Origin of the sequence: Streptomyces sp. UG1, assembly GCF_049974585.1 — a bacterium.
Lineage (GTDB): Bacteria > Actinomycetota > Actinomycetes > Streptomycetales > Streptomycetaceae > Streptomyces.
Map to the genome: position 1 here is coordinate 56,368 of NZ_JBNGGG010000026.1, position 55,111 is coordinate 111,478.

Here is a 55,111-nt window from a genome sequence, read left to right on the forward strand (position 1 = left end):
CCGGACCAAGGATCAGCATGACCGGAACCCCCCCGATGACCGCCCGGCCTGCGGACCGACGCACGGCACCGGCGCCGTAACCGCCGACCGCCCGCGCGTCCGGATGGCGTAGCCCCGTCTGCCGACGCAACCGTCAGCTGATACGACGGCAAGGGAGCACCAGCGAACACTGAAGGGACGTCCCGGGATGCCGAAGATCGCCATCAACGGACTCGGGCGCATCGGGCGTGCCGCGCTGAAGATCCTGCGCGAGGTCGAGGGTGTCCAGGTCGCTGCCGTCAACGACCTCATCGAGGTGGACAACCTCGCCTATCTGCTGGCGCACGACAGCGTCTACGGCCGCTATGACAAGCCCGTCACCGTGACCGACGACGGCATGCTGAGCATCGACGGACACGCCGTACGCGTGTACGCCGAGCGTGATCCGGCCCGGCTGCCGTGGCGGGATCTGGGTATCGACCTGGTTCTGGAGTGCACCGGGGTCTTCCGGCGCGAGGAGGAACTGCGGTGGCATCTTGAGGCCGGGGCGCGCTTCGTCATCCTGTCCGCCCCGGCGCGGACCGAGACGGTCGCCACGGTGGTCCACCGCGTGAACCAGGCCCCGACCGACAGGCAGGTCATCTCCTGCGCGAGCTGCACCACCAACTGCATCACCCCGGTGGTCGAGGTGCTGGATCGCCGGATCGGCGTCGAGCGGGCGATCATGTCCACCGTTCACGCCTACACCGCAGGTCAGCAGCTTGTCGACGGCGCCAGCAAGGATGTCCGGCGTGGTCGTGCCGCAGGCGTCAACATGGTTCCCGCGACCACCGGGGCGGCACAGGCCACCACCAGGGCGTTGCCCGCGCTGGCCGGGCGCTTCGACGGGGTGGCGATCAGGGTTCCCGTGCCGGTCGGCTCGATCGCCGACATCACGATGGTCACCGTCCGTCCCACCAGCACCGAGGAAGTCAACGGCCTCTTCCGGGAGGAAGCGGCCACCGACCGCTACCGCGGCGTCCTCGGGATCGCCGAGGAGCCGCTGGTCTCGACCGACATCATCGGCGATCCCAGGGCATCGGTCATCGACACGGGCCTGACCATGGTGGTGGACGGCACGCTGGTGAAGGTCATGAGCTGGTACGACAACGAGTGGGGCTTCACCCACCAGATGGTCCGAGAAGCCCTGTCCGTGCTCGGTGTGAGCCATGAGGACTGAGGGGACCCGGGCTCCGGACGGATGCCGACCCCGCGGCCCCAGCACAGGGTCCATGCACAGGAAGGACCTACCGGCGGGCTCTCGGCGAGGAGGACGCCGTTCGCATCACCAGCGACGAGCAGGTTCTGGAGGCGAGTCGGCTGCTTGGTCCCTGTCCACACCGCGCCGATCTCCTGTCCACGGGGCTTCGAGGCGAGGCTGATATTGGGCGGTGAATTCGCCGCTCCGCGTGAAGCGCATCGAGGAGGATGGCATGAGCGAGCGAGTCAGCGTCCGGGTGCTGCTTGTGGAAGGCGATCAGGCTGAGGTCGCAAGGGAGGAGCCGGGCGCCGTGAATCCCGTGCGGTATCCGGCGGCTGACATCTGCGCGGCGGTCGGTGTGCTGGTGGAAGAGCTGCCAGGCAAACGGCTGACAGCTGAGGTTGGCGCGGACGGTTCAGTCCCGGGGAGGGCCGCCTCAGTGAGCAGCGTTGTACTTCTCGATCACATCCTTGGGGACGCGTCCGCGCGGGCTGACCGCGATGCCCTGCTCCTTGGCCCAAGCGCGCACCGTCGCAGGGTCCGGTCCCACCTCAGCTGCACGTCGCCTGACCGGGCCGCGCTTCGCAGCCGCCCCGGTCTTACGACCGCTCCTGATGTACGGCGACAGCACCTCAAGCAGCTTGTCGTAGTTGTCGGCCCCAAGGTCAATCTCATAGAAAACGCCATCGACGCTGAACGTGTGGGCAGAAACGTCGTCCCCCGTTTCACCAGAAATGTCGTCGGTGATCAGGGTGATTACTTGCTTGGCCATGTGGCTGTGTCCCTTTCCCGGTTTGCTGAGTAAACTCTATCCCATTCCATTCCTGTTCCATCCCGACCGGGTGCGGGCAGGCAGGGGATGCCGTGCATGGCCTGTCGCCCAGTCGACATAAGACATACTTCGCGGGAATCAATCATGTTTAGCTCAATAACATGAAGGCGGAGTCGCTGGTAATCGCAGATCGGCAGTGCTGCGGTGAATCCGTTCCCGGGTTGGAAACACCCGAAGCCGGTGGCCCGTCGGTTCCGCTGGAGACGCCGAGAAGCCACGCTGTTCCGCCTGTGGTCGGTGAGTTGGGGGAGGGCGTGCGCTACGGCGTCCAACGGTCCGGGCTGCGCCTGCCTGCGTGGCTGCTCATCTCGGTGGGAGTGGCCTTGGCCTATTCGCGCGCGGCGCGCAGCCGTTCTTCGATGTCGGGGCGGAGCGTGTCGACGAGGCGGAGGATCTCCATCGGCAGCGGGAAGATGAGGGTGGAATTCCGATCGGAGGAGATCTCGGCCATCGTGGACAGGATCCGCAGATGGAGGGCTGCGGGGTGCCTTTCGAGCCGTTCGGCCGCGTCGCTCAGCGTCTCGGCGGCCTCGAACTCGCCCTTGGCGTGGATGACCTTGGCGCGCCGGTCGCGTTCGGACTCGGCCTGGCGGGCCATGGCGCGCCGCATGGCCTCCGGCAGCTCGACGTCCTTGACCTCGACCAGGGTGACCTTCACGCCCCAGGGGTTGGTCACCTCGTCGATGATCCGCTGCAGCCGCTGGTTGATCTCGTCCCGGTTCACCAGCAGTTCGTCGAGGTCGACCTGGCCGAGGATGCTGCGCAGGGTCGTCTGGGCGATCTGCGAGGTGCCCTTGATGTGGTCCTCGATCGCGACGACGGAGCGGTTGGGGTCGACGACGTTGAAGTAGGTGACGGCGTTGACCCGGACGGTGACGTTGTCCTTGGTGATGACGTCCTGCGGCGGGATGTCCATGGTGATGGTCCGCAGGGACACGCGGACCATGCGGTCGACGAACGGGATGATGACGAACAAGCCTGGGCCTTTGGCGCCGATGATGCGGCCGAGGCGGAAGATCACTCCGCGTTCGTACTCGGGGACGATCTTCACGGCCATCAGCAGCAGAATCAGCACGACCGCGGCGGCGATGACGATGGCGACGATTGCCGAACTCATGACGGGTCCCTTTCGGTAGGGCGCCGGTCCTCGGGCGGTCCGGCGCGCTCGACGACGAGGGTGAGGTCTTCCTGGTCCACGACCCGTACCGGCTGCCCTTCGGGGATCGGGGCCCGGTCGCGGCTGCGTACGGACCACCAGGCACCGTCCAGGAGGACCTGCCCGGTACCGGCTTCGGCGCGGCGCACCACGGCTTCCCGGCCGACCAGGGCCTGCGGTCCGCCGGCCGGCGGAGTGCGGCGCGCCCGCCAGGCCAGGCGACCGGCGAGCAGGGCGCCCGCACCCACCACGACGGCGGTCGGCCACAGCACGGCCGGATCGACCTCGACGCCGGAGCGGAAGAGGAACATCCCGGCGAGCAGCAGGCTGACGATGCCCCCGGCGGCGAAGACACCGAGCCCCGGGGTGAGCACTTCGCCGACGAGCAGGGCGGCGGCCAGGAGCAGCAGGAGCAGGCCGGCCCAGTTGACGGGCAGCACGCTCAGCGAGATGAATCCGAGGACCAGCAGGAGCGTCCCGGCGATGCCGGCGATGCCGGCGAAGCCGATGCCGGGGCCGGCCAGCTCGTACAGGACCGCGAGCGTCCCGATGGAGAGGAACAGATAGGCCAGCTCGGGCCTGGCCAGAAACTGACGCAGCTCACCGAAGAACCCAAGGTCGTGGCCCACCACCCGGGCTCCGGCCGTACGCAGGGTCACCTCGTCCCCCGGCCCGAGCGTCACCCGGCGTCCATCCAGCCGGTCGAGGAGGTCAGCGCGTGTGGTCGCCCGGACATCGGCCACGTCCGTCGACAGTGCCTCCCGGTCGGAGATCGAGACGCCCCGGCGCACCATGTCCTCGGCGAACTGGGTGCTGCGTCCGCGCCGCTCGGCTATCGACACGGCGAAGGCGGTTGCGTCGTTGACCACCTTCTCGCTCGCCTTCTCGCCCTCCCCGGTCACCGGGGTGCCGGCGCCGACATGAGTCCCCGGCGCCATGGCCAGGACGTGAGCCGACAGGCCGATATAAGCGCCGGCCGAGGCGGCACGCGCACCGGAGGGCGTCACATGAACGACGACCGGGACGTCCGCGCCGAGAAACGTCTGGACGATCTCCCGCGTGGACTCCAGCAGCCCGCCCGGCGTGTCGATCTCGATCAGGAAGGCGGCATGTCCGTCGCGTTCCGCGGTGCGCACCCCGTCCTTGAGGTAGGCGCTGATCACCGGCGTGACGGTGTCGTCGACCCGCGCCGCCAATACCGTCGGCTGCTGTGCGGCCGACGACCATGGCAGGCCGATGAGCCACGGCACCCAGCAGAGCCCAGGCGAGAATCCGGGTCGGTGACCGGGTGTGGCCTCGGGGCACGGGAATCCCCTCGTCAGTATCACGTCCATCTGCCTGCACAGAGACGGTCGAGGTGGCGGGAAGAGCCAGCGGACAGCGGCCCGAGTACCCCGGGCGCGGTTGGCGACGCCGACTGCCGCCACACGCACCCGACAGTGACAAGGCTCCCTGCCCCGGCAACTCGGGCCACCTGAGCGGCGTGGACTGTCGCGGCCCTTTGCTCGTATGTCTGCTCACCGCGATCCTGACGGGGCTCGCTCGCGTGGAGCCTCCAGCCGGCAACTCTCGGCCCGCCCCGCTGGAGCATGACCTAACGGATCCACGGCGTGTCTGGCACGGGCTGCGCTGCTTGTTTGGCGGGCTCCTACTCGCTGTCCGGGACGTCCGAGAGCGGCTGTGAGGCTGCCGTCACCGGGCGCAGCCGACGTCCAGCACTTCGATCACGTCACCATGGACGGTGTAGACGAGCCAACACCATTCACCGAACGCCGCAGCCAGCTGCGGGGGCTGTGCCGTCGCGTCCTGGGCCACCGCCGTGATGAGCGTGATGATCTCCTCATGCACGTCGTCCGGGACGTCGAACAGCACGTTGGCAGCCCGCTGGATCAGTTCGACTTTCATTTCGCTTCGCCCCCCGCGGACGGCAGGAGCAGCACGGCATGGAACTCTGGTACTCCATCCGGGCCTGTGCACGGACTACGACCAGACTTCCCCGAACGTACTGATTCCACCATCCCTGCCCGTGTGGGGGCTTACCTGAGCCCGGCCGCAGCCTCGGCACCGGCCCTCCGGCTCAGCTGTGCCGTCGGCGGGCGAACCGCAGCACGGCGGCCCCGGTGAAGTAGGCGGCCAGGGCCAAGGTGGGCAGACCGGCTGGTCCCTGGCCGCGTTCGGCCAGGGCGATGCCGAGCAGCCCGGCCAGTACGCCGGCCACTCCGGTGAGTGTGAGCAGGGCCGCCTGTACGCCGGTCGCATCGCCAGGCCCGGGGCGAGGGCCTCTGCGTCGCTCGATGCGTCCGAACACGGCGACGAGCACCATGAGGATCAGGGCCAGCACGAGGAGCCACGGGATGCGCAGCGCCAGCCAGGCCGGTGACCCCGGTTGGGGTTGCGGCAGCAGTCCGGTGGGGTACAGCGCCAGGACGCCCAGTACGGCGGCGGTCAGGTGCCACAGGAACAGGGTCATGATCACGGAGTTGACCGCCACCACGGTCGTCCACGGGGTCAGACGGCGCAGCCACCGACGGGCCGGGGCGTGCAGCAGCAGTGCCAGGCCGGTCTGGACGGTGGCCAGCGCCAGCAGCGCCAGTGTGGGAGGCGCGGTGTTCTGGATCTCCTGGCCCGCCACCCCGACCATGCTGACCGGATACGGGCCTACCACCGTCAGCAACACCAGGGCCACGAGTCCGGCCCCGATGAGCGGGAGCGCGACCCCGCGCCGGTCGGGCAGCCGCCCGTCCCGCCAGGCGAAGCCGATCTGGTGCACGGCCAGCCAGGCGAACAGGAAGTTGCCCTCTCCCACGTAGGGGATGTTCAGTCCCATCCGTGCCGCATCCCCCAGACCGACCAGGGCGGTCAGCACGATCGGTACGGCCAGCCCGTACCGGCGGTGCAGGGCGAGCATCGGCGGGGTGAGCACGATGACGGCCAGGTAGGCGGTGAGGAACCACAGCGGGATGGTGGCCAGCCAGACGGCGGTGCCGATCAGGTCGGGATCGGCGCCGAACCCCCTGGCCACGAGGCCGCCGGTGGCCAGCACGGCCAGCAGCGCGGTGGTGGGGCGGACGAGACGGTCGGTGCGACGCAGCACCCAGCCGGAGGCGCCCCCGCCCTGCTCGTGGTGGGAGTCCAGGGAGGCCGCGTTGGCGAAACCACCGACCAGGAAGAAGACCGGCATGACCTGGAACAGCCAGGTGAAAGGACGCGTCCATGGCACGAGCGCCAGCACGGAGTCGCCGCGCAGCGTCCCGTCGTAGGTCACGTGCACGGCCAGCCAGTGGCCGACCACCACGGCGACGATTGCGACGGCGCGCAGGAGATCGACATGGCGATCCCGATGCGCCGGGGTCTGCTCGGCCAGCCGACGCAGTTCCCGCAGGATGGAGAGTGCGCTCATGTCCCTTGGCCAACGGGCGGTACACGGGTCCGCCGCCCGAGGATGGTGCCCCGTTCGCCCCGTTCGGGCGTGCGAAGGACGTTGTCCCCGTGACCTCCACGCTCTCGCCATCTCCAGCGCAAGGGAAGACACCGCTCAACGGGCCCGCGCCGACCCGATGCCGTGGACGTCCTCGTCGCCTTGCACCGGCGTCGTCGGCGCGGTCGCACTGGTCTCGGCATGCCACCGTCCCCACTTACGCCACGTCCTGAGCACGGTCCTGCCGTCGAGCGCCGGGCGTCACCTGCTGGCCTGCGCACGTCACAGCGCGCGTCCACGGTCAGTGCTCAGGTGTAGGAAGGAGGACGGTAGACCAGCCTGTTGATCAATCGGCTGTCCGGTGCTGCAGCCTCAGTGACAGCTCGTCTCTGAATAGCGTGCCATGGATTCAATGCCAAATGTTTGAACCGTCACCGTGGCCTCGCGGGCGTGGCAGATGGATTTCTTTAGTATGATCCAACCCGCTTGGGCGGGAGTGGATCTGCTGGGATGACTCGAAGTTGTTCACGGAGAGTTTGATCCTGGCTCAGGACGAACGCTGGCGGCGAGGCAGTCACCCTGCGTCGACAATAGTCCGTGGCCGCCCATACGACAGTCCAAGCCCGTCGGCCTCGGGTGACTCGCGACATAACGGCTATAGCGACGACCGCCGAGAACATGAGGCCGCCGAGCGCGGGCTGGAACACGGTCAGCGCGGATCCTGCGACAACGCCGAGACAACAGAACACCCAGAGGTGCTCGGCCTTCCCGCCGGGCCGAATGGTAAAGGCGTCGAATTCCGCCGCGAGTTGCCGGTCCTCGCGCAGGGAAGCCTCTATCTCCCGAAGGATGCGCGCCTCGCGCCTCGCGCCCCGTCGGTGGATCCCCCTTCCCGCAAGTGACGGGCGAGCCCACGGGCGGCGACAGCCACACCGCCATGGAGCTGTTCCGCGCCGCGTTCACCCTCTGATCCCCACCCTGAGCCGCACAGCCGGCGCGATGAAGGGCACCGTGGCCGAGGCGGTGCAGGCCGGTATCCCCGTGGTCGGCTTCAACTCCGGTGTGGACGACTGGAAGAAGCAGGGCCTGCTCGAGTACTTCGGCCAGGACGAGAGGGCCGCGGGCGAGGCGGTCGGGAAGAAGCTGAGTTCCTCGGTGCCAAGAAGGTCGCCTGTGTCATTCAGGAACAGGGCCAGGTCGCCCTCGAGGCACGCTGCGCGGGCGTCAAGAAGGGCTTCTCGGGCACGACGGAAAGCCTGTTCGTCAACGGTGCAGACATGCCGTCCGTGCAGTCGACCATCACCGCCAAGCTCAAGCAGGACCCTTCCATCGACTACGTCGTCACCCTCGCCGCCCCCGGTCGCGCTGACCGCCACACAGGCGGTGTCCGACGGCGGCAGCAAGGCCAAGGTCGCCACCTTCGACCTCAACAAGGAACTCGTGAAGGCGATCCAGGACGGCAGCATCCAGTTCGCCGTCGACCAGCAGCCCTATCTGCAGGGCTACCTGGCGGTCGACTCCCTCTGGCTCTACAAGAACAACGGCAACTACAGCGGCGGCGGCGTCGCGCCCGTGCTGACCGGCCCGGCCTTCGTCGACAAGGCCAACGTCGCAACCGTCGCCACGTTCGCCGCCAAGGGAACACGGTGACGGGTACGCCCCGGGGCACGGCCGGACCCGCGTGGGTTCGGCCGGCCCACGGCTGACCGTCACCGCCGCCCCCCCAACCTCCAAGGCAAGGAATCACATGACCCACCACACCTCCCTTGGAGTCGCTGTGGCCGACGTCGTCGACGTCGACATCGATCGCGCCAAGACGGTCGCCGCCGACGTCGACGGATGCGCGGCCTATGGCGACGTCGCCGAAGCGATGGCCTCACCCGACGTCGACGCGGTGGTGCTCGCCTCCCCGGGCGTCGCCCACGAGGCGGCACTGCTCACCGCGTTCGAGCACGATCTGCCCGTCCTGTGCGAAAAGCCCCTCACCCCCGACGCCGTCTCCGCACTGCGTGTGCTGGAGGCCGAGCAGCGGCTCGGCCACCGCCGGGTGCAGGTGGCCTTCATGCGCCGCTACGACCACGAGTACCTCAATGCAGCCTCTTCCACGCCCTGGACGACGTGCTCGGCCTGGATCTGCCCCGCAGGCGGTTCGGGAGGAGACGGTGAGGGACACCCGGGGGCACGCTAGGCTGCGGTTCTTCGGCGGATGGGGCATGGCATGTGGCAGCGGGGGATATGGGTGGTCGTGCTCTGCGCGGCCCTGGTGGTCCTCGCCGGCTGCGGTTCCAAGACCGCCGGGACCGATGAGGAAGCGACTGGCGCGGCAACGGCCGCCGCCTGGACGCTCGCCGCTCCGATTCGCATCGACGGCGTCCGTACCGCCGACGGCGGCCGGTCTCTGGTGGTCGATGCCGAAGTACCCGACGGGGCACGCGACTGCGTGCGCGGCCTGCGCGGCGAGCTCGACACCGTCGAGCACGGCACGGTCTACGTGAAGGTCACGTACGAGACCCGTTCCCAGGACCAGGACTCCGGCTGCACCGGCACTCGGCGGGTCAAAGCGACGGTGAAGCTGGGCGAGTCCCTGGGCTCCCGCAGGGTCATGGTGAACAGCATGGACGTGTACACCTCCGTCGGTGCCACGCCACCCGCCCTGCGGCAATGCGGTGAGAACGGCTGCGATCCCACACCGCCGCGTTGCGCCTCGTCCTCGTACCGGCAGGCGGTCAACGACACGGACATCCCCAAGTACACGAGCTGGGAGGAACGCGGCTGCGACGACACGTGGCTGGTGCTGGACCTGTCGACCCGGATGGGGCCGGCGTGCGGTGACGCCGGCGCCGGATGCTCCTCCTCTGGCGTCTCCCAGCGCTGGTTCTACCGGGCCGAGTCCTCGGGCTGGCGGCCGGTCGCCACGAACGGCGATGCGGGGTGCGCCGGGATCCACAAAGTCCTGCCGGAACTGCCCGAGCGCCTCTGTGCGTCGCTGCCGCGGCTCGACCGCGGCTGATCCCCCGAGCCTGCGGCTGCTCGGTTACCCAACATCGCCCTGCTTCCTTTGGCCGGCGGGCAGTGGCACCACGGCGCAGAGGGGCCCCGGCTCGCCGCCGTGGCATCCCGCGCGGTCTGGAGCGGGTACCGGGTATGAGGGCCTATCCGATGGGCGAGTGCAGGCTGTCTCGTGGGGACTCCCCCCGGCCGTCGGTGGTGTGCCGGGAAGCTTGACGTACAGAGACGGCGACCAAGTCCGCGCCGTCACGCTCTCGGCGGAGTCCGGACTTCTACTGTCTAAGAACGCTGGGCGTTCTCCGCCAGCGAGCGGACCATCACCTCGCGGTCGAAGCGAGGCCACCATCCGCCGTCGCGTTCTTCCAGTCCGGCCGCCCAGCCGGCGCCGACCAGTCCACCGCCGAGGAATGCGGCTGCAGCTTCGCGTGAGGGAAACGGTGTCGGCCACGAGTCGAGCCATCCGCCGATGTCCGCGGGGCTGTTCGGGTTTGGACCGCCGGAGCCGGCCTCGACGAGCACGAGCGCGCGGACGAGTCCGGGGTGTGCGGCGGCGGTGAGCATGGCTGTGTGCCCGCCCAGCGACTGGCCGACCAGGCCGGGCGGCTGCAGCGCCAGCTGATCGACAACGGCGATGACGTCGGCGACGTAGGTCGTCAACCCTCCAAGTTCCCACTCAGGTCGTCTCGCATCGCCATGTGTGGCTATTCGGGGAACGGCCCGCGGACCGAGACTCCTCCGTCCAGCACGATCTGCTGGCCGGTGACGTAGCGCGCCTCGTCCGAGGCAAGGTAGACGGTCGCAGCGGCCATCTCCTCTGCCGTGCCGAAGCGGCCTGCTGGAATCTCAGGGAGCCATTCGCCGGTGGGGTTGGTGTTGCCGACGGCAGTGCTGATCGCCCCACCCGCGACGACATTCATCCGTATGCCGTCGGCTGCGTACTCGGCCGCGACAGTGCGCGCCAGGCTGTAAAGGCCGGCCTTTGCCGCGCCGTATCCGGCCTGCTTCGGCGCGGCCATGAATCCGGTGACCGAGCCGATGCTGACGATGTTCCCGCCGATTCCCTGTTCCAGGAACAGCCGAAGCACGCGCCGCACGGCGCGAGCGACGTAACGCAGGTTCACGTCATAGACGGTGTCCCAGTCCTCGTCCTCCATCTCGTGCAGCTTGACCGCGGGCACGAACGCCACTTGCCCGCCGACCACCGTGACCAGGGTGTCCAGCCCACCGAGTCGTTCGGCCGCGCCGACGATCATGTCTTCGAGCTGTTCACGGAAACGGACGTCGCCGCTCAACGCATGGGCGGTGTGTCCGGCCGCCCGCAACTCGTCTACCGCCTCGGTCGCCCTTGCGGCATCCACGTCAGCCACTGCCACTCCCGCCCCGGCGGCTGCGCAGGCACGGACGATGGCGCGGCCGATCCCTGCCCCGCCCCCACCGATCACCAGAGCCCGCTTGCCGTCGAGCCTGCTTGACCCGGCCATGCACCCTCCATCCTCGTCGAGTTGCCCAAGGCTATTAGCGCCCGGGTCCCAATCGCTGCGTCCGATGTATTGCGCATTCTGGTCAGGCTGGCGCATTGGGGTCGTCCCATCGCCTCACCGGAGCCGCCCTCTCCGGCTCTCCCCGGGGCGGTGGCTTGGCTGCCCCCTTCAGCCGCCAGGTGGAAGCGGCGGCAGGTCCCTCAAGCTGCCACGCGGAGGGGTGCTCCTGCTGCTCCGTCCCGGCGCCTGTGGCCTGCAGCGCGAACTCATGCCCCACAACGGCTCACACCGGTGGGTATCGGTCCGGACAGTGCCGTCACTCTCCTGATCACCATGGGAGACAACCTCGAGCGGCTGAACACCGAGGCGTCCTTCGCCGCCCTGTGCGGAGTCAGTCCCGTCGAGTGCTCCTCGGGCCGCTGGACCTCGCGCCGGCTCAACCATGGCGGCGACCGGCAGGCCAACGCCGCCCTGCACCGCAACCTGGGCAGGACGGGCTGCACCGATCGCCCGTTATAGGGGCATCCGTAATGGGAGTGTCCAAGGCTGAGAACCCGGTGCACAGCCCGACTCGTCTGCTTTTACTGCCCTTACCCGGGCAGGACACCAGACAGAGGGCAACGGGGCGGGTCATGGTCGCATGGGGCAAGCAGGGCTGCCTGCCACCGGCGGGTGATCGGACTTGGCCTCTGCGATCTCGCTCTGGGCAACGCCACTTGTCATCCCGTCGGGGAGCTGATGCCCCTTGAGCAGGCACTCGGGATGTGCCTCGTACCGACGGCGGCGGAGACTGGGCCCGTTGTTTTTCATCCGAGTTCGGACACGAATTCCTCTGTTGTCTTCCTGCGTCTCTCGGCCACCTGGAACTCCATCCGGCGCTCTCCTTCCGTGATGGTCAGGAGGCGTCCGTCCGACCGGAGTTCGGCAGACGTCGTGTCCAGGCAGGCCGACCGCAGTAGGCCGGTGGGGGTGTCGAGGAGCTTGTTGTAGGTCAGCACCAGGATGCGGCGTTCTGTGAGGACGACGAAGCAGCCACGGAGCGTGCGCAACACCACGACCGGGGATTCCGTGTCGTCGAGTAGTGCCTTGATCCGGTCTGGGTTCTTCCATGACTGCCCGCTGTAGTACGCGGTCCACCACGTCGCGATGGTGATCGAGTAGACGAGGAGCCCGTCCGTGACGTCGACGATGTTGATGAGCAGTACGGCGAGGAGGGGCACGCCCAGCCACGTCGTGGAGAGCAGGATCAACCGCATCCGTAGGGCGTGGTCGGCTGCGTGCCGTATTCGTAAGTCGATGTCACTCATGGCCCTGCCTTCGTCAGGTTAGGGGCATGTGACGTGCCGGGCGGTCGGAACTGCCCGGCACGTCAGATTCCCGTCAGTTTATGAATCGCCCGTACTTGGCGATGAGTGCGGGACGCCGGCCCCGACGAGGCCGGTGCCGCCCCAGATTGGGGTTGGCTTCGAGGCCGGTGGGGTCTTGGCTGAGGAGCAGCCCTTGACTCGGTCGTTGACCCCGTACGTCGTGTCCTGGGGTGTCGTCGTCACCGTCAGCTTCCGATGTCTCAGGCCCTTTGGCCATGCACCTGGGCATGGAGGTCCGCAACCGGGATGATGAGCGAGCGATGAGCGAGCTGGACGCGGCGATCACCATGGGGGAGTGGCAGCTGATGAGAGCGTGCGTTGTCGGGGCCGGCCCCGGGGGGATCGTCACCGCCAAGGTGTTGCTGGAGAACGGCTTTGACGTCACGGTCTTCGACAAGTACCAGCAGGTCGGCGGGATCTGGTCAGCACAGGGCTGCTATGACGGGCTGGCCAATCAGGCCGCGCTCCGGCTTTTCGAGTTCGCGGATCTGCCCAACCGCCTGCACTTCGCCGCCGCGGTGGACACGCAACGCTACCTGGAGGACTACGCAAAGACCTTCGGTGTGCTGGACCGCGTCCGACCCGGCACCGAGGTGACCTCCATCCGGCCGGTGGACGGGCCTGGGCGGGTGGGTGCGTGCGGTTGGCTGGTCGACGTTCGGCCCGCTGGGGACAAGGCGGCGGACGTTCATCGCGAATCATTCGACTACGTCGTTGTCGCCAGTGGGGCTCATCATCATGCCCGGCTGCCCGAGTTGCCCGGGCGTGAGTTGTTCCGTGGGAGCGTGCTGCACTCCAATGAGGTGCGGGCCGGGACATTCACAGGCCGGCGCGTAGTGGTTGTGGGCGGCGGCAAGTCCGCGTTGGACCTGATCACCCGCGCCGCACGCGAGGCGGTGTCGGCCACCATCGTGCAGCGCAAGGTGAACTGGATGGTCCCCGAGCGGCTTCTGCTCGGTCTGGTCGGCTACAAGTGGATCCTGTTCACCCGGCTCGGCGAGGCGCTCCTGCCCCGCTACCACGATCCCGCCTGCATCCGTCCGATCGACCGCATCGACGAGCGGGTCAAGCGGGCTCTGTGGTGGCTCATCGCCCGCGACATGCTGTTCTCCAGCGGGCTTTACCGGCTGCCGAAGCATTTGCGGCCCGCTCACGCGCTCCCCTTCCACCTGGCCCACGCAGGCGTGATGCCACGCGGATACGCGCGGGCGGTCCGCCGCGGCCTGATCGCCGCCAAGGTCAGTGCTGTCGAGGCGTACACCAACGAGGGGCTTCGACTGGCGACCGGCGAGGAAGTGGCGGCGGATGTCATCGTGTTCGCCACGGGGCACCACAAAGTCTTCCCGTTCCTGGATTCGAGCGTGCGCGTGCACGATGCCGCCGGGCGGCTGCGGCTCTACCGAGGCATCGTGCCACCCAGCGCCGACCATCTGGGGTTCGTCGGTTTCCGGCAGGTCTTCAACAACATCATGGGCGTGGAACTCACCGCGCACTGGCTGGCCTGTCATTTCCGAGATGCGCTGCGTACCACCCCGGGCGAGCAGGAGATGCAGGCGGCCATCGACGCTCGCCTGGCCTGGCAGGAGCAGGTGCTGCCCGGCTCCGGCGGCTACGACTTCGGACCCTACGACATCCACTGCGCGGACGAACTCCTGCACGACATGGGGCTACCGTCCCGCCGTGCCGGCAACCTGCTGGCCGAATACCTGCTTCCCGGCGGAGTGGCGCACCGCTACGCGGGTCTGACTCGATCGACTTCGGCGAGATGACTGCAGAGCATGTTCGGCCCGACCCTCCGCGAGCCCTACTGACCTGTCGAGGAACGCCGTGTCCCATGGAGGGACGGAGGTGCTATAGGAACTCCCTATAGCTCCTCCTGATATTTCGTCTTTGCCTCTCGTTCTTCTCCGCTCGTAGCGTGAAACCACAATTACACGATCGAGAGGACCGGTGGCATGACCACGATTCAGAGCGGATCGGAAACGCGGGAACTCGCGGGAAAGCGGGCTCTGGTCACGGGTGGCTCTCGCGGAATCGGGGCGGCCGTCGTGCGGCAATTCCTGGATGCGGGTGCCGAGGTGCTCACCACCGCCAGATCGGCGACGCGCACGGTGCCGGAGGGGGCCGCCTTCGTGGAGGCCGACGTGCGGACACCGGCCGGCGCGGAGAAGCTCGCCGCGGCCGCGCAGGAGATGCTCGGCGGGGTGGACATCGTGGTCCACAACGCGGGTGGGGGCCGGCCTCACGCGGGCGCCTCGGCCATCCCCGCCGAGGAGTGGCAGGACGCGCTGGACCTGAACTACCTGGCGGCGGTGCGGCTGGACTCGCTGCTGGTACCGGGGATGCGGGAACGGCGTTCAGGGATGATCGTGCATGTCTCCTCGGCCGCGGTCCTCACCCCGATCGGACCGTTCCTGCACTACGTGGCGGCGAAGGCGGCGCTGGAGACCTACAGCCGGGGACTGTCCCTGGAACTGGCCCCGTCCGGAATCCGGGTCAACACCGTGACTCCCGGCAGAGTCGCCACCCCCGGCGGGGAGGCGACGCGGGAGGAGTGGGCGCGCATGAACGTGGCGCCGAGCCAGACCAACGCCGACGACACCACCCCGCTGGGGCGCGACGGCCGGCCCGACGACATCGCCCACGCGGTGCTTTTCCTCGTGTCCGACCGGGCGAGCTGGCTGACCGGAAGCAATCTCGTCGTGGACGGCGGCGAATTCCCCAGGGGGTGATGCCAACGGAATTCCAAAACACCGGATTTGGCAATGGAAAATCGCGGAGGAATCAAGCGGACTCGGACCAGGTCTCCTTGCGCAGGAGGTCGAGCAGGGCCGCCTCCGCGGGGCCCGATCCGGGTCGGACCACGGCGATGACGGGCTGGGAGACGGCCGGGAACACCGGGCGAACGAGGTGCTCGTAACCGTTCGGCACCGCGGAGGCCGGGACGAGCGTCACCCCCAGCCCGTGGGCGGCCCAGCGCACGGCCGTCGCCGTCTGGGACACACGGGCGGCCGTGGTCGGGGTCAGACCGTTGTCCCGCAGCACGTTCAGCAGTACGCCGTCGAGCGCGCTGTCCCGGTCGAACCTCACCCATGACTCGCCCTGCAGGTCGCGCAGCTCGACCCGGTCCGCGGTGAGCTGCCGGTGGGCGGCGCCCAGCACCACGACGAACTCCTCGTCGCCGAGGTGGTGGGCGTCGGAGGGGCTTCGCTCACACGCCGCCATCAGGGCGAGGTTCAGTACCCCCCGGCGGCACAGCCGCTCCAGCTCGGCGGAGCTGGGCTCCTCGAAGACGGTGGCCTCCAACCGCGGGAAGCGGCGGCGCAACGCGCCCAGCGCGCCCGGCAACTGCCGCGTGCCGAACCCCATCTGCACCGCGACCACCAGCTCGCCCACCAGCTCATCGGCACCGGCCCGCGCCGTCGACCTCGCCCGCCGCGCCGCGCGCACCGCGACCTCCGCCTCCCGCAGAAACGCGCGGCCGACCACAGTGGGCACCAGTCCGGTCGGCGTACGGGCGAACAGCTGCACGCCGAGTTCCCGCTCCAGCCCGCGGATCTGCTGGGACACCGACGGCTGAGCAACGCGCAGCCGCTCCGCCGCGGCCGTCACCGAGCCCTCCTCGGCGATGGCCAGGGCGTACTCGAACTGACGAAGGCTCATCGGCTCTCGTCCCCTCCCCGCAGCGGACGCGGTTCCCCGCTGTAATCGTGTGACAGCAAGCAACCCGGTTCCACTGGCGAAGATTCCCGTAGAGGGCCGGGGCCTGCGTGAATGCCTCGCGCGCTGACCCTTCGTGTGCATGCCCCGCCGCTCGACCGGTTCATCGACGGCATCTACTGCCTGACCGGGGCGCCGCGTCACATTCAAGCCCTGGGGGATGTCACTAGTCGTCGGCGTGCCGACGAGCGAGCTGCGGGACCGATGGGTCCCGGTCGCCGCGCTGACCGATGCCGCCGGGGTGAGCAGCAGTCACCTGGCCGCGCGGTTCAACGCCCTGCGCCCGGTCGACTGGTCGGAACTCGCCCATACGGCGGGCCACTTCGACCAGGACCACTTCAGCAGGGGATTCAAGAACTTCATCGGCCACACCCCGGCGCAATACCTGGCCCTGCGGCGCCGATTCCCCGCCGCCCCGCGGTTTCCGCCGGACAGCGGTCCGATGCCCGCCGATTGATTTACAAGCCTGGTCGCCCCTCGCGGCGACAAGATCCGGGAGGGAGGGGGAGGGTATTGTGCAAGACTCGATCGGCACCATCGTGATGGGCCGCCACCTGTTCGACCCTGGTGAACGGCTGGGAGGGCCATCCACCGATGGGTGACCATGTGGTCGTGGTGTCCCGTGACGTGGGCGGCCAGACCTTCGCGGCCGGCCTGGTGGACGAGGTCGCTGTGGACGTGGTGCCGGTGACGTTCGGGTCGGGTAAGCGCTACTTCGGCGGTGTCGACGGGCAGCACTTGCTGGAGGATCCCCGCGTGGTCATCCAGGGCGACGGAGTACTGCATCTGAGGTTTCGGGTATGCCGCTAGAGATTTCTGCCGAGTGCCGCATGCCGACAACGTCCTCGGCATGCGGCACTCGGGGCCGGTGGTGATGATCTCAGCGCGCCTCGCGCGCGTACGGCGCGATCGTGATCCGGTCGATCAGGGGTGCGTAGCGGGAGCGCAACGGTACGCCGGGGAAGGTGTCCGAGGCGTAGGTGGTGCCGTCGAAGTTCGGCAGTTCCTCGGAGCGGAAGGTGATCGTGTTCTGGCCCTTCGTGAGCTGGACGGGGACGGTCAGCTCCCAGAAGTTGTTCTGGTGGAAGCTGTGCGGGAAGCCGACGCGCCGCTTCTCGCCGCCGTTGACGGTGATGTCGGCGTGCCGGGCGAGCGGGTCCGGGTTGTAGTGGGTGGCCTCGGCCTGCTCGGGGTTGGAGTAGCGGATGCGCAGCGCGTACAGGCCGGGCCGGTCGGCGGTGACCGTGAAGGTGGCGGTGTTGCCGTTGCCCGGCTCGCCGCCGACGCCGGTGATCGCCGTGCCCTCGGTGGCCAGCGAGAGCGGGGTGAGCGCGGCCGAGCCCGCGAGGTCGGCGTCCTTGGCCTCGTACGTACGCGCCGGGAGCATGTCCTCGGTGGGAGTGACCGTGAGGCGGTCGACGAGGGTGGCGGTCGAACCCCCGGTCAGCGTCACCTTGTTGACGCCGCCCGACAGGGAGACGGCCACGCTGCTGCGGCCCTTGGCGAGGCGCAGCACGTCGTGCCCGTTGACGGAGAGCCGGGCGCCCGTGCCGTCGAGGGTGTCGACCGTGAGGGTGGCCTCGCGGTCGGCGGGGGAGTAGACCCAGAACGTGGCCGTCTGGCCCTTCTTGAGCCGGCCCGCGCCCGAACCCGTGGCCGCCTGCTTCGGCAGGTCGTAGACGGGCCGCGCGCCGCCGTCCAGCCAGGCCAGTTCGCCCTCGTACACCTGCGTGCCGGCCGAGGCCTCCGGCAATGACAGGGTGAGGCGGTCGACGATGGCGTCGCCCTTGGTGGCGCGCTCGCCGTCGAGGCTCTTCGCGGCGAGAGTCAGGGTGTGCTTGCCCCGGGTGAGCTTGACCTTGGTGTCGGTGTGGTCCCACACCACCCACTTGTAGCCGAGCGGCAGATGCAGCTCCTGCTCGCTGTCCGCCTTGCCGTCCACCCGCAGGAAGACGTTGGTGGGGCCCTGCTCCTTCACCTTGTCGAAGGTGTTGAGGGAGTTGGCGAAGACGCTCAGGTCGTAGGTGCCGTCCTGCGGTACGTCCACGGTGAAGTCGAGCGTGACGTCGGAGCCGGTGCGCAGGCCGCCCACGTTGTAACCGCCCGAGGTGTAGAACTTCGACACGTCGCGGGGTGAGCCCTCCGGGCCGTTCTTCGAGTAGCCGGACCCGGTGTGGGCGGCGTCCTCCGCCTCGTACGACCCCTGCCAGCGCACGGGCGGCGACTGCGTGTCCTTCGCCTTCCCGGCCGGGCTGAGGACGATCTCGTACGCCGAGGACTCCTTCAGCGTCGGCAGCGCGCCGTCGCCGAAGTCGACGTCCACCGTGCCGTCGTCACCGACCTTCAGGTTCTGCTCGGCGAGCAGCTTCGGGCCCGAGTTGTCGCCGATCTGCCCGCTCCACTCGATCTCCCGGATCCAGGCGTGCACCTGGCTGCCGAAGACCGACTTCGGGACGCCCGCGAAGGTGATGTGGCCCTTGCCGGTGGAGCCGCCGAAGACCAGCCGGGACTGCTTCTTCTTCTCGTCGAGCGTGGCGACGCCCTGCATGGTGTAGTTCTCGCCCGGGAACGGCGGGTTCACCTTGACCGTGTGCCCGCTCATCGAGGCGTACGAGTGCAGCAGCCACCACTGGCCGTTGGCGCGGTTCGACTGCACCGCGGAGTCGGAGAGGTTGCCGTCGATGTTCCAGTACGCGATGTCGGCGTCCACCTTGGACTCCTCGATCGCGGACACCCACTGGATCATCTGGCCGGGGACCGAGGTGTGGTAGTTGAAGGCGTACTCGTTGATGTTGATGGGGAGTCGGGTGCCCTCGCGGTCGGTACCCTGGAACAGCTCCTTCTCCCATGCCCGGTACTTGGCGACGCTCGTGCGCACCGCCTCCGGGTGGCTCAGCTCGTGCCAGGTGATGACGTCCGGGAAGGTGTTCGCGGCCAGGGCGTGGGTGAGGAAGCCCTTCACCTGGTTGTAGAGGATGCTGGTGTTGGGGCCGGCAATGCGGGCGTCCGGCATCCTCGCCTTGATGAGCCGGTAGACGTCGTCCCAGGCGGCGAAGTAGTCGTCGGGGTCGTTCAGCCAACTGACCTTGTTGTAGCTCCACTCGCCGGTGCCGAACATGTTGCCCTCGGGCTCGTTGAACGGCACGAAGACGATGTTGTCCTGGTACTCCTCGGGCAGCTTCAGGACCTGGTCGACCTGCTCGGCGATCTTCTCCTTGTAGAGCTTGAGCTTCTCCTCGGGGGTGTCGCCGGGCCACTGGTAGGGGAAGCCGCGGTGGATGTCGGTCATGTAGATGTAGACATCGCCGTCGGTGGAGTCGGCGAGCGGCTTGACCACCTCCAGCGCGTCGGCCCCCGGGTGCTGCGGGCCGTCCTGCGCCTTCGTGGAGACCGTGCGCAGGCCCATGCCCTCGATGAGGTTGTTGGTGGGGACGTCCGGTCCGTACAGGCCGTAGAGGGTGCCGGAGGCGCCGCCGTGGAACGCGCCGGTGTCCGAGCCGAGGTCGACGGTGAGCTGCCCCTCGCGGACCACGGTGACGGTCGCCCGCACGTCCCGCCCGGCCGCCGTTCCGGCCACGGTGAACGTGCCCGGCCGGGCGTACTTCTCTGCCGGTACGGCGTCCCAGGTGACCGGCGTGTCGCGGTCGTAGCCGTCGGAGAAGGAGGAGCGGACGGCGGTGGGGAGGGAGGGGGCGGTTCCGGTGGTGGTCCGGACGTCGAAGGACGTCTTCGACAGCTCCTGGAGGGTCGGCACGGACTCGACCGTACCGGCTATCTGCTCGGCGCTCAGGGCCGAGTGCCACACGGTGAAGTCGTCGATCGCGCCCTTGAGCAGCGGATCCGGCCACAGGGACTTGCCGAGGTAGCCGGCGGCCGTGGCCGAGTCGTCCAGCAGCTCCTTGGCCTTGATGCCGGTCGCGGCGGAGGAGACCGCCACGCCGTCGAGGTAGGTGGTGAGCCGGCCGGCGGTGGTGTCGAGGGTGACGGCGACCGTCCGCCACTCGTTCGCGGGCAGCATCGCGTAGCCGCGCACCCGTGCCTCCGCTCCGCCACCGCCGGTCGTCACGGACGTCTGCAGCAGCCCGTCGCCGTTGTACGGGGTGCTGAAGAGGTACTTGGTGGTGTTGGTGCCGAGATCGAAGATCCGCTGCCAGGATGACTTGTCGCCGCTCCACTTCACGCGGGCGGAGACCGTCAGATCGGTCGCGTCGCCGATCACTTCGCGGGGCAGCCGGACGTAGGCGCCGTCGGAGGTGTGCGCCCCGCCGGGCAGGGCCAGCGCCTTGCCGCCGTCCGTGCTCGCCACGGACTGCGCGGTGGAGCCGTTGACCAGGGTCGCCGTCAGGCCGTTGCCGGAACTGTCGGTGATCTTTCCGGAGGCGAGGTCGTCCTGGTCGAAGCTGTAGTGGGCGGCGGGCTGGGGTGGCTCGGCCGCCTGAGCGGGGACGGCGGGTGCGGCCAGCAGGCCCGCGCCGAGGGTCAGTGCCACGGCGGCCGGGGCTCGGCGCCGGGCGTGTCTGTCAGCGGATGGCATGGATCGCGTCCTCAATCCTTGAGTAAGGGGTTCCGGGCGGCCCGAGTATGCGTCGAACCGGTTCGACATCCGGCGGTCGGCGGCTCAAGAAAATGCCGGGCGGCGGGGATGACCGCGCCCTGGCCTGCGGTGCCTGTCAGGAACTGACCCGCTGCTGCCGGAAGGATCACTTCATCGAACCGGTTCGGCGAAGCTAGCACCGAGACAATCGACCAGCAATCCCTTGGACACAAGGATCTCCGAGTCCTCGGTCGGTTCGCGCAAGTGCGGTCAGAGGTGTTGACAGGCGGTCGGACGGTTCCTACCTTCACTTCACGCGAACCGGTTCGACGACCGGGTGTCACTCTTCAAGGTGTCGAACCGGTTCGAGATCTTCGAGCAAGGAGTCCCACGTGAACATCGGTGAGATCGCCCGGCGAGCCGGTGTCTCGCGGAGCACCGTGTCCTACGCGCTGAGCGGCAAGCGCCCGGTGTCGGACGAGACCCGGCGCAAGATCCAGGAGGTCATCGACGAGCTGGGCTACCGGCCCAACGCCAGCGCACGCGCCCTGGCCAACGGCCGGACCAGCACCATCGGCCTGGTCTTCCCGCCGGCCGGCAACCACTACACCGGGATGCAGCTCGACTTCATCGGCAGCGTGGTGGAGGCCGCGGCGGCGTACGACTACGACGTGCTGCTGTCGCCGAGCGGTGTGGACAGCGACCGCTCGTTCCAGCGGCTGCTGGGGGAGCGGCGCGTCGACGGCGCGATCCTCATGGAGATCAGGCTGGAGGACGACCGGGTCGATCACCTGGCCGCCCTGGACTTCCCTGCCGTCGCCATCGGCCGCACCGCCCATCCGGAGGGCGGCTGGTGGGTCGGCCTGGACCACACGGCGCTGGCGGCCGCTTGCGTCCACCACCTCGCGGACCTCGGCCACCACAGGGTCGCCTTCGTCAACCGGCCCGAGCAGTTGCTGCGGGCGGGATACGAGTCGGCGCACCGGGGACTGGACGGGTTCACCAAGGCCGCGGCCGAGCGCGGGCTGACGGTGCGGACGTACTGCTGCGGGGACGATGCCGCCTCGGGCCAGGCCTGCCTGGAGCGGATCCTGCATGACGACCCGGCCACCACGGCCCTGGTCACGCTCAACGAGGCCGCCCTGGGCGGCCTCTACCGAGGGCTCGCCCGGGCCGGGCGCCATGTGCCGCGCGACTTCTCCGTCACCGGAGTCGTGGCCGGCCGCTGGGCGGAGACGGTGACCCCGCAGCTCACGGCGGCCGACGTGCCGGCGCCGCAGATGGGGCACCTGGCCGTCGAACTGCTCGTCGAACGGCTCGACCATCCCGGCGCGCCGCCCAGGCACCATCTGCTCATGCCTCCTATCTCGCTGCGGGCCAGCACCGGGCCCGCAGCCGGCAGGCCGTCCGCCGAAGCCCCGGGCGCCTGACGACATCACCGCTCCCTGTCCCTTCCTCCCTTCCCGAGTACGCCAGTTGCCGCACCGTCGCACTTCGACGTGCCCGCCTCCCCTACATCGCCCCTCCCACGGCACCTCCATGCCGAGAACGAAGGACCCGCCATGCACAGCTCCTCCGGACGACGGACCCTCGTCGCCGCTGCCCTGTCGACCGTCGTCGCCGTCGTCGGCACCGCCTGCTCCTCCGGTTCGGGCAGCAGCGACGCCAAGGGCGCCGACAGCGGCACGTACACCATCTGGGACCCGTACCCGCAGTTCGCCAAGGACTCGGACTGGGTGAAGCTGCTCGACAAGTGCGGCACCGAAGCCGGTGTGAAGATCAAGCGGACCGGATTCGACACCAGCGACCTGGCCAACAAGACGCTGCTGGCGGCGCAGCAGGGCAACTCCCCGGACGTGCTGATCGTCGACAACCCGGTGGTGTCCACCCTGGCCGAGGCGGGCGTGCTCACCACGACCGAGGAGAACAAGCTCGACACCTCGAAGGTCGACCCCAACCTGCTCGCGGCCGGACAGTCCGGCGGGAAGACGTACGGCACCCCGATCGGCGCCAACACCCTCGCCCTCTACTACAACAAGAAGGTCCTGACGGAGGCCGGGGTCGACATAGCCTCGGTCAAGGACTGGAAGTCGCTCACGGCGGCGCTGGAGAAGGTCAAGAAGGCCGGCAAGAAGGGCATCACGTTCTCGGCGATCGGCACCGAGGAGGGCAGCTTCCAGTTCCTGCCGTGGTTCTGGGGGGCGGGCGCGAAGCTGACCGAACTCGACTCCGCCGAGGCCGTCTCGGCGCTGTCCCTGTGGACCGACTGGATGAAGAAGGACTACGCGCCCAACTCGGTCATCAACAACACCCAGACCACGAGCTGGCAGGAGTTCGCGAGCGGCGACTACGCCTTCGCCGAGAACGGCACCTGGCAGCTCGCCAATGCCGAGAAGGCGGGCTTCGACTACGGCGTCCTGCCCATCCCCGGCGCCGACGGGGGCAACGCCGCCGCCCCGACCGGCGGCGAGTTCGTCACCCTCCCGGTCCAGGAGGACACCGGCCGCTACGCCACCGCCCAGAAGGTGGCGACCTGCCTCACCAGCGCCCAGAACATCTACGACACCGACACCACCCTCTCCTACGTGGCCCCCACCGGCGAGGTCCAGGACAAGCAGGTGGCGGCGAACGCCGAGCTGAAGCCGTGGGTCGACGCGGTCAAGTCGGCCAAGGGACGCACCAGCGACGACCTGGGCACCAAGTACCCCAAGATCTCCGAGCAGATGTGGAAGGCCGTCCAGTCCGCCCTCAGCGGCTCCAAGTCGCCCGAGGAGGCACTGGCCGAGGCCCAGTCCGCCGTCAAGTAGCCGGCACCCCCGGACCGCAGATGAATCACATGACAAAGCTGCCGGACCGCGCGTCCGTGTCCGCCCGGAAGGGGGCGGCCACCACCGCCCCGCCTCCGGCCCGCGCCAGGTCGCCGCGCCGGCCCACCTCCACACAGTGGGCCGCCTGGGGATTCCTCGCCCCGGTGGCCCTCTACCTCGTCCTCTTCTACGCCTATCCGCTCTACCGCAACCTCGACCTGAGCCTGCGCCACTACACCGTCCGCTCCTTCGTGCAGGGTGACGCGCCCTTCACGGGCCTGAAGAACTACCGGACCGTCCTCGACGACCCGACCTTCGCCCCGGCACTGCTGCACACCGTCGTCTTCACCGCCGTCTGCCTGCTCTTCCAGTACGCCATCGGCCTGGCCCTCGCGGTCTTCTTCAACCAGCACTTCCGGCTGTCGGCGACCCTGCGCGCGCTCTTCCTGGTGCCCTGGCTGCTGCCGCTGATCGTGTCCGCGTCCACCTGGTCGTGGATGCTCAACAGCGACTCCGGCATCGTCAACGCCGCCCTGGACCTCGTGGGCATCGACCCGGTGAACTGGCTGACCTCGCCGTCGTGGTCGCTGACCTCGGTGATCATCGCGAACATCTGGATCGGCGTCCCCTTCAACCTGGTCGTGCTCTACAGCGGCCTGCAGTCGATCCCGAACTCGCTGTACGAGGCGGCCGCCCTCGACGGGGCGAACGCCTGGCAGCGCTTCTGGCGCGTCACGTTCCCGCTGCTGCGCCCGGTGTCCGCGATCACCCTGCTCCTGGGCCTGATCTACACGCTCAAGGTCTTCGACATCATCTGGATCATGACCAAGGGCGGCCCGGCGCAGTCGTCCACCACCTTCGCCACCTGGTCCTACCAGCTCGGCTTCGGCAACCTCCTGCCCGCGTTCGGGCCCGGTGCCGCCGTCGGCAACCTGCTGGTCGTCGCCGCCCTGGTGTTCGGCCTCATCTACATGAAGGTCCAGCGAAAGCAGGCGCTGTCATGAACCGAAGCACCAACCGCACGTGGTGGAAGACGGCCACCGGCCTGCTGCTGACCGCGATCATGCTCTTCCCGGTCTACTGGATGCTGAATGTGTCCTTCACCCGCGACCAGGACATGCGCAAGAGCCCGCCCGACCTGTTCCCCACCCACGGCACCCTGGCCGGCTACCGCACCGTCCTCGACGAGCAACTGCCCTACCTCGGCACCAGCCTCGTCATCGGCCTGGGCACGGTCGTGCTGACCGTCGCCCTGTCCGCACCCGCCGGCTACGCCCTGGCCAAGCTGCGCCCACGCGGCGGCGGCCTGCTGAGCTTCGTCCTGCTCGCCGCCCAGATGATCCCCGGCATCATCATGGCGATGGGCTTCTACGCCATCTACCTCCAGCTCGGCCTGCTCCAGTCCGTTCCCGGCCTGATCGTGGCCGACTCCACGCTGGCCGTCCCGTTCGCGGTCCTGATCTTCACCGCCTTCATGTCCGGCATCCCCGGCGAACTGCTCCAGGCCGCCAAGACCGACGGAGCCGGCGCGCTGCGCACCTTCTGGTCGATCGTGCTGCCGATGAGCCGCAACGCCGTCGTCACGGTGTCGCTGTTCGCGTTCCTGTGGTCCTGGTCCGACTTCGTGTTCGCCGGCACCCTCGTCAACGGCGGTCCGCACGAGCCGATCACCCTGGGCATCTACCACTACATCGGCAACAACAACCAGGAGTGGAACGCCATCATGGCCACCGCCGTCGTGGCCTCGCTGCCCGCCGCGGTGATCCTCGTCCTCGCCCAGCGCTATGTCGCCGCCGGCGTGACCGCCGGAGCCGTCAAGGACTGAGCCGTCAAAGACTGAGTTCCACCATCCCGTCTCGACCCGGCCGGCCGCACCCCGGTCGGCCGGTCCGACCTGCTCGAGAAACGAGTCACGCCTCATGACCGCCGCCCGATCCGGCCCGGCCTTCTCCGTCCACGACATTCCGTTCAGCACCTACGGATCCTGGTTCGACATCTCGCCCGTGGTCGCGGAGAAGACCTACGCCGACGACCTCCACCTCGTCTCGCACCAGAACGGCATGCACCCCGTCCTGAGCCTGGTCCCCCTGGACCCGGCGACGGGCGCCCGCGCCGAGACCGGCGTCGAGGCGACACCGGCCCTGCTCCGCTGGACCGGCGCGGGCGGACGCGTCGACCTCGGCTACGAGTCGCCGGACACCGTGCGCCTGCGGGGAAGCGGGATGGACCTCCGGGTGTCCGCCGCCGCGCAGGCGCTGACCCCGTTCAGCGGCACGTACTTCTTCCACGACCCGGCAGCCGACGCCCACGTGTTCACGTCGTACGAGACCGGCCGCCGCTACCGGATCACGGTGCTGTCCGGCGTCGTCACCGGCACATCCGCCGCCCAGGGACTGGGCAGCGCCGACCGCGGTCTCGTCGTGGCGGCGGAGGCGGGCGGTGCCTGGGAGATCGCGATCGAGGAACTCGACACCGCGCGCCCGCCGTACACGTCCTCGGCGACCTTCGGCGAGATCGTGGAGTCCGCTCGGCAGTCCTTCGCGCACTTCGTCGACGCGGTGGCCCCGTGGCGCTCGTCCGCCACCCCGGCCGCCGAACTGGCCGCCTACGTCGTCTGGTCGGCGACCGTACGACCGACCGGCCTGGTCACCCGGCCCGCCGTGCTGATGTCCAAGCACTGGATGGACAAGGTGTGGAGCTGGGACCACTGCTTCAACGCCCTCGCCCTGGCCCCCGGCTGTCCCGAGCTGGCCCTGGACCAGTTCGCCCTGCCCTTCGACCACCAGGACGAGAGCGGCGCGCTGCCGGACTCGGTCACGCACTCAGAGGTCCTCTACAACTTCGTCAAACCCCCCATCCACGGCTGGGCTCTGAGCCGCCTGCGCCGTCGGCTGCCGACACCTCCCAGCCAGGAGCAGATGAGGGAGACGTACCAGCGCCTGGAGCGCTGGACGGAGTTCTGGCTGACGGCGCGGCGGGCCCCGGGGGCCGTACTGCCCCACTACCAGCACGGCAACGACAGCGGCTGGGACAACGCCACCACCTTCGACCCCGAGCGCGTCATCGTCACCGCCGACCTGGCCGCGTTCCTCGTCCTCCAGCTCCATGAACTCGCGGACGTGGCAAGGGAATTGGGCATGAACGACGAGGTGCACAGGTGGACGCGGGCGGCCGGGACCGTCCAGGCGGCGCTGCTCGACCGGCTCTGGGCCGACGGCAGGTTCGTCGCCGAGGGAGTCGCCACCGGGGACACCTGGAGCAGCGCCGGCCTCCTCGACCTGATGCCCGTCGTGCTGGGCGAACATCTGCCCGAGGAGATCAGCAGCACGCTGGCCGACCACATCAAGGCCCATCTCACGCCGTACGGCCTCGCCACCGAGCTGCCCACCTCACCGCACTACCTCGCCGACGGCTACTGGCGCGGCCCCATCTGGGCTCCGGCGACCATCCTCATCGAGGACGGCCTGCGCCGCGCCGGGCACCACCGGCTGGCCGACGACATCAGTGCCCGCTTCCGGGCCCTGTGCGAAACCCACGGCTTCGCGGAGAACTTCGACGCCCTGACCGGAACGGGCCTGCGCGACCGCGCCTACACCTGGACCGCCAGCAGCTACCTCCTCCTCGCCGAGGCACACGCACTCCGGGAGTGAACGGTGCGCGACCATCCGGACGTCGTTCCGCGTGGCGTGTGCCCGAGCGTGGCCGCTCGTGGTGTGCCCTGAGATGTCCGTACGGCTCACCCCTGAATGGAGACACCCGGCATGCTCGGACAATCGAAGGCGTTCAGCGGCTTCTCGGTCGACGACCTCGGACAGGCCCGCCGGTTCTACGGCGAGACACTCGGCCTCGACGTCGACGAGAGCGGCGAAGGGGACATGCGCATGCTGACCATGAAGCTCGGCACCGGCGCTCAGGTCTTCGTCTACCCCAAGGAGACGCACACCCCCGCCACGTTCACGATCCTCAACTTCCCCGTGGACGACATCGAGGCAGCCGTCGCCGAACTGACGCGGCGTGGCGTGACTCTTGAGCGCTATTCCGGATTCGACCACGACGACAAGGGCATCGTCCGGGTCGGCGACGGCGGACCCACGGCGATCGCTTGGTTCACCGACCCCGCCGGAAACGTCCTCTCCGTGCTCCAGGAGAACTGACCGTCAGATCCTCCTGTGCCTGCTCGGCGGACAAGGCGGCGGGGCTGTTGAACAAGTTACGTATGGCAGCCTGTGGGAAAAGATGCGCGCTTTGTGACTGTGTGGTGCTCTGGTTGTGGAGGCTATGGCTGACCCCAGAGGAGATGGTGATATGCCTTCCATTGACCAGGCGATCCAGGACACGACCGGCGTGCGGACCGACCTCGAAGCGGCACTCGACCCCGCTGAGCCCGACGGCGTCTTCCGCGACAGCCGTGAGTGCGCCGCACTGGCGCTACTCTCCGCAGACACCAAGCTGCTGCTGTCCCCGCCGACCCCTCGCCCGAAGAAGGGCTGAGCGGACCGACGGGAGCGACTGAATGGACCAGTCAGGCACTTCGGCCCTGTTGCAGGGCGCGGTGCAGGACATTGCGTCCGACGTGGTCTCCGCCCTTCGGGGCGGAGACCACGTGCGCATGTCCGGCACGATGGCGGTGGACGACATCGAGGGCGGCCTCTCCCTCGCGGCCGTACGGGTGTTGGGAGCGGACCTGCTGCTGCCGCACGTCCTCTTCCCGACTCCGCCCGCCCCGGAGGCACTTGCCGTGTTCCGCAGAACGGTGGAGGCCTTCCCGCCGCGCCCCGATGCGGCACCCACCGTCCTGTGGAGTCACTGGGCCATGCGCCGCACACTGCGGCGCCTGGACACACCGCTGAACGGCCCGCCCGCCGTGGAGACGGACCCCCAACCCGACGCCGGCTGGCTCGACGACGCGCCCTGGCAGACACTGACGCACCAACTCGCCGTACTGGCGCCCCTCGCGCTCCCCGGCGAGGACTGCGCCGTGACCCGCGCGGCCCGGCGCCGCCCGGTCGACGTGGCCCGGGGCTTCGTACGGGCGGTACGCCGCCGGGACTGGCAGCAGGCCGCCGGAGCGGGACGCTGGCTGACCCTGCTCGACGGGGTGCCGGACACCCTCGGTCTCGAAACGGGCCTGGACTTCGTCGAGTTGATGGGCGGCGCCGACCCCCGGGTGGCCCTTCAGGTACAGGCGGCACGGGTCATGCGGGCCGCCGGGGCACTCGTATGACAGCCATGGGCATCGGGGAGATCCGCGAGGTGGGCGCCGCGGCGTTCGGGTGGCTGTCCGCGCACCGCGGCGACTTCGCGCTGGGCGAGGACGCGTTCACCGCCGACGGCCAGGTGGACGTCACCTGGAAACCGCTCGGGGAACTCGCCCAGACCTGCCAGAGCGTACGGTCCCACCTGGCGCCGTCGGACCCGCTGCACGCGTGCGCGTCCGACCTGCTGCGGTTCGCCTGGCAGCAGACCGGCCGGGGCGAACTCTTCGTACGCCTCCAGCAGTTGGAGCCCTTCGCGACGTACCCCCTGGAGGTCTACTCCGTCTTCGCCGCGGCCGGGCTGCGGCATGCCGGGTACGAGACCGCGGCCGCCATGACCGCCCGCACCCGGGGCTGGCGGCTCACCGAACAGGAACCCACGCGCCGGCTCGGTGTGTTGAAGGCCGAGCGGCGCAGCGGCATCCACCGGCCGGACGAGTCCGCGCAGGTGCTGCGGCGCACCTGGCTGGGCGGACTGCCGGAGCCGTGGACGTTCGAGCGCTCCTCGGGGTACGCGCTCACCCACGTCGTCTTCCATGCCACCGACTGGGGCCGCGACCCCGAGGGCGTCCCCGCGGACGTGGCCGCCTATCTGGCCCACTGGCTGCCGTCCTGGCTCGACACCTGCCTGGACGCCGGGATGTGGGACCTGAGCTGCGAACTGCTGGTCGTGGCCGCGAGCCTGCCCGATCCGCCCGACCTGGCGGCCTTCCGCAGTGCCTGGACCCGGATCGCGCGGGCGCGGCACGACTCCGGCGCGCTCCCCCAGGAGGCTGTCCCGGAGGACAGGGAGGCGGGCCCGGAGCCGGACTTCCTGCACTGCTACCACTCCACCCTGATGGCCGCCTTCGCCGCGGCCCAGACCCTCAAGCGCCTCACCGGCGCGACCCACGACGACACCGAAGTGAGCCGTACGCACACCCGCCACGGGGGACAAGGAGTGCCCGGATGACCGACACCCGACTGATGCACACTGTCGGTGTCCGCGCCCTGGAGTGGCTGTGGAACCACCGCGACGGCTTCCGCCTGGAGACCGACGTCGATCCCGAGGTGGGTTTCCTGGAGCGCTTCAAGCCCGTCGGTGAACTGGCCCTGATCTGCAGGGTGCTGTTCCGCGAGGGCGTCGCCGGCTCCCAGCAGGCCGACCTGGCGCGCAAGCTCCTCGACCACACCTGGCGGCACACCCTGGACGGCGGGCGCATGCTGGTGCGCGGCCAGCGCGTCGAGCCGCTGTCGCCCATCCCCTTCGAGGTGTACCTCCCGTACAAGGAACTCGGCTACAGCGAGCCCGAGGTGGAGCGGGCCACCGTCCTCTACCACCGGCTCGAAAGCTGGTCGGCCCTGGAACTGGACCCGACTCGACGCCTCGGACTGGCCGCGTTCCAGCGCCGCTTCGGCCTCACGCCGCGCACGCCCGAGACGGCCCTGGTCGGCCCCACCTGGCTGGCCCGCAGGCCCGAACCCTGGACGGTCAGCGGGCACATCGCCTACGACGTCACCCACACGGTGTTCCACCTCACCGACTGGGGCGAGCACCCCGAGGCCCTGCCGCCGGACATCGCCGACTACCTCGCGACCTGGCTGCCGGTGTGGATCGACGACTGGCTGGACCTCAAGCGCTGGGACCTGCTCGGCGAACTCCTCGTCGTGGACGCCTGCCTGCCCCGGCCCACCCTGGACGAACGGGCCTGGGAGGGCTTCGCCGCCGCGCAGCAGCCCGATGGCGCGATGCCCGCCGTACGGACGATGCCGGAGGGCGAGCCGGACGAGGTGTTCGACGTCGTCTACCACCCCACGCTGGTCGCCGCGTTCGCCTCCGTGCTGGCCACGTCCCGCGCCCTCACCGAACTGACCCACGCGGCGCCATGACGGGCCCGATCACGCCGTGGCCGGGGGTGAGCGGCGGTATAGGTGGTGGCGGCGAGGGTGAGGCGGGTGCGGGGGGTTTCGCTTGTGGCGGCATGGCGGGCTTGACCGCGTCGTGGCCGGGGGCGAGCGGCGGCATACGTGGTGACGACGGGGGTGAGGCCGGTGCGGGGGGTGTCCCTTGCGGCGGCATGACGGGACCCACCGAGGACATAGGCAGTGACGACGGAGGTGGGGGCGGTCTGCGGGGCGCCTCTTACGGTGGTGCGACGGAGCGGCCCCGCGTAGGCGGCCTCGTCGGCAGTGACGACGAGTTGCGTGCGCGGCTGGCGGACGCCGTGGCCGGCGTCGACGCCCCCGACGTCGTCTTCGCCGTCTCCCGGGGCGGGCGCCGCGCCCTGCACTGCGGTGGCGCCGCCCCGCCCCCGGCGGTCCCCCGGCAGGATCTGCGCTACGAGATCGGTTCGGCCTCGAAGACGTTCACCGGGCTGCTGCTGGCCCAGCTCATCCGGCGCGGCCTGCTGACCGGGGGCGAGCCGGCCGCCGTCTGCCTCGACGCGGGCCGCCGGACCGGCGCGGGGGCCGTGACGCTCGCTCACCTCGTCACCCACACGGCCGGGCTGCCCACCCTGCCGCCCGACTTCTATCGGCGGGCGCTCCCCGCCTGGCGCACCAACCCCTACGGCCGCTACGGGGCCGAGCGGGTGACCCGCGCCTTTCTGCGGCACCGCGGGCGGCATCGGCCCGGCACCCGGTGGCAGTACTCCAACTTCGGCGTCGCGGTGCTCGGCCACGCGCTCGCCGCGGTGTCCGGCACACCGTGGGAGGAACTGCTCGGCACCCACGTACTGCGTCCCCTCGGCCTGACCGGCACCGCCCTGCGGGCGGAGGACCCCAAGACGGACGCCGTCGGGCACGGCAAGGACGGACGCACGCCCACTCTCGCCTTCGACGCCGGAGGCTTCGCCGCGGCGGGCGCCGTCCGCGCCACGCCGCTCGATCTGCTCACGTTTCTGGAAGCCCACCTCGACCCGGCCGGCTCCCCGCTGGCCGGGGCGCTGCGGGCGGTGCGCACGCCCGTGCTGCGCCGCGGGCTCGGACACCGGCATGTGCACACGATGGCGTGGTTCCGGCATCCCACCGACGGCGGGCCGATGTACTTCCACAGCGGCGCCACCCTCGGCCAGCAGGCTTTCCTGGGCTTCCGCCCCGACACCGGCACCGCCCTGGTCGCGCTGTGCACCCGCCGCTTCCGCGCCCGCGACACGTTCATCGCCACCGCGTACGCGTTCCTCGCGGACGAGTGATGCCCGTCGGCCGGCGGTGCGGGGTACAGGGCCCGCACCGCTGGCCGTACGGCTTCCGTGTCCGTCTACATCCGCTGCCACAGCGCCGGCGTCGACCCCGGCGCCCACTTGCCCTGTGCCTGGTGGCTTTGCAGGCACTGGTAGCGCACGCCCGCGTGGGTCACCGTGGCGCCGGCCTCGTAGACGTGGCCCGCGGACCAGGTGGCGGCCGTGCCGTTGTCCCCCGGGGCGGGCGAGCCGCCCTGGGCGGCCGCGGTCTTCAGGACGAGGCCGAAGTCGCTGAGGACGGGGTTGATCGGCTGGTAGAAGGTGGTCCCGCCGTCCGTGCAGTCACCCGAGCCGCCGGAGGTGACGCCCTGGGCCTGGGAGCCGGAGATGTACGGCCCGCCGGAGTCACCCGGCTCGGCGCACACCGTGGTCTCGGTGACGCCGTCGACGGTGCCCTCGGAGTAGCTGACGCTCGTGTCGTGCTGCTCGATGGTGCCGCAGTGCCAACCGGTGGTGGACCCGGAGCGGCAGATCGACGCGCCGATGAGCGCCTGGACCGAGCCGGTGACCTGCGTTCGCTGGCCACCCTCGCCCTTCACGTCGGGCGTGGCCGTCCAGTCGCTGTTCACGCTCACCCAGGACATGTCCTTGCCTGGGAACGTCGAGGCCTCGAAGGAGCCCTGGTTGGCCATGTTGAAGCCGGTGGTCGTGTCGTCGGCGTTGCCGCAGTGGCCGGCCGAGGCGAAGCCCTGCTGGGTGTCCTTGGTGACGGAGAACCCGATGGAGCAGCGCGCGGTGCCCTCGATGTAATAGGCCTCGCCGCCGACGAGGTCCGCCAGCAGCCGCGGCCGGGTGGCCGACACCCGGACGGCCACGCCCTTGCCCTCGAGGCCGGCGGCCTTGATGAAGGCGGTGGCGGCCGAGCGCTTGACCGCCTGGACGACGACCCGGTTCGTCGGTACGTCGACGTACCAGACCGGTGTGTCGCGCGTATTGGCACCGGTCGCGGCCTTGTCCAGCCTCTCCTTGACCGCCTTGAGCTCGGACAACGGCCGCTTGACGACGACGGCCTTCGCACCCTGCGCCTGAATGGCGGGCACGTCGCCCGCGTCCGTGGTGGCGACGGCGAGCTCGGCGGAGGTCGCCCCGCGCAGCCACGCGCCGGCGAAGCGCTTGCCGAGCGAGTTGCGCAGACGGCCCGCGCGGGCGCCCGCCTCCGCCTCGTTGACCAGCCGCTCGGCGGCCTGCCCCGGCTTCAGCTTCAGATCGCGCTCCATGGCGCGCACCACCGCGGCCGACGGGCGGTCGGCGCCGAGCGTCTGCGCCGCGGTGGAAGCGGGCGCGGGCGGCGGAGCCGCCGTCGCGGCGGTGGTGACACCGGTGAGGACGAGGGCGCCGAGAGCGGTCAGGGCGGCGCGGCGACCGGCCGCCATATGTCTGCCGAGCATGCGATGTACCTCCATCGAGTACGCGTGGGATTCCGACCAGATGGAGGCCTTGACGCAAAGACAGGGGTCAATGTCAGAAGGGATGATTTTTCGCGCTTTGGGGGGCTCCGCCCGCTGCCATGTGCGCCAGCGGGCGGATCACCAAAGTTTCATCGTTCGTTTTCTTGAATCATTCGTGTTTAGGGAGGTAGGTTGTCGCCATGACCGCATCCCAGACTCCGACCCCCGCCGAGGAGCTGCGCGGTGCCGGCCTGCGGGTGACCGCCGCGCGTGTCGCGCTGCTGGAGGCCGTCCGGTCCGGTGACCACCTCGGCGTCGAGGCCATCGCCTCCGGGGTGCGTGATCGCGTAGGCCATGTCTCCCTGCAAGCCGTGTACGAGGGTCTCCACGCGCTCACCGCGGCGGGACTCATACGCCGTATCGAACCGGCCGGCAGCCCGGCCCGGTTCGAGGGGCGGGTCGGCGACAACCACCACCACATCGTGTGCCGGTCGTGCGGGGTGGTCGCCGACGTCGACTGCGAGGTCGGCGAGGCTCCCTGCCTGACCGCGTCCGACGACCACGGCTTCGCGATCGACGAGGCCGAGGTCATCTACTGGGGCCTGTGCCCCGACTGTTCCACCGCCAACAGTGCACCCCGAGCACTGTGATCCACCTAGTTCGGAAGGTTTCCCATGGCTGAGAACCCCGATGCGATCGTCACTGACGCGAAGACGGAGGGCACCGGTGGCTGCCCCGTCGCGCACGGTCGCGCCGCGCACCCCACGCAGGGCGGCGGCAACCGTCAGTGGTGGCCGGAGCGCCTCAACCTGAAGATCCTCGCCAAGGATCCTGTCGTCGCGAACCCGCTCGGTGAGGAGTTCGACTACGCCGAGGCGTTCAACGCCCTCGACCTCGCGGCCGTGAAACAGGACATCGCCGAGGTGCTGACCACCTCGCAGGACTGGTGGCCCGCCGACTTCGGCAACTACGGCCCGCTGATGATCCGGATGGCCTGGCACAGCGCCGGCACCTACCGCATCAGCGACGGCCGCGGCGGTGGCGGCCGCGGTCAGCAGCGCTTCGCGCCGCTGAACAGCTGGCCGGACAACGGCAACCTCGACAAGGCCCGCCGTCTGCTGTGGCCGGTGAAGAAGAAGTACGGCCAGTCCATCTCCTGGGCCGACCTCATGATCCTGACGGGCAACGTCGCGCTGGAGCAGATGGGCTTCGAGACCTTCGGCTTCGGCGGCGGCCGCGCCGACGTCTGGGAGGCCGACGAGGACGTGTACTGGGGTCCCGAGACCACCTGGCTCGACGACCAGCGCTACACCGGCGACCGTGAGCTGGAGAACCCGCTCGGCGCCGTCCAGATGGGCCTCATCTACGTCAACCCGGAGGGCCCCAACGGCAACCCGGACCCGATCGCCGCGGCCCGCGACATCCGTGAGACGTTCCGCCGGATGGCGATGAACGACGAGGAGACCGTCGCCCTCATCGCCGGTGGCCACACTTTCGGCAAGACCCACGGCGCGGGCCCCGCGGACGCCGTCGGCGCCGACCCCGAGGCCGCCTCCATGGAGGAGCAGGGCCTGGGCTGGAAGTCCACCTACGGTTCCGGCAAGGCCGGCGACGCGATCACCAGTGGTCTGGAGGTCACCTGGACCACCAAGCCCACCCAGTGGAGCAACGACTTCTTCGGCATCCTCTTCGGATACGAGTGGGAGCTGACCGAGTCCCCGGCCGGCGCCAAGCAGTGGGTGGCCAAGGACGCCGAGGCGATCATCCCCGACGCGCACGACCCGTCGAAGAAGCGTCTGCCCACGATGCTCACCACCGACCTCTCGCTGCGCTTCGACCCGATCTACGGCCCGATCTCGAAGCGCTTCCACGAGAACCCGGACCAGTTCGCGGATGCCTTCGCCCGCGCCTGGTACAAGCTGACCCACCGCGACATGGGCCCGAAGTCGCTGTACCTCGGCCCGGAGGTCCCGGAAGAGACGCTGCTGTGGCAGGACCCGCTGCCGCAGGCCGAGGGCGAGGCCATCGACGCCGCCGACGTCACGGCGCTCAAGGCCAAGATCCTCGACTCCGGCCTGACCGTCCCGCAGCTCATCAAGGCCGCGTGGGCGTCGGCCGCGACCTTCCGCGGCAGCGACAAGCGCGGCGGTGCCAACGGTGCCCGCGTCCGCCTGGAGCCGCAGCGGGGCTGGGAGGTCAACGACCCGGACGAGCTCGCCCAGGTCCTGCGCACCCTGGAGAACATCCAGGGCGAGTTCAACTCCGGCGCCAAGAAGGTCTCCGTGGCCGACCTGATCGTCCTCGGTGGCTCCGCCGCCGTGGAGAAGGCCGCCAAGGACGCCGGGGTCGACGTCGAGGTGCCGTTCACCGCGGGCCGTGTCGACGCGACCGAGGAGCACACCGACGTCGAGTCGTTCGCGGCGCTGGAGCCGTCGTCCGACGGGTTCCGCAACTACCTCGGCAAGGGCAACCGCCTGCCGGCCGAGTACCTGCTGCTGGACCGCGCCAACCTGCTCACGCTGAGCGCCCCCGAGATGACCGTCCTGGTCGGTGGCCTGCGGGTGCTGGATGCCAACCACAACGGCTCCAAGCACGGCGTCTTCACCGAGACGCCGGGCAGGCTCACCAACGACTTCTTCGTCAACCTGCTCGACCTGGGCACGACCTGGAAGTCCACGTCCGGGGACCAGACCACGTTCGAGGGCCGTGACGCCTCGGGCCAGGTCAAGTGGACCGGCACCCGTGCCGACCTCGTCTTCGGCTCCAACTCCGAGCTGCGCGCCCTCGCCGAGGTCTACGCGAGCGACGACGCCAAGGAGAAGTTCGTCAAGGACTTCGTCGAGGCGTGGGTCAAGGTCATGAACCTGGACCGGTTCGACCTCGTCTGATCCGTCCCGATCCCTCCCGAGCAAGACGTCCAGGCCGGCCCGCACGGGTCGGCCTGGACGTCTTCCTGTGTCCATGGGTGCCACAGAGGCCCCAGCTTTCACAGAATGCACACCGCACCACATTAATTCTTTATGTTTCAAGCGCTAGGCTCGCGGAAACAGGGGAGTGGCCAACGGCGGCCCACCCGCCGCGTCACCCGCTGCTCCTTCCCCCCCACCAGCACAGGAGACTCGGCGTGCTTGACGGCGACGTAGTAGTGATCGGCGGCGGCTACGCCGGCGTCCGTCTGGCGAAGCGACTGGACACGACGGCACGGGTCACGCTGGTGGACCGCAAGGAAGTCTTCTTCCACCGCATCGCCTCCCTGCGCGCCGGGGTGCGCCCGGACTGGTCGCACAGCCCCTTCATCCCCTACGACCGACTGCTGAGCAACGGCCGCGTGGCCGTCGGCAAGGCCATCCGCATCGACACCACCGAGCGACAGGTGATCCTCGGAACGGGGGAGCGGCTGCCCTACGACGTCCTGGTGATCGCCACCGGCGCCGACTACCCCGAACCCGCCCGCTTCACCGGCACCACCACCGAGGAGGCGGTGAAGTCCTTCGTCGTGCACCAGCAGCAGATCGCCACCGCCGACCACGTCCTGGTCGTCGGCGGCGGCCCCTCCGGCGTGGAACTCAGCGCCGAGATCCGCCTCGCCCGGCCGGACGCCCGGGTCACCCTCGCCCACTCCGGCCCGGAACTGCTGCACTCCACGGGCAGCACCAAGGCCGGACGCAAGGCGCGGGCCTGGCTGGCGTCCCACGGCGTGGACGTGCGGCTGGACTCCTTCATGTCCCCCGGCAACGACTTCGGCACCTACCGCGACGCCCGCGGGAGCATCATCGAGGCGGACCGTTCCTTCTGGGCGACCGGCACCACGCCCAACACGCTCTGGCTGCGCCTTGCCGGGCACGGCGACTGGCTGAACGACTCGGGCCACGTCAGGGTCGACGAGGCGCTCCGCGTCCGGGGATGGCTGGACTTGTTCGCGGTCGGCGACGTCAACGACGCCACCGACCTCAAGATCACCCCGGCCGCGCTCGCCCAGGCCGACCTGGCCGCCCACAACATCCGCGCCTACCTGAACAGCGCCGGCAAGCATCGCAAGAAGCCCCGCTTCTACCGGCCGATCCACCGCACCCCGCTCATCGTGCCGTTCGGCCCGGCGGACGGAGTGACCGTCCTGCCCGTGCCGGGCGGCGAGACGGCGGTCCTCGGCAGCCGCACCACCACCGTCACCAAGGCCAAGACCCTTATGACGCCGTACATGAGGCGCCAGCTCGGCTACACCGCGGCGTGAGCGGACGTTCGGGCCCCTGACCCGGCGTCACTTCGATGCGATCCAGCGGATCGGTCTGTGGGTGGGTGGGGAGGCGGGCCGGTGGGTCGGTGGGCCGGTGGGCCAGGAACACCGGGCACATCCGGCCGACCGGATGCCGGGATGCCGGGATGCCGTTCGGAACCACGGGGCGTACCGGCCGCCTAGGCAGCGCCGCTCCCGGCCGGGCGGCCGTAGTGGCCGTGCGCGTCCCGATCGACCTCCGGGCCTGCAGGCCGGCCCGGATGGCCCCCCTCGGCCCGCGAATGCCCCACCTGTGCGACGGCGCGAGCCTCGACCAGGTCGTGGACGCCGTCGACTCCTGGCCAGACGCCTTCCCAACCAGATGGCCGAGAAGGCGGGTTGGCAGGGGTGGCTGTGCGTGCCCGGGAAGGTGGCCCAGGCTACCGCCGCCCGCGCGGTCGCGGCCGAACGCCGCGAGCGGAGCCTCACCGCCGGCCCGGTGGCCGGCATGGTCGACACCGCTCGACCTCGCACCCCTGGTGCGGCGCGGTCGGCCCACGGAGAGCCGGCCCAGGACGTGCCGTATCGAAAGCTGGAGCGCCGGGTACTCGGTGGCTTTCGAACCCGCACCGGGTCCCCGCAGGGGACTGCGCCGGACGGCCGGACGGCGAACGGAGGCGTCATGACGCAGAACCGGGAGAGCGCGACGCCCGCTCCGCGACCCGGGGTTCCCCAGTTGCGCCCGGTCGGCGAGAATCCGGCCCAGCCGTCGCCGGCGGAGACGCGCTCGCTGAGCAGCGAGGGACTTCCCCGAGACCGCAGTCAGGCGATCCTGGAGGCGGCGAAGCAGGTCGGCGCGCTGCTGAAGCGGAAGGGGCACAGGTTCGCCCTGGCCGGCAGCGTGGCCGTGTACGCCCACGGGGGAAGCGGGCATCTGCAGCACGACGCCGACTTCTGCGTGCGGCGCACGGACGCCGACGCGGTGGCGCAGACGCTGACCGAAGCCGGTCTTGACGTCCGTACGCCGCCGGAGGACTGGCTGATGAAGACGTCGTGCTTCGGCCAGGACGTCGACATCCTCTTCGAACTGGCGCATCGCCCCGTCACCACGGAGGTCCTGGACCGGGCACAGGAGGTCTCGGTCGACTCGGTGCGCATGCCCGTCCTGGCGCCGACCGATCTGATGCGCGGCCTGATCGAGCCGTTCTCGGAGCACTACTGCGACTTCGGACCCGCGCTCGCCGCGGCGCGGGCCCTGCGGGAGAAGGTCGACTGGGCGGACGTACAGCGCTCCTGCCGGGACGAGCCGATGCCCGCCGCCTTCTTCTACCTGCTGGAACGCCTGCATGTGATCGCCCCACGGGAGGAGCACCGATGAGCCCTCACGGCGCACGGCCTGCCGCCGACGCGGGCCCGGCGCAGAACCTGGACTACCTCGTGGCCCACCTCACCGACCACCTGGCCGCCGGGCCCCTCGGCGAGCTGGGAGTGTCCATCGAGATCCGTGGCGAGGCGGTCCTGCTGACCGGCACCGTGCCGTCCGCCCAGTGCCGCGACGACATCCTGCGCACCGCTCGCGCGGAACTGCCGGGACACCCGGTGCACTGCGACATCGTGGTCGTGGACAACTCCGCGCCCGACCATGCCGAGGAGATCGAATGATCCGGATCGCGGCCGTCGGGGACATCCACATGGGCCCCGAGAGCGAGGGCATGCTCCGGCCCTCGTTCGAGACCCTGCACGAGAGCGCCGACGTCCTGCTGCTCGCCGGGGACCTCACCCGTCACGGCACCCGTGAGGAGGCCCAGGTGGTGGCACGGGAGATCAAGGACCTGGCGGTCCCCGTGGTCGCGGTGCTGGGGAACCACGATCACCACGCCGATTGCCCGCAGGAGGTCACCGCCGTGCTCCAGGACGCGGGCGCGCGGGTGCTGGAAGGACAGGCGACGGTGGTGGAGGACGGGGACGCGCGGATCGGCGTGGCCGGTACGAAGGGGTTCGGCGGCGGGTTCGTGGGCCGCTGCGCCGGAGAGTTCGGTGAGCCGATCATGAAAGAGTTCGTCAGGTACTCGCGCCGGCGCGCGGACACGCTGCGGGCCTGCCTGGAGGAACTTCAGGAGCAGGACTGCGACGTACGCATCGCCCTGACCCACTTCTCGCCGGTGCCGGACACGCTGGCCGGGGAACCGCTCGAGATCTACCCGTTCCTCGGCAGCTATCTGCTGGCCGAGGCGATCGACACGGCAGGTGCCGACCTCGCGGTGCACGGGCATGCCCACCTCGGCACGGAGCACGGCATGACCAGTGGAGGAGTGAAGGTGCGCAACGTCGCACAGCCGGTCATCGGGCGGGCGTTCCACGTCTACCACCTGGCCAGGCCCTGACCGACGCGTGACCGGCGCCCCGGCGGTGGGGCCGGCCGGCGGGATGACCACTCCTGTGCCTGCGCACGACCGTGCATGCGCACAGGCACCGCGGGGGCGCGATGACGACGCCCCGGGCGCCGCCCCTGTGCGCCGTCGGCCTAGGGTGCGGGCATGATCTCGCAGGCATATCTCTCCGAACTGTTCTCCCTGGACGGCCGCGTCGCCCTGGTGACCGGTGGCAGTTCCGGCATCGGCCGGGCCATCGCCGAGGCGCTCGCCCGCGCCGGAGCGCGTGTGGTGATCGTGGCGCGGAAGGAGGCGGAGCTGGCCGGGACGGTCGGCGAGCTGGAGGCGCACGGCTGCCGGGCGGCCTGGGTGAGCGCCGACCTGGGCACGCGTGAGGGCGTGCGCGGGGCCGCGGACGAGGCGGCCCAGGCGTTCGGGGAGCCCGACATCCTCGTCAATTGCGCAGGGATCAACCTGCGGCCCCCGATGGGCGAGTTGGGCGAGGAGGTGTGGGACACGACGATGGCCGTGAATCTGGAGGCGCCCCATCTGCTGGGGCAGCGGTTCGGGCCCGGCATGGCCGAGCGGGGCTTCGGGCGGATCATCCACATCACCTCCCAGCAGGCGCACCGGGCGTTCGTCCAGAGCGGCGCCTACGGTGTGTCCAAGGGGGCGCTGGAGTCGCTGGCCCGTTCCCAGGCGGAGGCCTGGTCGCCGTACGGCGTCACCTGCAACACGCTCGTGCCGGGGTTCGTCATGACGCCCCTGAACGCCCGCCTGTCGTCCGACCCGGACAAGGTGGCGGCGCTCGCCGCACGCACCATGGTCGGGCGCAACGGCCTGGCCGAGGACTTCGCCGGCGCGGCGGTGTTCCTCGCGAGCCGCGCCTCCGCCTATGTCACCGGGCAGTCGATCTTCGTCGACGGCGGGTTCTCCGTCCACTGAGCGGGTTCTCCGCTCACTGCGCCGGGCCGGTACGTCGGCGCAGGTCGAGGCGCATCAGGATGCGGGGGTGCCCGGCCAGGACGGACGTCGTGTCGGCCGCGTGGACGAAGCCGGCCCGTTCGAAGTTCTTCCGCAGTCCGGCGTACGCCATCGTCAGGTCGACCCTGGCGTCCCCGTTGTCGAGCGGGTACGCCTCGATCACCGGCGCACCCCGGTCGCGGGCGAAGTCGACCGCCCCGGCGATGAGGGCGTGGGAGATCCCCTGCTTCCGGTGTCCGGGGCGGACGCGGATGCACCACAGCGACCACACCGGCAGGTCGTCGACGTGCGGGATCTTGCGGCTGCGGGCGAACGACGTGGCCGCGCGGGGCGCCACCGCGGCCCAGCCGACCGGCTCGTCGCCGTCGTAGGCGAGCACCCCCGGAGGCGGGTCGGCGCGGCACAGCTCGGCGACGTACGCACCGCGGGCCGGCCCGCGGAGCTCGTTGCTGAGTTTGGACGGGATGCGGTAGCTCAGGCACCAGCAGACGGTCGCCGTGGGCGACTTGGGGCCGATCACCGCACGGACGTCGTCGAAGACCGAAGCGGGGCGCACCTCGATGGCCATGGCACCACCATGTCACGCGGGCGGGAGCGCCGCTCGGTTGTTTCCTCGGGCGCCCGGGTACCCGGCGCGCATGAAGTGGCGACAGGTACAGGCCTCTCCGGCATCGGTGTACGTCCTGGTGCCGGCGCCGGGCGAGGAGGCCCTTGAGGAGATCACCCGCTTCGCCCGGGAGCGGGCCCTGGGGGCGTCCCAGGTGACCGCCGTGGGGGCCTTCGCGCGGGCCGTGGTGGGGTGGTTCGACCGCGAGGCCAAGGACTACCGGCGCATCGGGGTCGACGAGCAGTGCGAAGTCCTGTCCCTGCTGGGGGACATCGCCGTCGGCGAGGACGGACCGACCCCGCATCTGCACGCCGTCCTCGGTCTGTCGGACGGCACGACGCGCGGCGGGCATCTGCTGCAGGGGCAGGTGTGGCCGACCCTCGAGGTGATCGTGCGGGACAGCCCGGCGGCCCTGGCGAAGATCCACCGCCCCGACGTCGGCCTCGCGCTGATCGACCCGGGGTGACGAGCGGGCCGATCCCGCTGTGGGCAAGGCGCGTTCGGGGTTCGCCGCGCACCCTTCGGGTACTCGTGAAGCTCTGTACGACGGGGGACACGCACGGGACGGAGGGCCGTGACGATGCCTCCCCGCACCCAGACTCCCGCGGTGGACCCCCGGGTGGACCGCCGTGCCGCCACCCGCACCGCACGCTCGCGCGGCCGGGTCCCCGAGCCCGACGAGGAACCGGACCTGCTCGGCCAGTACCTGGCGCAGATCGCGGCGACCCCGCTCCTCACCGCACAGGACGAGGTACGGCTGGCCCAGCGCATCGAGGCCGGCGTGCGGGCCGCCGAGGAACTGCGGCAGGCCGATGTGGGCGAGCCCGCCCTGGAGCCGGAGCTACGCCGCGCACTGGAGGCGGTCGCCCGGGACGGCCGGGCCGCCAAGGACCACATGATCCGGGCCAACCTCCGGCTGGTGGTGGCGATGGCCAAGCGGCACGCGCATCGGGGTGTGCCCCTGCTCGACGTCATCCAGGAGGGAAACCTCGGACTGATCCGGGCGGTGGAGAAGTTCGACCACACCAAGGGCTTCAAGTTCTCCACCTACGCCACCTGGTGGATCCGCCAGGCGATCGAGCGGGGCCTGGCCCAGCACGCCAGGGCCGTCCGGCTGCCCATGCACATCGTCGAGGAGCTGCGCAAGCTCGGCAAGATCGAGCGGCGTCTCCAGCACGACCTGGGACGCGAGCCCACCACCGAGGAGGTCGCCGAGGACAGCGGCTTCACCGAGGAAAGGGTCGGCTGGCTGCGCCGGGTCGGCCGGCAGGCGGTCAGCCTCGACACGCCGGTCGACGAGACCGGGGAGACCGTGGTCGGCGACCTGATCCCCGACACCGAGGTGCTCCCGGCCGCGGACATCGCCGAGTACCAGGCGCTCGCGGCGGACCTGAGGCAGGCCATCGGCACGCTCGCACCCCGCGACGCCATGATCCTCAGCCTCCGCTACGGCCTGCACGACGGGCAGCAGCGCACGCTCGAACAGGTCGCCCGGCAGGTGGGCCTCACACGCGAGCGGGTCCGCCAGTTGGAGAAGCAGTCGCTGGCGAGGCTGCGGGCGCGGGATACGGGGGAGCGGCTGATGGCGTGGGCGAGTTGAGCAACCCGCGTCACCCCGGGTGATCTCGAGCCATCCGCGTCACGCCGGGGCGTGGAAGGCATGCAGCGTGTTCGCGGCCTGCGTGTCGGAGACCGGGCCGAAGTCCTCGTACCACTCACCGACCACATGGAGGTTCGGCGGCTGCTCGAGGCAGACGACGTCGTCGCACTCGCCGCGGATCGACGCGAGCGTCCGCGGGCTGCCGACGGGCACCGCCAGGATCAGCCGGGCCGGGCTGTGGCGGCGCAGGAAGCGCAGTGCCGCCGTGGCGGTCAGGCCGGTGGCCAGGCCGTCGTCGACGAGGACGACCGTGCGGCCGCCCACGGACGGCAGCGGGCGGCGGCCGCGGTAGACGTACTCGCTGCGGTGCAGCTCGTTGCGTTCGCGGACGATGACATCGCCGAGCCGGTCCTCGGACAGATGCATCATGGCCAGGCTCTGGCGGTCGTACAGCGGCGGGTCGTCGGCGACGATCGCGCCGATCGCCGTCTCCGGCCGGACCGGGGTGCTGACCTCTCGGGTGACCAGCACGTCCAGCGGGGCGTGCAACGCGCCGGCCACCTGTGCGGCGACGGGCACACCGCCGGGCGGCAGGGCCAGCACGAGCACCTGGAGCAGGTCGCCGGAGTCGGCCCACTCGACCAGCCGCAGGGCGAGTTCCTGGCCCGCGTGGGTGCGGTCGCGGAATGACACGGCGCTTCTCCCTCCACCTCGGCGCAGCCGCCGAGTGCCCGGCGTGATCCGGGCGAAACGAGGCCTCCCCCCCATCAACGCATGAAGGGCTCGCGCACATGAGGGGCCGCGGATCGGGTACCCGAATCGTCCGGCGCACATCGGACGGACCGGGGGGACACGACACGGCGACGGGACGAACCATGACCGACCACCACTCCGAGAGCGGTGCACCGGCGGCCCAGCAGGCCTTGCGTACGGTCGTCGAGAAGGGCGCGGACCAGGCGGCGCTGAACACACTGGCCCACAGCGAGGTACTGCTTCCCGCGGCGACGGACGCGGAGGGGCCGGCTCCCAAGGCGCTGACGCTTCCCGTGTTCGAACAGGGGGACGGCACCGAACTGGTGCCGGTCTTCACCACGCAGGAGCGCATGGAACAGGCCCTGCCCGGCATCCGGCGGCACCGCAGTGTGCTGCTCGGCGTGCTCGCCCACGGCTGGCCCGGCGACCTGTCGCTGGTCATCGACGCCGGCACCCCCGAGCAACTGGCTCTGACCGCCCAGGGCGTCAGGGCGCTGCTGGACCGGGAGGACACCTGACCTCGCGGCCGGGCGGGGCCCAGTGCTGCGCCGGTGACCGCTGCGGTCGGCTTTTCGGTCCGGGCCGGACGGGAACCCGGTCAGGTCCGTGCCGGCTCAAGCGGTTCAGGAGGCCGTCGTGACCGATCCGCAGCACACCCAGCAGAACCCGGCCACCCAGCACCCGCGCCCCGAGTTTCCCGCGCAGGACCAGCCCCACCCCGGATGGACGGGCCCGATGGACCCGCCGCCCGACCACGGTGAGGAGAGCTACCGCGGCGCCGGCCGGCTGGAGGGCCGTAAGACCCTCATCACCGGAGGTGATTCCGGCATCGGGCGGGCGGTGGCCCTGGCCTTCGCCCGGGAGGGCGCCGACGTGCTGTTCACCCACCTCGAGGAGGAGGCGGACGAGGCACGCGAGACGTCCCGGCTCGTCGAGGACGCCGGCCGCAAGGCGGTCGCCGTGTCCTGCGACATCCGTGACGAGGACAACTGCCGGGCACTGATCGAGCGCGCGGTCGCGGAGTTCGGGCGCATCGACGTCCTGGTGAACAACGCCGCCTACCAGATGTCCCAGCCGGACGGCATCGAGGCGATCAGCACCGAGCAGTTCGACCGGGTCATGCGCACCAACCTCTACGCCATGTTCTGGCTGACGAAATTCGCCCTGCCGCACATCCCGGAGGGCGGCAGCGTCATCAACTCCACGTCGGTACAGGCCTACAAGCCCAGTCCGCACCTGCTGGACTACGCGACGACGAAAGGCGCGATCGTCACCTTCACACAGGGGCTGGCCCAGATGCTCGTCGACCGCGGCATCCGCGTCAACGCGGTCGCCCCGGGGCCGGTGTGGACGCCGCTCATCCCGGCGACGCTGCCCGACACGGTCGAGTTCGGCAAGCAGAGCCCGCTGGGCCGCCCGGCACAGCCCGCCGAGCTGGCGCCGGCCTACGTCTACCTCGCCTCCCAGGAGGCCAGCTTCGTCACGGCGGAAATCCTCAACGCGACCGGCGGCACACCGCTGCCGTGACGGACAGTCGCGGCATCTGCGCACCGTCGGAAAGCCTGCCGTGTTCCGTGCGCGGGCCCCGGCTGCGTCAGGGCCTCCTCCTACAGGATCTCGTTGGCCTCTGCTGCCGGGTTCGGGCACAACGATCAACCCGCCCGCCCCGTCTCCGCGAGGTACCGCACGGGCGGGGACCACGCGTGCGGAACGAGCCAGGGAAAGGTGTGCGCCCCCGGCACCTCGGTGTAGTGGCCGGCGGCGACCAGGGTCGCGAGCTGCCGGCCCCACCCTGCCGTGCTGATCCGGTCCTCCCGGCCGCGGATCACCAGCAGGGGCATGCGCAGTTGGGCGACGGACTCCTCCAGGAGGTCGTCCAGGTGCACGCGCGCGATGTGCAGCATGCGGCGCAGCCCGGCCCGTTTCCACTCCGGGCGGTGCGACTCCGACAGCCCGGGCGGTTCGTGCCGGGAGTCCAGTCGCCACCGCAGCAGCAGGCGCGGCATGCTGCGGGCCATCGGGTCGACGGTGGGGCTGGCCAGCACCACACCGGCGAGGTCCGGGTGGTCCACCGCGGCGCGCGCGGCGACCTGGGTGCCGCTGGAGTGCCCCACGAGGACGACCCGGCCGAGGTCCTGGGCACTCAGCCACTCGGCGACACAGGCCCCGAACTCGCGTACGTCCATCTCGTGCGGCGGGTCGCCGCTGCCCGCGAAGCCGGGCAGCTCCAGCAGATGGGCCCGGGTCCACTCACCGAACGCGGCGAGGCCGGGCAGGAGGTAGTCCGACACTCCCATGCCCTGTACCAGCACCACCTCGGGCAGCGGCGGCTGCCTGCGGCCGACCGCACGGCTGCGCATCCGCCCGAAGTCACCGTCGTAGTAGGAGATGTCGGTGTGGTCGGGAAACACCGGTGCGTCCTGGTCCCGTGTGTTCATGGCGGCCTTGGTCATCCGTTCGTCGGACCGATGGTCTCGATGGCCAGCGGCGGCGAGGCCTCGGGCAGGCGGAGCTGTCCGAGGAACTCGTCGAGCTCGGCGAGGCGCAGCGGGGGCGGCAGCGGACACCGTTCGGGCAGCGCGGACAGCGCCGGCCGGTGGCGCATGGTGGCCCCGAAGTCCAGCGGGTAGGCGTGCTCGTCCACGCCGATCGTGCCGGCGCTCTTCGTGGCGTACCGGGCGGCCACCTGGCCCCACTGCCGCACCGGGGCCTGGCCGACGGAGCGCAGGCCGTTGGAGAAGAGGTTCACGCCGATGCGCTCATAGGGTTCGGCACCTTCGAGGTAGTGCTCCAGCAGGTCGAGCGAGGACAGGGCGGTGAACTGCAGCCAGAACGGTACGGCGCCCAGGCGCAGGGTCCAGTACGGCTCCCACTGGTTGTACGTCTCCACCAGCAGCCGCTGCGCGGGCAGCCCCCGGCGCCGGTGCCACCACCGGTACAGTTCCGCGACCGCGGGGCTGAGGTGCTCCGGTTCGGCCAGGCTGATGCGGCGCACGGGGTGGCCGCGTCGGGCCGCCAGATCGAGGACGTCCTTGGTGAGGCTGTCGTCGTACCCCCACTCGGCCTCGGCGTACTCGCCGTCCGCCCTCGGCGCCTCCCAGCGGCGCACCGCGGCGTGCTGTTCGGCCAGGTGCTCGGCGATCCGGTCGCTCCCGCTGACGTACTCCTCGGGCGGCATGCCGCCCAGCGCGCCGAACTGGAAGAAGTGGCGGTCACCGAGCACCGAGACCGGCCAGGTCAGGGTGCAGTCGACGAGGAAGACGGTCGCGCCGGGCGCGAGCCGCTCCTCGAGGAACCGTTCCAGTGTCGGGCCGAGCCGCAGCCGCTTGAAGCGGAAGTAGGTGAAGCGGACGAGCATCGCCCGGTCCTGGCTCGGGTCGTGCATATGGCACAGGGCGAGTTCCGGGTTGTCCTCCAGCATGCTCCGGCCCAGCTCAAGGCCGGCGGCGAGCGCGGCCCGCGGGCGGTCGGGGTCCAGCCGGGCCCGCACCGGTACCAGGTAGGTCTGCGGCAGCACCGGCGCCCGCAGCGCGGCGGCGAGGTGGACGGCCGCCCCGCTGACGGACCCGAGGAAGACGGCCGGGTACGGGCCGGGGCCGTACCGCTCGGTGGTCCAGGACGCCAGGTCCTCGCCGGTCAGGCGGCGCACCCGGGAGACGGGCGAACTCTGCATCTGCCCCGCCGTCACGAACAGCCGGCGCCGGGCCGGGACGGGCAGTCCGGACGCGAGCGCGGCCAGCGGCGCGGAGGCGGGCGCCACGCCGAGCGCGCGGAAGTCCCGCCCGTGCAGGAACCGGCCCACCGCGCGAACGGCCGCCACCGAGGAGTCGAAGTCGCAGAGCGTACGGCTCACCCGCCATCGGTCTCGCACGGCACGCCTCCCGGATCGGTTGTGCGCAACCCGGGTTCCCCGCACCGCAGCCCGCTAACTTCCCCGCGCAACGCCCGCCCGCCACCGCGTGTGGCCCGGGCCGGTGTGGGTACTGCGGCGCGCATGACCGATATCGAACTCAAGAGCTCCGCGTTCAACGACCACGCGATGATCCCGCGCCGTTACGCCAAGGAGGGGGACAACGTCTCCCCGCCCCTGACCTGGTCCGGAGTCCCCGACGAGGCCTCGGAGCTGGCCCTGTTGTGCGAGGACCCGGACGCCCCGTCGGGGACCTTCGTGCACTGGCTGGTCACCGGTATCGACCCGCACACGGAAGGACTGCCGACGGGCGCCACGACCCCGGGCAGTCACCCGCACCGCAACGGCTACGGCCAATCGGGGTGGGGCGGTCCGCAGCCCCCGGCGGGCGACAACGCGCACCGGTACTTCTTCCGCCTGTACGCCCTCCCGGGCCCGGTCTCCATCCCGGAGGCGGCCACGGCCGACGAAGCACATCAGGTGCTGGACCAGCAGCAGGTGGCGAGCGGGACACTCGTCGGGCTCTACCAACGCTGACGGCGCTCCTGATCACCGGACGGCGTGAAAAGCGCCTCCAGCCGCCCGGCTCACCCGCGTCCGGCCGCTCCGCGGGGACGAGGGTCGGCCAGTCGCACGCACGGGCCTGCGCGTCACCTTGGCCCCGCCGGCGCCCGGATCGACGGCGAGCACCGGGGTCCCGGCGCGCAGCGCGAGCACGACTCCGGCCGCACGTCGTCCAGGCGCAGTACCTCACCGGCGTACCCCGGACTGCGCACCGTGTCGTACGCGAGCCCCGCCCGGCCCAGCGCGTCCTGGACCCGTCTCAGGGCGAGGACATCACCCGCCGTGACCTCCTCCTCGCGGACGCTGAACCAGCCGGTGAGCAGGGTTTTCGTCATCCGGTCAGGCCCCGGTGCCCGGGCACTCGTCGGCGTGCCGCGTGCCCGGCCGGTCCAGGCGGCATGCGGCGCGCCGGCCACTGTGGCCGGTACGCCGGGCTGCGTACGCGCCGCGCAGAGCGCATGGTGGTGGCATGAGCACGCGTCCCCCCGTGGTGGTGCTGCCGCCCGCGTCCGACGGCGGACGTCAGGTGACGATCCACGGCGAACCGGCGGGCACCGCGTACAGCCTCTTCGACGTGCTGGACCTGGTGCACCGCGCGGACCTGCCCGCCGAGGACCGGGCCGTCGACGACCCCGAGCTGATCGAATGGCAGGGCGGCGGGCCGTACGACTGGAACAGCCCGGACACCTCCGATACGGCGGGTGGGTGATCGCAACGCCCGAGCGGGGTGCCCCCCGCGGTCGGTCGCCGTGGTCCCGCGGCGCCCCTGCGAGGATCGGTCCTCTGAAAGGAGACCGATCGTGACGGACGGCGAAGGGCAGGCGGACGGGGCGGCGGAGGATCTGCGGACGTCGGCGAAGGGCTGGCACGGCGTGCAGCTGGCCGTTCTCGGCTTCGTCGGCCTGTGCGGTGTGCTCAAGGACAGCGGCCCCGCCGGAGTGCCCCGGGATGTCCAGGCCGCGGCCGGGGTGCTGGCGCTGAGCGCCCTGGCGATCGCCTGCTGCGCGGTCGTGCTGGTGGGGACCGCCGCCTGGCCGCTGTACCGCGCTCAGGCCCGTCCGCCCACCGACCCGCGCCGCACGAGCCGTGCCCTGCGTGCCGGGATCGCTCTGACGTTCACGGCCGTCGTGCTTCTCGCGCTGTCGGCCGCCACGTCCTGGTGGCCCGTGAGCGAGGGCGGCGCGACACGGAGCCTGGTCCGGGTGAGCGCCGGGGGCGCCACCGTCTGCGGGCCTCTCCACGGGGGTGGCGAGGGCTATCTGACGGTCCGGGTCCAGGACCGCGCCGTGGCCGTGCCCCTCGCTCGGATCACCGCCGTACGGCCGGTGTCGTCCTGCGGCTGACACGGACCGTACGGCTGAGGCTCCCGCCGAAGCGACACCGGCCTTTCGCCCCTGAGCCATCACCCCCTAAAAGCCATCACCCCCTACATACGTGTGGCCGGTTTCGGTTCCGGATCGAGCGCCGGGTGGTAGCTCTCCGGCGGTGCCAGATACGTCGGCGGCAGGCCGCCCGTGTCGATCACGATCTGGTCGACGGCGATACCCGGGTCGACCATGAAGACCCGCAGGACGTGCTCACCGGGCTCGTCCACCGTCAGCCCGGCGGTCAGCTTCTCGACGCCGTCCTCCACGTTGCGGGCCCAGGCGTCGCCCCGGTTGCCGGTGGCGACGGCCTGGCCCGTCAGCACGGTGGCCGGCTGGTCGTCCAGCGCGACGGCCAGTCGGCGCTGCCCGCGCTCGTCGAGGGAGGGCAGCCGGAAGACGGTGACCGGGAAGGTGCCGGCGCCGCTGAACCGCACCCGGTACCTCAACTCCGGCGCCCGCGCGGCGAAGTCGGCGGTCACCGGGGCCGCCGTCGACGGCACCGCCTCCATGGCGCCCGTACGGCGGCCCAGCCCGCGCACGACACGCCAGCGGGCCCCGCCGCGCGCCACCCGGTGGTCGGCGTGCACGGCGTCGATCGAGACGTACCCGTGGGCCTCCACGAAGCCATGGGCCCGCCGACGCGCCCGCGCACCGTCGTTGACCACCCGCAACGGCACCTCGACGCGCTGCCCGGCCCCGCCGACGGCGACCGTCGCGTCGTACGTGCCCTCGGGCAGCCGCGCCCAGTCGATCTCCACCCACACCCGGGTCTGCTCGGTGAGTGAGCCTCCCGCCGCGCTCAGCAGCACCCAGGGGTGGCTCGCCTGCGCCGACCAGTCGAGCGGCAGGAAGCCGGTGTTGAAGACGTCGAGGAAACGCCTGTCCTGCGTGTAGGAGGAGAAGGGCAGCGGGCGGTCCGCGCCGGTCTCGTTGCCCTCGGCCGCCACACCCAGCCCCGAGGTCTCCTGCCGGGCGAGCCGGGTGACCGGCGGACGCCCCGGAGCCTTGGGGATCTGGGAGGGGTACGGGTTGACGATCCCGTCCCATTTCCCGCCCGCCACCTCGGTGTTGTACCGCTTGGTGAGCGCCGTCTCCTCGGCGTGGGCCGCCTCGGCCAGGTCCGCGAAACGGTTCGTCCCGGCCCCGCGCCCCTGCCGGACCGCGAGTGCGTTGCGGTCCGCCCAGTAGTACTTCAGGTTCATCAAGTACGCGCCGTGCACCGGATATTCGACCAGCTCGAAGAAGGCGTCCCGGTACGCCTCGGGCAGCTCGTCCCGCACCGCCCGCACCCGCTCCAGCAGCCGCTCGTACGCGGCCATCCGGCGCCCCGCCTCGTCGCCGTGGTGGATCACGGAGAAGACCCCGCGGTCGATGAACTCGGGGCGTCGCTCCGCCGCGAGCCGGTAGTACTCCGTACGGATCGCGGCGATCTCCCGGCCGTACCGATGGCCGAACTGCCGCCCGGCCCACTCGGCCAGGAAGCCGGCCCCGGCGTCGTCGGCGCCCCACCGGTCCACGTCCCAGGCCATGTCCATGCAGAAGGACAGCCCCATCTCGATGGACTTGACGTCGCCCACGTTGAAGATCCACATCCGGTCGGCGCCGTGCTCGTACACCCGCCGCAACTCCTGCCACACCTTGGCGAGTTGCGTGGTGTCCAGCCACAGATAGCTCTTCGGGCGGCCCCAGTAGGACAGGTGGTAGTAGATGCCGTTGCCGCCCGCGCGCCGCCGCTCGGCCTCGTCCGGGAGCTGGCGCATGTTGCCGTGGTTGTCGTCCGGCCAGATCAGCGTGACGTCGTCGGGGACCCGGACGCCCGCGTTGTACAGCTCCAGGACCTCCTTGTACGGAATGAAGATCTGCGGCTCGGCGGCCGCGCCGACCTCCTCGGCCAGGATGCGGCGCTGGTCGGCGATGATGTCGTTCATCACCGCGACCTTCTCCGGGACGGTCGTGGCGTACTTGGTCTCCAGCGCGCTGTCGTGCAGGCCGCGCATGCCGATCGTCCAACTGCTCTCGTACCCGGCGTTCTGTCTCGCCCGGGCTCTCCAGTAGTCGGAGATGACACCGGGGTTCACCGTGTAGTCGTACACCGGCAGGGTCCCGTCCGCGCCGCGGTGCTCCTGCGCCCACGGCGCCCACTCGTGGACGCCGTTGCGCAGCAGGGCCTCGGGGTGGCTGGAGCCGACGACGATGCCGTAGCGATCGGCCAGTTCCGGGTTCTCGCGGTGCTTGTTGAAGAAGTCGGAGTACGGATGCATCGCCGGCCACAGGTAGTTGGCCTTGAGGCGGAGCAGCAGTTCGAAGACGCGCTTGTAGGTCTCGGGGCCGATGTTCTTGTCCGGCTCCTGGGTGCGGTGCGACCACGTGGTCAGGTTCTGCTCGTCGTTGATGAAGATGCCCCGGTAGCGGACCGACGGCTCGTACCGCTTGACCGGGCCCGCGGGCACCGTCACCGTGTCACGGCGGGGCACGGGGACGTCGGCCCACCAGTACCAGGGGGAGACGCCGATGCGCTCCGAGGTGTCGTAGATGCCGTAGACCGTGCCGCGCCGGTCGCTGCCCGCGATCACCAGGGCGCGCTCCACCCCCGGCAGCGGACGCTCCACCACCTGCGTCACCGACGCCTCCCAGCGCCCCGCCACCCGTGAGACGTCGAGGCGCCCCTGCGCGACGAGCCGGTCGACGACCGGGGCGGAGCCGAGCGTGCCCACGACGACCAGGCTCGCGGCGGGCGTCTGCGGGAGGGTGTGGCGCAGCTCCGGACGGACTCCGCTGACCCGTTCGACATCCGCCTGGAGGTCGCCGGCGGCGCGGATCACGGCGGGGTCGTCCGCGGCGTCGACGTACAGCGCGACGGCGGTGCCGCCGCGGACCAGCGGGAAGTCGGTCCGCTTCGGCGCGGCGGCCGCGGCGGCCGAGGGAAGGACGGCCGGGAGTACGGGAGCCGCTCCGACAGCGGCCATTCCCCGCAGGAACGCCTTGCGGGTCAACTGCCGGGACGGGCGGTGCGATTCGTGGTGCGGCACAGGGCGGTTCCTTTCCGCGCATGACCGGGGGCCGGGGGCGAGGGAACGGCGTGGGCGAGCGTGCGGCTTGGCATGCTCAGGCTAGAAAGCGCTTGCCACTGGGCACCCTAGGCCAGCTCCGTCCGGGCGGTCCAGACCCGTGCGCAGGACAGGACGGGCGAGTCCCCGGGGCCGCAGTGGTGTGTCCGGTGCCGGTCGGTGGGGTACGCGGCGACGGACGGAAGGGGAAGCCATGCAGTTCCGTGACCGCAAGGAGGCCGGGCGGGAGCTGGCGGAGCAGCTACGCATCCGGCAGGACAAGGGCATCCTTCCGCGGCCCGTGGTTCTCGCCCTGCCCAGAGGCGGCGTCGCGGTCGCCCGGGAGGTCGCCCGGGAGCTGGACGCCCCGCTGGACGTGCTCGTCGTGCGCAAGATCGGCGCCCCGTTCCACGAGGAGTTCGGGGTCGGCGCGCTCGCCGGCGACGACCCTCCCTTCTTCGACGAGGCGACGCTGTACCGGCTGGGGTTGAGCGAGGCCGATCTGGCGCCGGTGGTGGAGCGGGAGCGCAAGGAGCTGCGGCGGCGCGAGGAGCGCTATCGCGAGGGCCGGCCGGCTCCGGAGCTGCGCGGCCGTACCGCGATCGTCGTCGACGACGGGGTCGCGACCGGCTCCACGGCACGCGTCGCGGTGCGCGCCGTGCGCAACCGGAACCCCGAGCGCCTGCTGCTGGCCGTACCGGTCTGCGCACCGGAGGCGGCCGAGGAACTGCGCCGGGAGGTCGACGAGTTCGTCTGCCTGCACGAGCCGAGGCTGTTCAGCGCGGTCGGCGAGTGGTACCAGGACTTCGGTCAGCTCACCGACGCCGATGTGCTGGCCGCGCTGCGCGGCGAGTGAGGCTCAGCTCGGCCCGTCCGGACTCAGCCGCAGCGAGTAGGTGCGCCCCTCGACGCCCCACTCGCCGGCCGGCGGCTCGAGCCCGGCGTCGATCGCCCGGATGCTCGGCCGCCCGATATGGGCCCAGACCAGACGCCGTACCCCGCGCCGTCCGGCCTCCGCGGCGATCGCGTGCACATCGGCGTGGCCGCCGACGCCGCCCCGGAACCGTATCGGCCGGTTCCAGGCGGCGGCCTCCGCGAACATCAGGTCCGCCCCCGCCGCCCACGTCGGGAACTCCCAGAACTCCGGCGCCCACACCACCAGCAGCTCACCGGCCTCGACGCGATAGCCGTACGCCGGGTGCGAGGTGTGCACCACGGGACGGCGGCGCACTCGCACCTCGCCCACGTCCAGATCACCCGCACGCAGGGCGACGTCCCGCTCGGCCGCACTCCTGCGCAGCCGGGACCGCAGCTCCGCCTGCTCGTCCGTGACCAGCCAGGCGGCCAGCCGCCCGGGTGGCGGTTCGGCGCCGGGGCCGCCGTCGAAGGCCACACGCTGTCCCGCGTGGCGCAGCAGCAGACCGGCGGGGGCGAAACGGGGAGAGTTCATCGCGCCGACGCCGAGCAGGGTCAGTCGGAGCCGGCGGGTCATGGGGTGGCCCGGGTGGCGGGCGCGGACCCGACGAGCGTGCCGTCCGCGCCGGTGGTGAGGCGGATGCCCTGGCTGATGCGGTCGAGGGTCGTGTGCAGCCAGCTCCGGTCCTCCGCCGGGGCGTGCTCCAGCCGCATCCGGCGGGCGAGCAGGGGCACCATGCGCAGCTCGGTGAGTGCGCCGGTGTCCGCCGCCAGCCTGACGAAATAGGCGATGCGCAGGTCGTCGCGGTACTGCTCGTACCCGGGGATTCCTTCGTAGTCGTCGATGAAGTCGCCGCAGCCGTGCAGGATCAGCCGGTCCCGGTAGACCTCGACGGGACGGGGGTGATGCGAGGAGTGGCCGTGGACGACGTCGGCGCCGCCGTCCACCAGGGCGTGCGCGAAGCGGCGCTGGTCGCGGGGGACGACATAGCCCCAGTTGGAGCCCCAGTGCACGGACACCACCACGAGGTCGCCGGGCCGTTTGACCCGCCGTATCCGCCGCACGGCCGCGGCCGCCGTGGCCGGCGACAGCTCGGGCACGTAGGCGACGCCGGGCAGGTCGGACGTCGCCGCCCAGCTCGCCGGGATGCCGCTGGTGGCGGCGCCGAGGGCGAAGACGAGTACCCGGCCGCCGTGGGGGAGCGGCAGCGCGACGGGCGCGTACGCCTCCTCGGCACCGCGTCCCGCGCCCGCCGTCCGCAGCCCCGCCCCGTGCAGCACGTCGAGCGTCTCCCGCAGACCGGCGCGGCCGAAGTCCCGCACATGGTTGTTGGCCAGCACGCACACGTCGGGCCGGGCCACCGTGAGAGCG

The 55,111-nt window shown here is 70.7% G+C and carries 50 protein-coding genes and 5 pseudogenes (1 of these 55 cut by a window edge); 35 read left to right on the top strand and 20 right to left on the bottom strand.

Features of this window, described 5'->3' with window-relative positions:
- The first annotated feature begins 187 nt into the window (after positions 1-187).
- Positions 188-1,198: a type I glyceraldehyde-3-phosphate dehydrogenase gene (gap, locus tag ACP4J3_RS27570; protein ID WP_426538742.1), complete on the top strand. Its 1,011-nt coding sequence runs from the start codon at positions 188-190 to the stop codon at positions 1,196-1,198.
- 457 nt (positions 1,199-1,655) lie between these two features.
- On the opposite strand, the gene ACP4J3_RS27575 is transcribed toward gap, so the two are convergent.
- From ACP4J3_RS27575 to ACP4J3_RS27600, 6 genes are all read right to left on the bottom strand, one after another.
- On the bottom strand, positions 1,656-1,991 hold the full coding sequence (locus ACP4J3_RS27575; RefSeq protein ID WP_426538743.1) for a histone-like nucleoid-structuring protein Lsr2: 336 nt from the start codon (positions 1,989-1,991) through the stop codon (positions 1,656-1,658).
- 388 nt (positions 1,992-2,379) lie between these two features.
- Positions 2,380-3,168: a slipin family protein gene (locus tag ACP4J3_RS27580; RefSeq protein ID WP_426538744.1), complete on the bottom strand. Its 789-nt coding sequence runs from the start codon at positions 3,166-3,168 to the stop codon at positions 2,380-2,382.
- Positions 3,165-4,457 carry an NfeD family protein gene (locus ACP4J3_RS27585; protein WP_426538745.1) on the bottom strand — a complete coding sequence of 431 codons (1,293 nt, stop codon included), beginning with the start codon at positions 4,455-4,457 and terminating at the stop codon, positions 3,165-3,167. The genes ACP4J3_RS27580 and ACP4J3_RS27585 overlap by 4 nt, the downstream gene beginning before the upstream one ends.
- 442 nt (positions 4,458-4,899) lie before the next feature.
- Positions 4,900-5,112, bottom strand: a complete 213-nt coding sequence (locus ACP4J3_RS27590; protein WP_426538746.1) for a hypothetical protein — start codon at positions 5,110-5,112, stop codon at positions 4,900-4,902.
- Between the two features lie 172 nt (positions 5,113-5,284).
- Positions 5,285-6,607 (bottom strand): acyltransferase family protein, encoded by a 1,323-nt coding sequence (locus ACP4J3_RS27595; protein ID WP_426538747.1) that lies wholly within the window; start codon positions 6,605-6,607, stop codon positions 5,285-5,287.
- 485 nt (positions 6,608-7,092) lie between these two features.
- A complete protein-coding gene (locus ACP4J3_RS27600) occupies positions 7,093-7,509 on the bottom strand; it encodes a DUF3040 domain-containing protein (protein WP_426538833.1) in 417 nt (138 codons plus the stop codon).
- A gap of 109 nt (positions 7,510-7,618) precedes the next feature.
- Between ACP4J3_RS27600 and ACP4J3_RS27605 the strand changes: the two are divergent.
- The 3 genes and pseudogenes from ACP4J3_RS27605 to ACP4J3_RS27615 all read left to right on the top strand — a co-directional run.
- Positions 7,619-8,275 (top strand): annotated as a pseudogene (locus tag ACP4J3_RS27605) (substrate-binding domain-containing protein); the annotation flags it as partial.
- Positions 8,276-8,372: 97 nt separating this feature from the next.
- Positions 8,373-8,714, top strand: a pseudogene (locus ACP4J3_RS27610) (Gfo/Idh/MocA family protein); the annotation flags it as partial.
- A 129-nt stretch (positions 8,715-8,843) separates the two neighbouring features.
- The gene (locus ACP4J3_RS27615) at positions 8,844-9,635 is read left to right on the top strand and encodes a hypothetical protein (RefSeq protein WP_426538748.1); all 792 of its coding nucleotides are present in this window, start codon (positions 8,844-8,846) and stop codon (positions 9,633-9,635) included.
- 281 nt (positions 9,636-9,916) lie between these two features.
- Here the strand turns inward: ACP4J3_RS27615 and ACP4J3_RS27620 are convergent.
- Both ACP4J3_RS27620 and ACP4J3_RS27625 read right to left on the bottom strand, forming a co-directional pair.
- Positions 9,917-10,327 (bottom strand): annotated as a pseudogene (locus ACP4J3_RS27620) (alpha/beta fold hydrolase); the annotation flags it as partial.
- 8 nt (positions 10,328-10,335) lie between these two features.
- Complete coding sequence (locus tag ACP4J3_RS27625; RefSeq protein WP_426538749.1) at positions 10,336-11,115, bottom strand: SDR family NAD(P)-dependent oxidoreductase; 780 nt, start codon at positions 11,113-11,115, stop codon at positions 10,336-10,338.
- Between the two features lie 291 nt (positions 11,116-11,406).
- Here ACP4J3_RS27625 and ACP4J3_RS27630 point away from each other — a divergent pair.
- Positions 11,407-11,595, top strand: a pseudogene (locus tag ACP4J3_RS27630) (transposase); the annotation flags it as partial.
- Positions 11,596-11,921: 326 nt separating this feature from the next.
- On the opposite strand, the gene ACP4J3_RS27635 reads toward ACP4J3_RS27630, so the two are convergent.
- Entirely contained in the window at positions 11,922-12,422 is a 501-nt protein-coding gene (locus ACP4J3_RS27635; protein ID WP_426538750.1) for a hypothetical protein, read from the bottom strand.
- Between the two features lie 320 nt (positions 12,423-12,742).
- On the opposite strand from ACP4J3_RS27635, the gene ACP4J3_RS27640 reads away from it, so the two are divergent.
- Both ACP4J3_RS27640 and ACP4J3_RS27645 read left to right on the top strand, forming a co-directional pair.
- Complete coding sequence (locus tag ACP4J3_RS27640; RefSeq protein WP_426538751.1) at positions 12,743-14,251, top strand: flavin-containing monooxygenase; 1,509 nt, start codon at positions 12,743-12,745, stop codon at positions 14,249-14,251.
- Positions 14,252-14,437: 186 nt separating this feature from the next.
- Positions 14,438-15,214 (top strand): SDR family oxidoreductase, encoded by a 777-nt coding sequence (locus tag ACP4J3_RS27645; protein WP_426538752.1) that lies wholly within the window; start codon positions 14,438-14,440, stop codon positions 15,212-15,214.
- A 52-nt stretch (positions 15,215-15,266) separates the two neighbouring features.
- Here ACP4J3_RS27645 and ACP4J3_RS27650 read toward each other — a convergent pair whose 3' ends face one another.
- Complete coding sequence (locus tag ACP4J3_RS27650) at positions 15,267-16,145, bottom strand: LysR family transcriptional regulator (protein WP_426538753.1); 879 nt, start codon at positions 16,143-16,145, stop codon at positions 15,267-15,269.
- 217 nt (positions 16,146-16,362) lie between these two features.
- Between ACP4J3_RS27650 and ACP4J3_RS27655 the strand changes: the two genes are divergently transcribed.
- On the top strand, positions 16,363-16,659 hold the full coding sequence (locus ACP4J3_RS27655) for a hypothetical protein (RefSeq protein ID WP_426538754.1): 297 nt from the start codon (positions 16,363-16,365) through the stop codon (positions 16,657-16,659).
- Positions 16,660-16,723: 64 nt separating this feature from the next.
- Positions 16,724-17,012: pseudogene (locus tag ACP4J3_RS27660) on the top strand (dihydrofolate reductase family protein); the annotation flags it as partial.
- A gap of 70 nt (positions 17,013-17,082) precedes the next feature.
- Here the strand turns inward: ACP4J3_RS27660 and ACP4J3_RS27665 are convergent.
- Positions 17,083-20,736, bottom strand: a complete 3,654-nt coding sequence (locus ACP4J3_RS27665; RefSeq protein ID WP_426538755.1) for a LamG-like jellyroll fold domain-containing protein — start codon at positions 20,734-20,736, stop codon at positions 17,083-17,085.
- Between the two features lie 392 nt (positions 20,737-21,128).
- Here ACP4J3_RS27665 and ACP4J3_RS27670 point away from each other — a divergent pair, with 392 nt between their 5' ends.
- The 11 genes from ACP4J3_RS27670 (at position 21,129) to ACP4J3_RS27720 (ending at position 31,971) form a co-directional block, all read left to right on the top strand.
- Entirely contained in the window at positions 21,129-22,166 is a 1,038-nt protein-coding gene (locus tag ACP4J3_RS27670; protein ID WP_426538756.1) for a LacI family DNA-binding transcriptional regulator, read from the top strand.
- A 132-nt stretch (positions 22,167-22,298) separates the two neighbouring features.
- A complete protein-coding gene (locus ACP4J3_RS27675; protein ID WP_426538757.1) occupies positions 22,299-23,543 on the top strand; it encodes a sugar ABC transporter substrate-binding protein in 1,245 nt (414 codons plus the stop codon).
- 20 nt (positions 23,544-23,563) lie between these two features.
- Positions 23,564-24,547, top strand: a complete 984-nt coding sequence (locus ACP4J3_RS27680) for a carbohydrate ABC transporter permease (protein WP_426538758.1) — start codon at positions 23,564-23,566, stop codon at positions 24,545-24,547.
- Entirely contained in the window at positions 24,544-25,368 is an 825-nt protein-coding gene (locus ACP4J3_RS27685) for a carbohydrate ABC transporter permease (protein ID WP_426538759.1), read from the top strand. Before ACP4J3_RS27680 ends, ACP4J3_RS27685 begins: the two co-directional genes overlap by 4 nt.
- Before the next feature lie 94 nt (positions 25,369-25,462).
- Positions 25,463-27,193 (top strand): amylo-alpha-1,6-glucosidase, encoded by a 1,731-nt coding sequence (locus tag ACP4J3_RS27690; protein WP_426538760.1) that lies wholly within the window; start codon positions 25,463-25,465, stop codon positions 27,191-27,193.
- A 111-nt stretch (positions 27,194-27,304) separates the two neighbouring features.
- On the top strand, positions 27,305-27,697 hold the full coding sequence (locus ACP4J3_RS27695; RefSeq protein ID WP_426538761.1) for a VOC family protein: 393 nt from the start codon (positions 27,305-27,307) through the stop codon (positions 27,695-27,697).
- Between the two features lie 151 nt (positions 27,698-27,848).
- The gene (locus ACP4J3_RS27700) at positions 27,849-28,034 is read left to right on the top strand and encodes a hypothetical protein (RefSeq protein WP_426538762.1); all 186 of its coding nucleotides are present in this window, start codon (positions 27,849-27,851) and stop codon (positions 28,032-28,034) included.
- 22 nt (positions 28,035-28,056) lie between these two features.
- Positions 28,057-28,767, top strand: a complete 711-nt coding sequence (locus tag ACP4J3_RS27705; RefSeq protein WP_426538763.1) for a hypothetical protein — start codon at positions 28,057-28,059, stop codon at positions 28,765-28,767.
- Positions 28,764-29,750 carry a DUF6895 family protein gene (locus ACP4J3_RS27710; protein ID WP_426538764.1) on the top strand — a complete coding sequence of 329 codons (987 nt, stop codon included), beginning with the start codon at positions 28,764-28,766 and terminating at the stop codon, positions 29,748-29,750. Before ACP4J3_RS27705 ends, ACP4J3_RS27710 begins: the two co-directional genes overlap by 4 nt.
- Positions 29,747-30,667 (top strand): DUF6895 family protein, encoded by a 921-nt coding sequence (locus tag ACP4J3_RS27715; protein ID WP_426538765.1) that lies wholly within the window; start codon positions 29,747-29,749, stop codon positions 30,665-30,667. The genes ACP4J3_RS27710 and ACP4J3_RS27715 overlap by 4 nt, the downstream gene beginning before the upstream one ends.
- 188 nt (positions 30,668-30,855) lie before the next feature.
- Positions 30,856-31,971 (top strand): serine hydrolase domain-containing protein, encoded by a 1,116-nt coding sequence (locus tag ACP4J3_RS27720; protein WP_426538766.1) that lies wholly within the window; start codon positions 30,856-30,858, stop codon positions 31,969-31,971.
- Between the two features lie 65 nt (positions 31,972-32,036).
- Here ACP4J3_RS27720 and ACP4J3_RS27725 read toward each other — a convergent pair whose 3' ends face one another.
- Entirely contained in the window at positions 32,037-33,407 is a 1,371-nt protein-coding gene (locus ACP4J3_RS27725; RefSeq protein ID WP_426538767.1) for an alpha-lytic protease prodomain-containing protein, read from the bottom strand.
- 200 nt (positions 33,408-33,607) lie between these two features.
- On the opposite strand from ACP4J3_RS27725, the gene ACP4J3_RS27730 reads away from it, so the two are divergent.
- From ACP4J3_RS27730 to ACP4J3_RS27760, 7 genes are all read left to right on the top strand, one after another.
- A complete protein-coding gene (locus tag ACP4J3_RS27730; RefSeq protein ID WP_426538768.1) occupies positions 33,608-34,057 on the top strand; it encodes a Fur family transcriptional regulator in 450 nt (149 codons plus the stop codon).
- Positions 34,058-34,081: 24 nt separating this feature from the next.
- Entirely contained in the window at positions 34,082-36,295 is a 2,214-nt protein-coding gene (katG, locus tag ACP4J3_RS27735) for a catalase/peroxidase HPI (RefSeq protein ID WP_426538769.1), read from the top strand.
- Positions 36,296-36,531: 236 nt separating this feature from the next.
- On the top strand, positions 36,532-37,638 hold the full coding sequence (locus ACP4J3_RS27740; RefSeq protein ID WP_426538770.1) for an NAD(P)/FAD-dependent oxidoreductase: 1,107 nt from the start codon (positions 36,532-36,534) through the stop codon (positions 37,636-37,638).
- A 664-nt stretch (positions 37,639-38,302) separates the two neighbouring features.
- Positions 38,303-38,998, top strand: a complete 696-nt coding sequence (locus ACP4J3_RS27745; RefSeq protein ID WP_426538771.1) for a hypothetical protein — start codon at positions 38,303-38,305, stop codon at positions 38,996-38,998.
- Positions 38,995-39,282 carry a BON domain-containing protein gene (locus ACP4J3_RS27750; RefSeq protein ID WP_426538772.1) on the top strand — a complete coding sequence of 96 codons (288 nt, stop codon included), beginning with the start codon at positions 38,995-38,997 and terminating at the stop codon, positions 39,280-39,282. Before ACP4J3_RS27745 ends, ACP4J3_RS27750 begins: the two co-directional genes overlap by 4 nt.
- Positions 39,279-40,004: a metallophosphoesterase family protein gene (locus ACP4J3_RS27755; RefSeq protein ID WP_426538773.1), complete on the top strand. Its 726-nt coding sequence runs from the start codon at positions 39,279-39,281 to the stop codon at positions 40,002-40,004. Before ACP4J3_RS27750 ends, ACP4J3_RS27755 begins: the two co-directional genes overlap by 4 nt.
- A 153-nt stretch (positions 40,005-40,157) precedes the next feature.
- A complete protein-coding gene (locus ACP4J3_RS27760) occupies positions 40,158-40,937 on the top strand; it encodes an SDR family NAD(P)-dependent oxidoreductase (RefSeq protein ID WP_426538774.1) in 780 nt (259 codons plus the stop codon).
- Positions 40,938-40,950: 13 nt separating this feature from the next.
- On the opposite strand, the gene ACP4J3_RS27765 is transcribed toward ACP4J3_RS27760, so the two are convergent.
- Positions 40,951-41,544 (bottom strand): GNAT family N-acetyltransferase, encoded by a 594-nt coding sequence (locus ACP4J3_RS27765; RefSeq protein WP_426538775.1) that lies wholly within the window; start codon positions 41,542-41,544, stop codon positions 40,951-40,953.
- A 70-nt stretch (positions 41,545-41,614) separates the two neighbouring features.
- Here ACP4J3_RS27765 and ACP4J3_RS27770 point away from each other — a divergent pair, with 70 nt between their 5' ends.
- Positions 41,615-42,049, top strand: a complete 435-nt coding sequence (locus tag ACP4J3_RS27770; protein ID WP_426538776.1) for a PPC domain-containing DNA-binding protein — start codon at positions 41,615-41,617, stop codon at positions 42,047-42,049.
- A gap of 114 nt (positions 42,050-42,163) precedes the next feature.
- Positions 42,164-43,183, top strand: coding sequence for a sigma-70 family RNA polymerase sigma factor (locus tag ACP4J3_RS27775; protein ID WP_426538834.1), 1,020 nt, complete (start codon positions 42,164-42,166; stop codon positions 43,181-43,183).
- A 39-nt stretch (positions 43,184-43,222) separates the two neighbouring features.
- Here ACP4J3_RS27775 and ACP4J3_RS27780 read toward each other — a convergent pair whose 3' ends face one another.
- Complete coding sequence (locus tag ACP4J3_RS27780; protein ID WP_426538777.1) at positions 43,223-43,876, bottom strand: phosphoribosyltransferase; 654 nt, start codon at positions 43,874-43,876, stop codon at positions 43,223-43,225.
- A 182-nt stretch (positions 43,877-44,058) separates the two neighbouring features.
- On the opposite strand from ACP4J3_RS27780, the gene ACP4J3_RS27785 reads away from it, so the two are divergent.
- Together ACP4J3_RS27785 and ACP4J3_RS27790 are read left to right on the top strand one after the other, a co-directional pair.
- The gene (locus ACP4J3_RS27785; RefSeq protein WP_426538778.1) at positions 44,059-44,454 is read left to right on the top strand and encodes an SseB family protein; all 396 of its coding nucleotides are present in this window, start codon (positions 44,059-44,061) and stop codon (positions 44,452-44,454) included.
- 118 nt (positions 44,455-44,572) lie between these two features.
- Positions 44,573-45,463, top strand: a complete 891-nt coding sequence (locus tag ACP4J3_RS27790) for an SDR family oxidoreductase (protein WP_426538779.1) — start codon at positions 44,573-44,575, stop codon at positions 45,461-45,463.
- Positions 45,464-45,588: 125 nt separating this feature from the next.
- Here ACP4J3_RS27790 and ACP4J3_RS27795 read toward each other — a convergent pair whose 3' ends face one another.
- Together ACP4J3_RS27795 and ACP4J3_RS27800 are read right to left on the bottom strand one after the other, a co-directional pair.
- Positions 45,589-46,374, bottom strand: a complete 786-nt coding sequence (locus tag ACP4J3_RS27795; RefSeq protein ID WP_426538780.1) for an alpha/beta fold hydrolase — start codon at positions 46,372-46,374, stop codon at positions 45,589-45,591.
- An 11-nt stretch (positions 46,375-46,385) separates the two neighbouring features.
- Entirely contained in the window at positions 46,386-47,789 is a 1,404-nt protein-coding gene (locus ACP4J3_RS27800) for a hypothetical protein (protein WP_426538781.1), read from the bottom strand.
- 141 nt (positions 47,790-47,930) lie between these two features.
- On the opposite strand from ACP4J3_RS27800, the gene ACP4J3_RS27805 reads away from it, so the two are divergent.
- Positions 47,931-48,383 (top strand): YbhB/YbcL family Raf kinase inhibitor-like protein, encoded by a 453-nt coding sequence (locus tag ACP4J3_RS27805; RefSeq protein ID WP_426538782.1) that lies wholly within the window; start codon positions 47,931-47,933, stop codon positions 48,381-48,383.
- A gap of 113 nt (positions 48,384-48,496) precedes the next feature.
- Here ACP4J3_RS27805 and ACP4J3_RS27810 read toward each other — a convergent pair whose 3' ends face one another.
- Positions 48,497-48,745: a hypothetical protein gene (locus tag ACP4J3_RS27810; protein ID WP_426538783.1), complete on the bottom strand. Its 249-nt coding sequence runs from the start codon at positions 48,743-48,745 to the stop codon at positions 48,497-48,499.
- A 134-nt stretch (positions 48,746-48,879) separates the two neighbouring features.
- On the opposite strand from ACP4J3_RS27810, the gene ACP4J3_RS27815 reads away from it, so the two are divergent.
- Both ACP4J3_RS27815 and ACP4J3_RS27820 read left to right on the top strand, forming a co-directional pair.
- Positions 48,880-49,119, top strand: coding sequence for a hypothetical protein (locus ACP4J3_RS27815; RefSeq protein ID WP_426538784.1), 240 nt, complete (start codon positions 48,880-48,882; stop codon positions 49,117-49,119).
- Between the two features lie 91 nt (positions 49,120-49,210).
- Complete coding sequence (locus ACP4J3_RS27820; protein ID WP_426538785.1) at positions 49,211-49,753, top strand: hypothetical protein; 543 nt, start codon at positions 49,211-49,213, stop codon at positions 49,751-49,753.
- A gap of 83 nt (positions 49,754-49,836) precedes the next feature.
- Here ACP4J3_RS27820 and ACP4J3_RS27825 read toward each other — a convergent pair whose 3' ends face one another.
- Positions 49,837-52,743, bottom strand: coding sequence for a glycosyl hydrolase 115 family protein (locus ACP4J3_RS27825; protein ID WP_426538835.1), 2,907 nt, complete (start codon positions 52,741-52,743; stop codon positions 49,837-49,839).
- A 295-nt stretch (positions 52,744-53,038) separates the two neighbouring features.
- On the opposite strand from ACP4J3_RS27825, the gene ACP4J3_RS27830 reads away from it, so the two are divergent.
- Complete coding sequence (locus ACP4J3_RS27830; RefSeq protein ID WP_426538786.1) at positions 53,039-53,680, top strand: phosphoribosyltransferase; 642 nt, start codon at positions 53,039-53,041, stop codon at positions 53,678-53,680.
- Positions 53,681-53,683: 3 nt separating this feature from the next.
- On the opposite strand, the gene ACP4J3_RS27835 is transcribed toward ACP4J3_RS27830, so the two are convergent.
- Both ACP4J3_RS27835 and ACP4J3_RS27840 read right to left on the bottom strand, forming a co-directional pair.
- The gene (locus ACP4J3_RS27835; protein WP_426538787.1) at positions 53,684-54,316 is read right to left on the bottom strand and encodes a hypothetical protein; all 633 of its coding nucleotides are present in this window, start codon (positions 54,314-54,316) and stop codon (positions 53,684-53,686) included.
- On the bottom strand, positions 54,313-55,111 hold the 3' portion of the coding sequence (locus ACP4J3_RS27840; RefSeq protein ID WP_426538788.1) for a CapA family protein. It continues 326 nt past the right edge of the window; 799 of the gene's 1,125 nt are visible here — the last part of the coding sequence; its start codon lies beyond the right edge, outside the window; its stop codon occupies positions 54,313-54,315. Before ACP4J3_RS27840 ends, ACP4J3_RS27835 begins: the two co-directional genes overlap by 4 nt.

What these genes read in the sequence shown, in the direction of transcription:
- ACP4J3_RS27810 (WP_426538783.1), bottom strand. Translation starts at nt 48,745, where the DNA reads ATGACGAAAACCCTGCTCACCGGCTGGTTCAGCGTCCGCGAGGAGGAG.
- ACP4J3_RS27635 (WP_426538750.1), bottom strand. Translation starts at nt 12,422, where the DNA reads ATGAGTGACATCGACTTACGAATACGGCACGCAGCCGACCACGCCCTA.
- ACP4J3_RS27805 (WP_426538782.1), top strand. Translation starts at nt 47,931, where the DNA reads ATGACCGATATCGAACTCAAGAGCTCCGCGTTCAACGACCACGCGATG.
- ACP4J3_RS27770 (WP_426538776.1), top strand. Translation starts at nt 41,615, where the DNA reads ATGAAGTGGCGACAGGTACAGGCCTCTCCGGCATCGGTGTACGTCCTG.
- ACP4J3_RS27650 (WP_426538753.1), bottom strand. Translation starts at nt 16,145, where the DNA reads ATGAGCCTTCGTCAGTTCGAGTACGCCCTGGCCATCGCCGAGGAGGGC.
- ACP4J3_RS27615 (WP_426538748.1), top strand. Translation starts at nt 8,844, where the DNA reads ATGTGGCAGCGGGGGATATGGGTGGTCGTGCTCTGCGCGGCCCTGGTG.
- ACP4J3_RS27575 (WP_426538743.1), bottom strand. Translation starts at nt 1,991, where the DNA reads ATGGCCAAGCAAGTAATCACCCTGATCACCGACGACATTTCTGGTGAA.
- ACP4J3_RS27765 (WP_426538775.1), bottom strand. Translation starts at nt 41,544, where the DNA reads ATGGCCATCGAGGTGCGCCCCGCTTCGGTCTTCGACGACGTCCGTGCG.
- ACP4J3_RS27825 (WP_426538835.1), bottom strand. Translation starts at nt 52,743, where the DNA reads ATGGCCGCTGTCGGAGCGGCTCCCGTACTCCCGGCCGTCCTTCCCTCG.
- ACP4J3_RS27755 (WP_426538773.1), top strand. Translation starts at nt 39,279, where the DNA reads ATGATCCGGATCGCGGCCGTCGGGGACATCCACATGGGCCCCGAGAGC.
- ACP4J3_RS27795 (WP_426538780.1), bottom strand. Translation starts at nt 46,374, where the DNA reads ATGAACACACGGGACCAGGACGCACCGGTGTTTCCCGACCACACCGAC.
- ACP4J3_RS27835 (WP_426538787.1), bottom strand. Translation starts at nt 54,316, where the DNA reads ATGACCCGCCGGCTCCGACTGACCCTGCTCGGCGTCGGCGCGATGAAC.
- ACP4J3_RS27680 (WP_426538758.1), top strand. Translation starts at nt 23,564, where the DNA reads ATGAATCACATGACAAAGCTGCCGGACCGCGCGTCCGTGTCCGCCCGG.
- ACP4J3_RS27785 (WP_426538778.1), top strand. Translation starts at nt 44,059, where the DNA reads ATGACCGACCACCACTCCGAGAGCGGTGCACCGGCGGCCCAGCAGGCC.
- ACP4J3_RS27815 (WP_426538784.1), top strand. Translation starts at nt 48,880, where the DNA reads ATGAGCACGCGTCCCCCCGTGGTGGTGCTGCCGCCCGCGTCCGACGGC.
- ACP4J3_RS27645 (WP_426538752.1), top strand. Translation starts at nt 14,438, where the DNA reads ATGACCACGATTCAGAGCGGATCGGAAACGCGGGAACTCGCGGGAAAG.
- ACP4J3_RS27665 (WP_426538755.1), bottom strand. Translation starts at nt 20,736, where the DNA reads ATGCCATCCGCTGACAGACACGCCCGGCGCCGAGCCCCGGCCGCCGTG.
- ACP4J3_RS27595 (WP_426538747.1), bottom strand. Translation starts at nt 6,607, where the DNA reads ATGAGCGCACTCTCCATCCTGCGGGAACTGCGTCGGCTGGCCGAGCAG.
- ACP4J3_RS27730 (WP_426538768.1), top strand. Translation starts at nt 33,608, where the DNA reads ATGACCGCATCCCAGACTCCGACCCCCGCCGAGGAGCTGCGCGGTGCC.
- ACP4J3_RS27655 (WP_426538754.1), top strand. Translation starts at nt 16,363, where the DNA reads ATGTCACTAGTCGTCGGCGTGCCGACGAGCGAGCTGCGGGACCGATGG.
- ACP4J3_RS27760 (WP_426538774.1), top strand. Translation starts at nt 40,158, where the DNA reads ATGATCTCGCAGGCATATCTCTCCGAACTGTTCTCCCTGGACGGCCGC.
- ACP4J3_RS27750 (WP_426538772.1), top strand. Translation starts at nt 38,995, where the DNA reads ATGAGCCCTCACGGCGCACGGCCTGCCGCCGACGCGGGCCCGGCGCAG.
- ACP4J3_RS27580 (WP_426538744.1), bottom strand. Translation starts at nt 3,168, where the DNA reads ATGAGTTCGGCAATCGTCGCCATCGTCATCGCCGCCGCGGTCGTGCTG.
- ACP4J3_RS27830 (WP_426538786.1), top strand. Translation starts at nt 53,039, where the DNA reads ATGCAGTTCCGTGACCGCAAGGAGGCCGGGCGGGAGCTGGCGGAGCAG.
- ACP4J3_RS27715 (WP_426538765.1), top strand. Translation starts at nt 29,747, where the DNA reads ATGACCGACACCCGACTGATGCACACTGTCGGTGTCCGCGCCCTGGAG.
- ACP4J3_RS27725 (WP_426538767.1), bottom strand. Translation starts at nt 33,407, where the DNA reads ATGCTCGGCAGACATATGGCGGCCGGTCGCCGCGCCGCCCTGACCGCT.
- katG (WP_426538769.1), top strand. Translation starts at nt 34,082, where the DNA reads ATGGCTGAGAACCCCGATGCGATCGTCACTGACGCGAAGACGGAGGGC.
- ACP4J3_RS27685 (WP_426538759.1), top strand. Translation starts at nt 24,544, where the DNA reads ATGAACCGAAGCACCAACCGCACGTGGTGGAAGACGGCCACCGGCCTG.
- gap (WP_426538742.1), top strand. Translation starts at nt 188, where the DNA reads ATGCCGAAGATCGCCATCAACGGACTCGGGCGCATCGGGCGTGCCGCG.
- ACP4J3_RS27640 (WP_426538751.1), top strand. Translation starts at nt 12,743, where the DNA reads ATGAGCGAGCTGGACGCGGCGATCACCATGGGGGAGTGGCAGCTGATG.
- ACP4J3_RS27705 (WP_426538763.1), top strand. Translation starts at nt 28,057, where the DNA reads ATGGACCAGTCAGGCACTTCGGCCCTGTTGCAGGGCGCGGTGCAGGAC.
- ACP4J3_RS27625 (WP_426538749.1), bottom strand. Translation starts at nt 11,115, where the DNA reads ATGGCCGGGTCAAGCAGGCTCGACGGCAAGCGGGCTCTGGTGATCGGT.
- ACP4J3_RS27700 (WP_426538762.1), top strand. Translation starts at nt 27,849, where the DNA reads ATGCCTTCCATTGACCAGGCGATCCAGGACACGACCGGCGTGCGGACC.
- ACP4J3_RS27710 (WP_426538764.1), top strand. Translation starts at nt 28,764, where the DNA reads ATGACAGCCATGGGCATCGGGGAGATCCGCGAGGTGGGCGCCGCGGCG.
- ACP4J3_RS27775 (WP_426538834.1), top strand. Translation starts at nt 42,164, where the DNA reads ATGCCTCCCCGCACCCAGACTCCCGCGGTGGACCCCCGGGTGGACCGC.
- ACP4J3_RS27695 (WP_426538761.1), top strand. Translation starts at nt 27,305, where the DNA reads ATGCTCGGACAATCGAAGGCGTTCAGCGGCTTCTCGGTCGACGACCTC.
- ACP4J3_RS27745 (WP_426538771.1), top strand. Translation starts at nt 38,303, where the DNA reads ATGACGCAGAACCGGGAGAGCGCGACGCCCGCTCCGCGACCCGGGGTT.
- ACP4J3_RS27675 (WP_426538757.1), top strand. Translation starts at nt 22,299, where the DNA reads ATGCACAGCTCCTCCGGACGACGGACCCTCGTCGCCGCTGCCCTGTCG.
- ACP4J3_RS27690 (WP_426538760.1), top strand. Translation starts at nt 25,463, where the DNA reads ATGACCGCCGCCCGATCCGGCCCGGCCTTCTCCGTCCACGACATTCCG.
- ACP4J3_RS27720 (WP_426538766.1), top strand. Translation starts at nt 30,856, where the DNA reads ATGACGGGACCCACCGAGGACATAGGCAGTGACGACGGAGGTGGGGGC.
- ACP4J3_RS27590 (WP_426538746.1), bottom strand. Translation starts at nt 5,112, where the DNA reads ATGAAAGTCGAACTGATCCAGCGGGCTGCCAACGTGCTGTTCGACGTC.